Origin of the sequence: Streptomyces sp. NPDC087845 (assembly GCF_044742755.1) — a bacterium.
Taxonomy (GTDB): Bacteria; Actinomycetota; Actinomycetes; order Streptomycetales; family Streptomycetaceae; genus Streptomyces.
Genome location: NZ_JBIUVC010000023.1, coordinates 57162 through 99021 on the forward strand (window position 1 = coordinate 57162; position 41860 = coordinate 99021).

32 protein-coding genes and 1 pseudogene (1 of these 33 running past the window's edge) are annotated in these 41860 nt (G+C 71.2%); 20 read left to right on the top strand and 13 right to left on the bottom strand.

What is annotated here, in order from left to right; genetic code table 11:
• Nucleotides 1-994: the 5' portion of a UDP-glucose/GDP-mannose dehydrogenase family protein gene (locus ACIOMQ_RS36735; protein WP_362207251.1), read on the bottom strand. Its footprint begins 350 nt before the window's first position; the window shows 994 of its 1344 coding nt (coding positions 1-994); it begins with the start codon at nucleotides 992-994; its stop codon lies beyond the left edge, outside the window.
• Nucleotides 995-1193: 199 nt separating this feature from the next.
• On the opposite strand from ACIOMQ_RS36735, the gene ACIOMQ_RS36740 reads away from it, so the two are divergent.
• Nucleotides 1194-2351 (top strand): acyl-CoA dehydrogenase, encoded by a 1158-nt coding sequence (locus tag ACIOMQ_RS36740; RefSeq protein WP_362207254.1) that lies wholly within the window; start codon nucleotides 1194-1196, stop codon nucleotides 2349-2351.
• 566 nt (nucleotides 2352-2917) lie between these two features.
• Here the strand turns inward: ACIOMQ_RS36740 and ACIOMQ_RS36745 are convergent.
• Entirely contained in the window at nucleotides 2918-3655 is a 738-nt protein-coding gene (locus ACIOMQ_RS36745; protein ID WP_402192072.1) for an SMI1/KNR4 family protein, read from the bottom strand.
• Between the two features lie 148 nt (nucleotides 3656-3803).
• Between ACIOMQ_RS36745 and ACIOMQ_RS36750 the strand changes: the two genes are divergently transcribed.
• Together ACIOMQ_RS36750 and ACIOMQ_RS36755 are read left to right on the top strand one after the other, a co-directional pair.
• Nucleotides 3804-4814: a DUF5954 family protein gene (locus ACIOMQ_RS36750; RefSeq protein WP_362207260.1), complete on the top strand. Its 1011-nt coding sequence runs from the start codon at nucleotides 3804-3806 to the stop codon at nucleotides 4812-4814.
• Between the two features lie 157 nt (nucleotides 4815-4971).
• A pseudogene (locus ACIOMQ_RS36755) lies at nucleotides 4972-5388 on the top strand (class I SAM-dependent methyltransferase); the annotation flags it as partial.
• A 93-nt stretch (nucleotides 5389-5481) separates the two neighbouring features.
• Here ACIOMQ_RS36755 and ACIOMQ_RS36760 read toward each other — a convergent pair.
• Nucleotides 5482-6765, bottom strand: a complete 1284-nt coding sequence (locus ACIOMQ_RS36760; RefSeq protein ID WP_402192074.1) for an LCP family protein — start codon at nucleotides 6763-6765, stop codon at nucleotides 5482-5484.
• Between the two features lie 119 nt (nucleotides 6766-6884).
• Between ACIOMQ_RS36760 and ACIOMQ_RS36765 the strand changes: the two genes are divergently transcribed.
• Entirely contained in the window at nucleotides 6885-7436 is a 552-nt protein-coding gene (locus ACIOMQ_RS36765) for an acyl-CoA thioesterase (protein WP_389795548.1), read from the top strand.
• A gap of 60 nt (nucleotides 7437-7496) precedes the next feature.
• Here the strand turns inward: ACIOMQ_RS36765 and ACIOMQ_RS36770 are convergent, their stop codons facing one another.
• On the bottom strand, nucleotides 7497-8861 hold the full coding sequence (locus tag ACIOMQ_RS36770) for an LCP family protein (protein WP_362207270.1): 1365 nt from the start codon (nucleotides 8859-8861) through the stop codon (nucleotides 7497-7499).
• Between the two features lie 277 nt (nucleotides 8862-9138).
• Here ACIOMQ_RS36770 and ACIOMQ_RS36775 point away from each other — a divergent pair, with 277 nt between their 5' ends.
• The gene (locus ACIOMQ_RS36775) at nucleotides 9139-10152 is read left to right on the top strand and encodes a glycosyltransferase family 2 protein (protein WP_362207272.1); all 1014 of its coding nucleotides are present in this window, start codon (nucleotides 9139-9141) and stop codon (nucleotides 10150-10152) included.
• Between the two features lie 73 nt (nucleotides 10153-10225).
• On the opposite strand, the gene ACIOMQ_RS36780 is transcribed toward ACIOMQ_RS36775, so the two are convergent.
• From ACIOMQ_RS36780 to ACIOMQ_RS36795, 4 genes are all read right to left on the bottom strand, one after another.
• Complete coding sequence (locus ACIOMQ_RS36780) at nucleotides 10226-11929, bottom strand: LCP family protein (protein WP_401759614.1); 1704 nt, start codon at nucleotides 11927-11929, stop codon at nucleotides 10226-10228.
• 49 nt (nucleotides 11930-11978) lie between these two features.
• On the bottom strand, nucleotides 11979-13784 hold the full coding sequence (locus tag ACIOMQ_RS36785; RefSeq protein ID WP_402192077.1) for an LCP family protein: 1806 nt from the start codon (nucleotides 13782-13784) through the stop codon (nucleotides 11979-11981).
• Between the two features lie 223 nt (nucleotides 13785-14007).
• Nucleotides 14008-15267: an LCP family protein gene (locus tag ACIOMQ_RS36790; RefSeq protein ID WP_362207281.1), complete on the bottom strand. Its 1260-nt coding sequence runs from the start codon at nucleotides 15265-15267 to the stop codon at nucleotides 14008-14010.
• A gap of 181 nt (nucleotides 15268-15448) precedes the next feature.
• Nucleotides 15449-16201, bottom strand: a complete 753-nt coding sequence (locus ACIOMQ_RS36795) for a TIGR03089 family protein (protein WP_362207284.1) — start codon at nucleotides 16199-16201, stop codon at nucleotides 15449-15451.
• Between the two features lie 137 nt (nucleotides 16202-16338).
• On the opposite strand from ACIOMQ_RS36795, the gene ACIOMQ_RS36800 reads away from it, so the two are divergent.
• The 3 genes from ACIOMQ_RS36800 (at nucleotide 16339) to ACIOMQ_RS36810 (ending at nucleotide 20164) form a co-directional block, all read left to right on the top strand.
• Nucleotides 16339-17913: an N-acetylmuramoyl-L-alanine amidase gene (locus ACIOMQ_RS36800; protein ID WP_402192079.1), complete on the top strand. Its 1575-nt coding sequence runs from the start codon at nucleotides 16339-16341 to the stop codon at nucleotides 17911-17913.
• A gap of 79 nt (nucleotides 17914-17992) precedes the next feature.
• On the top strand, nucleotides 17993-19084 hold the full coding sequence (locus ACIOMQ_RS36805) for an NDP-sugar synthase (RefSeq protein WP_362207289.1): 1092 nt from the start codon (nucleotides 17993-17995) through the stop codon (nucleotides 19082-19084).
• Between the two features lie 81 nt (nucleotides 19085-19165).
• Nucleotides 19166-20164, top strand: coding sequence for a DNA-3-methyladenine glycosylase family protein (locus ACIOMQ_RS36810; protein ID WP_402192082.1), 999 nt, complete (start codon nucleotides 19166-19168; stop codon nucleotides 20162-20164).
• 64 nt (nucleotides 20165-20228) lie between these two features.
• Here the strand turns inward: ACIOMQ_RS36810 and ACIOMQ_RS36815 are convergent, their stop codons facing one another.
• From ACIOMQ_RS36815 to ACIOMQ_RS36825, 3 genes are read right to left on the bottom strand one after another with little or no spacing between them, the layout of a single operon-like run.
• On the bottom strand, nucleotides 20229-21554 hold the full coding sequence (locus ACIOMQ_RS36815; RefSeq protein WP_362207295.1) for a coenzyme F420-0:L-glutamate ligase: 1326 nt from the start codon (nucleotides 21552-21554) through the stop codon (nucleotides 20229-20231).
• Nucleotides 21551-22507 carry a 2-phospho-L-lactate transferase gene (gene cofD / locus ACIOMQ_RS36820; protein ID WP_401269725.1) on the bottom strand — a complete coding sequence of 319 codons (957 nt, stop codon included), beginning with the start codon at nucleotides 22505-22507 and terminating at the stop codon, nucleotides 21551-21553. Before cofD ends, ACIOMQ_RS36815 begins: the two co-directional genes overlap by 4 nt.
• A 13-nt stretch (nucleotides 22508-22520) precedes the next feature.
• A complete protein-coding gene (locus ACIOMQ_RS36825; RefSeq protein ID WP_401269727.1) occupies nucleotides 22521-23060 on the bottom strand; it encodes a cysteine dioxygenase in 540 nt (179 codons plus the stop codon).
• A gap of 704 nt (nucleotides 23061-23764) precedes the next feature.
• Here ACIOMQ_RS36825 and ACIOMQ_RS36830 point away from each other — a divergent pair.
• The 3 genes from ACIOMQ_RS36830 to ACIOMQ_RS36840 all read left to right on the top strand — a co-directional run bounded on the left by ACIOMQ_RS36830 (nucleotide 23765) and on the right by ACIOMQ_RS36840 (nucleotide 29729).
• The gene (locus ACIOMQ_RS36830; RefSeq protein ID WP_030927001.1) at nucleotides 23765-24028 is read left to right on the top strand and encodes a WhiB family transcriptional regulator; all 264 of its coding nucleotides are present in this window, start codon (nucleotides 23765-23767) and stop codon (nucleotides 24026-24028) included.
• Nucleotides 24029-24354: 326 nt separating this feature from the next.
• The gene (locus ACIOMQ_RS36835; RefSeq protein WP_402192084.1) at nucleotides 24355-28194 is read left to right on the top strand and encodes a glycosyltransferase; all 3840 of its coding nucleotides are present in this window, start codon (nucleotides 24355-24357) and stop codon (nucleotides 28192-28194) included.
• Nucleotides 28191-29729 (top strand): DUF5719 family protein, encoded by a 1539-nt coding sequence (locus tag ACIOMQ_RS36840; protein ID WP_402192086.1) that lies wholly within the window; start codon nucleotides 28191-28193, stop codon nucleotides 29727-29729. Before ACIOMQ_RS36835 ends, ACIOMQ_RS36840 begins: the two co-directional genes overlap by 4 nt.
• 51 nt (nucleotides 29730-29780) lie before the next feature.
• Here ACIOMQ_RS36840 and ACIOMQ_RS36845 read toward each other — a convergent pair whose 3' ends face one another.
• The gene (locus ACIOMQ_RS36845) at nucleotides 29781-30209 is read right to left on the bottom strand and encodes a metallopeptidase family protein (RefSeq protein ID WP_362207348.1); all 429 of its coding nucleotides are present in this window, start codon (nucleotides 30207-30209) and stop codon (nucleotides 29781-29783) included.
• A gap of 322 nt (nucleotides 30210-30531) precedes the next feature.
• Here ACIOMQ_RS36845 and ACIOMQ_RS36850 point away from each other — a divergent pair, with 322 nt between their 5' ends.
• The 8 genes from ACIOMQ_RS36850 (at nucleotide 30532) to ACIOMQ_RS36885 (ending at nucleotide 39179) form a co-directional block, all read left to right on the top strand.
• Nucleotides 30532-30912 (top strand): DUF3499 domain-containing protein, encoded by a 381-nt coding sequence (locus tag ACIOMQ_RS36850; protein ID WP_362207310.1) that lies wholly within the window; start codon nucleotides 30532-30534, stop codon nucleotides 30910-30912.
• A 268-nt stretch (nucleotides 30913-31180) separates the two neighbouring features.
• Entirely contained in the window at nucleotides 31181-32545 is a 1365-nt protein-coding gene (locus ACIOMQ_RS36855) for a phosphomannomutase/phosphoglucomutase (RefSeq protein WP_362207313.1), read from the top strand.
• Nucleotides 32546-32810: 265 nt separating this feature from the next.
• Nucleotides 32811-32993 (top strand): Trm112 family protein, encoded by a 183-nt coding sequence (locus tag ACIOMQ_RS36860; protein ID WP_402192088.1) that lies wholly within the window; start codon nucleotides 32811-32813, stop codon nucleotides 32991-32993.
• Between the two features lie 84 nt (nucleotides 32994-33077).
• Nucleotides 33078-34214 carry an SIS domain-containing protein gene (locus ACIOMQ_RS36865; protein WP_401269740.1) on the top strand — a complete coding sequence of 379 codons (1137 nt, stop codon included), beginning with the start codon at nucleotides 33078-33080 and terminating at the stop codon, nucleotides 34212-34214.
• A 74-nt stretch (nucleotides 34215-34288) separates the two neighbouring features.
• Nucleotides 34289-35470, top strand: coding sequence for a mannose-6-phosphate isomerase, class I (gene manA / locus ACIOMQ_RS36870; RefSeq protein ID WP_402192090.1), 1182 nt, complete (start codon nucleotides 34289-34291; stop codon nucleotides 35468-35470).
• Nucleotides 35471-35557: 87 nt separating this feature from the next.
• Complete coding sequence (locus tag ACIOMQ_RS36875; protein WP_362207320.1) at nucleotides 35558-36571, top strand: cation diffusion facilitator family transporter; 1014 nt, start codon at nucleotides 35558-35560, stop codon at nucleotides 36569-36571.
• 337 nt (nucleotides 36572-36908) lie between these two features.
• Nucleotides 36909-38366 (top strand): adenosylhomocysteinase, encoded by a 1458-nt coding sequence (ahcY, locus tag ACIOMQ_RS36880; protein ID WP_362207323.1) that lies wholly within the window; start codon nucleotides 36909-36911, stop codon nucleotides 38364-38366.
• 201 nt (nucleotides 38367-38567) lie between these two features.
• Nucleotides 38568-39179, top strand: a complete 612-nt coding sequence (locus ACIOMQ_RS36885) for a hypothetical protein (protein ID WP_362207326.1) — start codon at nucleotides 38568-38570, stop codon at nucleotides 39177-39179.
• 164 nt (nucleotides 39180-39343) lie between these two features.
• Here the strand turns inward: ACIOMQ_RS36885 and ACIOMQ_RS36890 are convergent, their stop codons facing one another.
• Nucleotides 39344-40312 (bottom strand): RDD family protein, encoded by a 969-nt coding sequence (locus tag ACIOMQ_RS36890; RefSeq protein ID WP_362207329.1) that lies wholly within the window; start codon nucleotides 40310-40312, stop codon nucleotides 39344-39346.
• Between the two features lie 120 nt (nucleotides 40313-40432).
• Between ACIOMQ_RS36890 and ACIOMQ_RS36895 the strand changes: the two genes are divergently transcribed.
• The gene (locus ACIOMQ_RS36895) at nucleotides 40433-41440 is read left to right on the top strand and encodes a stage II sporulation protein M (protein WP_362207332.1); all 1008 of its coding nucleotides are present in this window, start codon (nucleotides 40433-40435) and stop codon (nucleotides 41438-41440) included.
• The last annotated feature ends 420 nt before the right edge of the window (nucleotides 41441-41860 follow it).

The following is a 41860-nucleotide window of genomic DNA, read 5'->3' on the forward strand; positions in this document are numbered from 1 at the left end:
CGCCCAGCACCGCCACCCGCCTGCCGAGGAACGAATCGCCGCCCACGGCCTCCCGGGCCAGCTCCACCATGTGGCCGCGGCGCCGCATGTTGATGGAGTCGACCTCGCGGAGGAAGGTCAGCGCCTGGTCCGCGCCCAGCTCACCGGCGCGCGCCATGAAGGCCCGGATGTCCTTGGGGAGGCAGCCGCCGCCGAAGCCGATCCCGGCGCGCAGGAACTTGGACCCGATCCGCTCGTCGTGGCCGATCGCCTCGGCCAGCTTCTTCACATCGCCGTCGGCGGCCTCGCAGACCTCCGCCATGGCGTTGATGAACGAGATCTTCGTGGCCAGGAAGGAATTGGCCGCGGTCTTCACCAGTTCGGCGGTCGGGAAGTCCGTCACCACGAACGGCGAACCCTCGGCGACCGGCACCGCGTACACCTCGCGCAGCAGCTTCTCGGCCCGCTCGCTCGCCACACCGACGACGATCCGGTCCGGGTGCAGGGTGTCCTTCACGGCGAAGCCCTCGCGCAGGAACTCCGGGTTCCAGGCCAGCTCCGCGTCCGCACCCACCGGCGCCAGCTCCGCCAGCCGCGCCGCGAGCCGGGCCGCCGAACCCACCGGCACGGTCGACTTCCCGACGACCAGCGCGGGCCGGGTCAGATGCGGTGCCAGCGACTCGAAGGCGCGGTCGACGTAGCTCATGTCGCAGGCGTACTCGCCGTGCTTCTGCGGGGTGTTCACGCAGACGAAGTGCACATCGCCGAAGGCCGCCACCTCTTCCCACGAGGTGGTGAACCGCAGCCGTCCGGTGGCACCCTCGATGCCGTCCACGTGCTTGCGGAGCAGTTCCTCCAGGCCCGGCTCGTACATCGGGACCCGGCCCGCGCCCAGCATCTCGATCTTCTCGGGCACGACGTCGAGGCCGAGCACTTCGAAGCCCAGTTCCGCCATGGCCGCGGCGTGGGTGGCGCCGAGGTAGCCGGTGCCGATCACAGTGATCCTGAGGGCCATGAAGTGCTCCTGGGAGATGCGGACAGACGTGCGGTGAACGAGCATAGTCGTGCCCTCGGAAGCCCGGTTTCCGGCTGCCTGCGCAGCTTCTCCCACCCCTGTCGCCAAGCTCACGCACGCAGTGCATAGGCCATTGCGGGAGCCGGGCCCTAAAATTGGGTTACTTAACGGTAGTTAGCTTCTTTGGGGAGTGAGCGTCTTGGCGGGTTCGACCGATTTCGACCTGTACCGTCCGGCCGAGGAGCACGAGATGCTCCGCGAGACGGTGCGTGCGCTCGCCGAGGCGAAGATCGCCCCGCACGCGGCAGCGGTCGACGAGGAGGCGCGCTTCCCGCAGGAGGCACTGGACGCCCTGACCGCCGCCGACCTGCACGCGGTGCACGTACCGGAGGAGTACGGCGGCGCGGGCGCCGACGCCCTGGCCACGGTCGTCGTGATCGAGGAGGTGGCCCGCGTCTGCGCCTCCTCCTCCCTCATCCCGGCCGTGAACAAGCTCGGCTCGCTCCCGGTGATCCTCTCCGGCTCCGAGGACCTGAAGAAGAAGTACCTGGGCCCGCTCGCCAAGGGCGACGGCATGTTCTCGTACTGCCTCTCCGAGCCCGACGCGGGTTCCGACGCGGCGGGCATGAAGACCAGGGCCGTGCGCGACGGCGACTTCTGGGTGCTCAACGGCGTGAAGCGCTGGATCACCAACGCGGGCGTCTCCGAGTACTACACGGTCATGGCCGTCACCGACCCGACCAAGCGCTCCAAGGGCATCTCGGCCTTCGTCGTCGAGAAGTCGGACGAGGGCGTCTCCTTCGGCGCCCCGGAGAAGAAGCTCGGCATCAAGGGCTCTCCGACCCGCGAGGTCTACTTCGACAACGTCCGTATCCCCGCCGACCGCATCATCGGCGAGGAGGGCACCGGCTTCGCCACCGCGATGAAGACCCTGGACCACACCCGCATCACCATCGCGGCCCAGGCCCTCGGCATCGCTCAGGGCGCCCTCGACTACGCCAAGGGCTATGTCCAGGAGCGCAAGCAGTTCGGCAAGCCGATCGCCGACTTCCAGGGCATCCAGTTCATGCTCGCCGACATGGCCATGAAGCTGGAGGCGGCCCGCCAGCTCACCTACTCGGCCGCCGCGAAGTCCGAGCGCCTCGACAACGACCTCACCTTCTTCGGCGCCGCGGCCAAGTGCTTCGCCTCCGACGTTGCGATGGAGATCACCACTGACGCGGTCCAGCTGCTCGGCGGCTACGGCTACACGCGGGACTACCCGGTGGAGCGGATGATGCGCGACGCGAAGATCACGCAGATCTACGAGGGCACGAACCAGGTCCAGCGCATTGTGATGGCGCGGAACCTGCCGTAGCAGGGTTTTCGCAGGTCAGCGCCCGGGGCGGGTGCTGACCTGCACACAAGTTACGGACGTCCACACCCCTCCACGAGGGCGGCCCGCACGACGGCGATGCCCCGGTGGTCGGCGAGTGCCTCGACGATCAGCAGACCGCGTCCACTCTCCGTGTGCCGGTCGGGGGCGGACCCGGCCTCCTCCGCCCTCCCGCAGCAGCACCCCTCCAGCGCAACGTGACACTCAGGCTTCCACCTGTCACGTTCGCGCTGACACCCACCTCCTCCACGCCGGCGATCCCCGCGCCGTGCAACGCGACACTCACCCCACCACCTGTCACGTTCGCGCCGACACCTGCCTCTCCCACGCCGGCCATCCCCACGCCGTGCATGGCCGGGAACGCTCCTGCCGCGCTCGGCGCAGAGGCGCTCGTTTGTGGGGCAGCGTTGCAGGCCGCGGAACCGTTCCAGTGCCCGCAGCGCGGAGTCGGGTGCCGACCGGCAGCCCGGACAGGGCCGCGCAGCGGGCAGTGCCACCACTTCCCAGCTCGCCGAGCAGCCCGCCACGTCCGTGCACGACGACTCGTGTCAGCCCTCGTCGTCCTCGCCGTCGAAGCGGTCAAGGGCCGCCTCCGTGCGGGCACGGAACAACGCGGTCTGGCGATCGTCACGGAGGATGATCTCGTCGTGCGCGTACCAGCGTGAGCCCGGCTGCTGGCCGATCGGGTATTCCGGGAACGGCAGGCGCCGGAAGGTGCCGGTGATGTCCTCGGGCAGGCCGGTGTCGCCGAGGGGTACCCATCCCATCAGGTCTTCATCGGCGCACAGGGCCTCGGAAAGGACGATCTCGATGAACTCGACGCTGACCCGGCCCAGCCACGCGGTCCAGTCATCGGCGGTGGGCCGGACGAGGTCGGCGCGGGCCACGACAGGCGGGTCGTCCTGTTCGAGGTCCGTGACGCGTATTCCCCAGTAGGCACAGGACTGGTTCTCGACACGGAAGACCAGCACGCCGCGGTCCTCATCGAGGTAGAGGTCCTGCGGGGCGAGCAGCGCATCTTGATGGTCCGTCAGGTCCGGTCGTCGCCCGAGTAGTTGGTATGCCTCGCGCAGTGCTGCGGGCAGGGGCAGGCCGAGCCGGGCCTGGGCCGCGTCGAGTTCGGCGGGAGTGCAGCCGTCGGTCTCGGTGAGGGGCCGTTGGCTCCAGTCGCGGGCGAAGGCGCGGATGAAACGCCATGCCGCCGGTCTGTCGGGGTGCTCGCCGACGGCCGCGCTCAGCGCATCGAGGTCGAGCGCGAGGTCCGGGGACTGCGGCTCCTGTGTCATGCGTGTGACTATAGGCACCGCCGCCGACAAGGTTCCGCGCCCTCCTTCCCCCCGTGCTCGATGGGCCGGCCCTCGCTGCGTGCGTTCCAGGGAAGCGTGTTCCCGCATTCCCCGCACCTTCCCGCCGCGACCTCGGCACACTGGGTGCATGAGCGATCACTATCAGGCACCGCCGGATCACCTCGTCATCAACGTGCAGCACCGGGACGACCCGGTGTCCCTGGTCACCGAGGCGGACGCGTTCGCCTCGTCCCGGACGTACGGGAAGATCGTGGTCCGCGGGCCGCTCTTCGGTATCGCCGAGCAGCGCCGGGGCGAGCGGCCGCGGTGGCGGCTGCTGACCGGCATGGACACCGGATATCCGCAGGACGCGCGCGACGAGCTGAACTCCCATCTCTGGTTCAAGGCCAAGGACGACACGGACGACCCCCGCGAGCGGCGCATCCTGCTGGACGCGGTGGCCCGGCTGGAGACCGAGCCGCTGAATGAACTGACCGTCGGTGATACGCGCTACCGCGTCGTGCGCGCCGACGAGTTCGCCCGGACCGGCGGGGGGCGTCTGGAGCCGCCCAGGTCCACGGACGTCGACTCGGAGGGCTGGGACGTCCAGGACCGCACGCCCTCGACCACCAAGGGCTTCGTCGTCGACCACGCGGCCGCGGTGGGGCTGACGGAGGGCCTGGACCGGGTGGGCCTGCTGCCGCTCTCGTACACCTCGGAGCGCTTCCCGCCCGACGTACTGGCGGATTCGCAACGGGCGTTGCGGACCCATCCCGGCGTGGTGCTGCTACCGGTCGTCTACCGGGTGATGGAGCGCAAGGAGAAGTCCTGGTCGATGGCGTCGAGCCAGCACCCCACCCCGCAGGCCGCCCGGCGCTCACTGGCCCACTACCTCAAGGAGGTCATGCCGATGCTCGGCGAGGTGGACGAGGAGGAGGCCGCCGTGTACGCACGGGCGGCGGAGGCGTTCACGCGGCGGCTGCGGCCCAACGAGCTGAACGTACGGGGGCGTTGCTTCGAGATCGTCCGGATCGAGCGCATGATGCGCATCGGGCCCGCGGGCCCGGAGGGTCCACGGCGTTCGGACACCGACATCGAGGAGCCCATGCAGATCCACCCCGCGATGGACGAGTGGGGCAACGTCCGTTCCAGCGCCTAGCGGCGGGCCGGCATCCGGCCGGTCGTGCTTCCGCCCAGGGGTGCAACAGCCGCCCGGCCGGGCTGTCGTCGGACGGCGGGTCCACGGGACGTAGTCTTGGCGGGCTTGTGGAAGACCTGGACGAGGGCGAGCCGCAGGGGCCCGCGGGAGGCGTGCGATGACCGCGTTCGACGTGAGCGAGCGGCGCATCTGGGAAGGGCGGGCCGAGAGCTACGCCCGGACCTTCGCGCGGCTCTGCGCCCATGCCGTGCCCGCGCTGCTGGATGCCGCCGGGGTCGGGCCGGGAACGCGAGTGCTCGACGTGGGGTGCGGCAGCGGCACCGTGACGGTGGCGGCCGTTGCGCGCGGCGCGGTCGTACGGGCCGTGGACGCCGACCCCGGCATGGTGGAGCTGACCCGGCGCGCCGCACCCGGGGCCGACGTCCGGTGCGGGACGCTTCCGCAACTGGACGAGGACGGCGGGTTCGACGCCGTCGTGGCGAACTTCGTGCTCAATCACGTCGGCCGTCCGCTGGACGCCCTGGCCGAGCTGAGCCGGCTCACCCGTCCCGGCGGCCGGGTCGCCGTCACCATCTGGCGGGCGCCGGGCGCCGGGTTTTCCGGGGCCGCCGCACAGGAAAGCGGGGCCCGGACGGCGAACCGTCCGGGCCCCGCTCCGTATCCGCCGTCAGTTGCCGGAGACGGTGACCTTCTCGTCGTTGTTGAGCTCGTCCACCAACTGCTTGACCTTGGCCTTGTCCCAGACCAGATTGCCGCCGGTGGAGCCCGAGATCGGCATGTTCATCGATGTGCCGTCGCCGCCCGTGACGCCCTTCATGGCGAAGAACATCTGCCCCAGGGACCAGAGCGACATGTCCTTGTCCACGATCAGGGTGTCCAGACCGGCGCCCATCGTCGGGTAGAACTTGAACGGGTTGAGGATCGTGGACGGCGTCGCCGTCTGGCTCGCCAGCGCCGCGAGGAACTTCTGCTGGTTCTTCGTACGGGCCAGGTCCGACTCGGCGAACGCGTACCGGGTCCGGACGAAGGCCAGCGACTGCTCGCCGTTCAGCGTCTGCTTGCCCGCCTTGAAGTCGGCGCCGGACTTCTTGTCCTTGAACCCCTTGGGGATGTCCAGCTCCACCCCGCCGATCGCGTCCACGATCTTGGCGAAGCCGCCGAAGCCGATCTCGACGTAGTGGTCGATGTGCAGCCCGGTGTTGAACTCGACGGTACGGACCAGCAGTTCGGGCCCGTCCATGGCGTACGCGGCGTTCAGCTTGGTGAAGCGGCCGCGGGCCGGGTAGAGCTTGCCGGAGTCGGAGCCCTTGAACGAGGGGATCTCGACGTTCGAGTCACGGGGCAGGGAAACGAGTGTCGGCCCGTTCGACCCGTCGTGCAGGATCATCATCGAGTCGGTCCGCTTGCCCTCGGCGGAGCCCGTGTGGAGCTTCTTCTTGTCCTCGGCGGTCATGCCCTGGCGGCTGTCGGAGCCGACGATCAGGTAGTTGGTGCCGTCGCCGGCCTTCGGCCGCTCGATGACCTTGGAGAGGTCCACCTCGCGCTTGAGTTTGGAGTCGGCCCAGAAGTACGTGCCGATGGAGACCGCGAGCACCACGACGACCAGGGACAGCGCGCCTATCTTTATCCGGCGGCGCCAGTCGGGCGCCGGGCGCCCCTGGACGTAACCGCCGTCACCCCGGCCGCCGCCACCGTGGCCGCTGCCCCCGCCGCCGTAGACCTGGCCCGTGTTGTATCCGCTGCCGTACTCGCCGCCGTCGTGGCCGCCGGAGTACTGCGCAGACTCCGGCAGGCGCTGCCGGGGCGGTGCGGGGCGCTGCTGCGGCGGCGCCGGGCGCCGCTGGACGTGCCGCATCACGCGGGCGCTCTCGGGCCGGTCGCTGTCGCTGCCCTGCCCGTAGCGATTGCCGCTGCGGTGGTCGTCGGTCCAGCCCTCGGGCCAATCGTTCATGCGATCCAGTGTGCAGGCCGGGTGCCCTGCTATTACAGGGTGTACGGGAAATCGCGTCAGGGCTGTTGCGAAGCTGATGCATTGCCGTCGGCCGGAAGCCCCCGCATAAGGTGGACGGTATGACAGATCAGGCCCCGCGCCCGGAGGGCGACCTTCCGGGCAAACCGACCGCCGCTTCCCGGACCACCCTCAGCCACATCATGACCGGCAGCGACACCAATCTGCTGGGTACCGTGCACGGTGGCGTGATCATGAAACTGGTCGACGACGCGGCGGGCGCCGTGGCGGGCCGGCACTCCGGCGGACCCGCGGTGACGGCCTCGATGGACGAGATGGTCTTCCTGGAGCCGGTCCGCGTGGGTGACCTCGTTCACGTCCGCGCCCAGGTGAACTGGACCGGCCGCTCCTCGATGGAGGTCGGCGTCCGGGTCATGGCGGAGCGGTGGAACGAATCCACCCCCGCCCAGCAGGTCGGCAGCGCGTACCTCGTGTTCGCCGCGGTCGACGCGGACGGCAAGCCGCGCCCCGTACCGCAGGTGATCCCGGAGACGGAGCGCGACAAGCGGCGCTACCAGGAGGCGCAGATCCGCCGCACCCACCGCCTTGCCCGGCGCCGCGCGATCAAGGAACTGCGCGAGAAGCGCGTGGCGGACGGCATCGACGTCGGCTGAGCGCGGCCCCGGCCACGGTCACCGGCGATCGCGGCCACGGTCACGGGCGATGGCGGGCGGTCACGGGCACGCCACCTGGTCGCCCGTGACCGCGTCGAACTCGCCCCGGCTCGTCTCCTTGCCCCGTACCTGCCGCACCTGCTCGAAGTCCGTGCCCGCCGTCACCTTCATCGTGGCGCCCTGCCCCCGCACCGCCCGCAGTTCGGCCCCCGGCAACGCGCCCGCCAGGGACTTCGCGGACCGGTCCCAGCGGGGGTCGTAGCTGATCAGCGTGTGCCGGAGCTCGCGCGGCTCCCCGTTCAAGGGGGCCCGCGTGGTGTCGAAACCGGTGGTGCGCAGTGCGTCGTCGACCGTCTTGCCGAGCCCGTCCTTCGGGGTCCCGTTGTAGACCTGGACCCGGATCTGCTGCGGGGCGACATCGACCTGCACGGCCTCGGGCCGGCCGGCCCGCTCCGGGGCGAGCGGCTTGTCGTCGCGCAGCGCCTGGAAGAGCTTCTTCGACTTCTTCTCGTCCCACTTGACCGTGGAACCGATGCCCTTGACCGGGTAGGCGACGTTCCCCAGCGGCACGGAGGCGAACTCGGACGAGGCGGGGGAGAAGCCGCGCATCGCCTGGCCGAGCTCCAGCATCTGCTCCGTACCGAACCCCTTGTCGGCCCGGACCGAGCCCAGCATCGTCGAGGCGACGTCCTGGAACTTCACCGGGTTCAGCAGCACACCGCTCCGGGTCATCTGCTTGATCAGTGAGGCGAGGAACTTCTGCTGGCGCTGCATCCGGCCGAGGTCGGCGGCCCCGTCGATGTGCCGGGAGCGTACGTACTGGAGCGCCTGCCCGCCGTCCAGGTCATGGGGGCCCGCGGCGAGGTCGAGACCGGTGTACGAGTCCTTCAACGGCCGGGCCGTGCAGATTTGGACCCCGCCCAGGGTGTCCACCGTCTTCATGAAGCTGGTGAAGTCGACCTCCAGGTAGTGGTCGATCTTGACGCCCGTCATGTGCTCGACGGTCCGCACGGTGAGTCCGGGCCCGCCCTCGGCGTAGGCGGCGTTCAGCTTCACCGCGTGCGCGGAGTGCGTCTCGCCCGTGTTCCGGTCCTTGTGCTCGGGAACCTCGGCGTAGCTGTCACGCGGCAGCGAGACGACGCTCGCGCGCTCCTTGTCCGCCGACAGATGCACCAGCATGACCGTGTCGGTGCAGTTGCACGGCGCACCGCCCAGCCGGTACTTCTCCTTCTCCTCCTGGGTGATCCGGTCGCGGCCGTCGGTGCCGACGAGCAGCAGATTCATGCCGTGGCCGCCCCGGGGCCGGTTCTTCATGTCCTTGAACGGGTCGACCCGGTTGATCCCGGTCTCCAGGCTGGTCACCACCGCGTGACCGATCCCACCGGCCCCGAGCACCAGCACGGAGATGCCGGTCACCACCCGCATGCCCCAGTGCGGCCGCTCGTCCTGCCTTCTGGACCTTCGCTGCGGCGGAACTGCGCGCGAGCGCGGTGAACGGGGGGAGGGGTGCGGCGTGGGCACGGGGGGAACCTCCGCGGTGCAAGGGGGACCGTTCGCACAGTAGGCCCATACGATCTGCACTCCGGTGAACGACCCGGCGGCGCGCGCCGCTGTCCCCCATTCGCGGTAACGTGGCGGCTGAATAACGCCGCCTGGTGGGGTGCGAACCCCCGGCGCCCCCGAGGACCACCCGAGGACCACCATGTCTGCCGCGCAGCACCCCGCCGTCTCCGTGATCATGCCGGTGCTCGATGAGGAACGTCATCTCAGGAACTCCGTCCGGCACATCCTGGAGCAGGAGTACGCCGGTGAGATGGAGGTGGTGATCGCGCTGGGCCCCTCCACGGACCGTACGGACGAGATCGCCGCGGAGCTGGTGCGCGAGGACCCCCGGGTGCACACCGTCCCGAACCCGACCGGCCGCACCCCGGCCGCCCTCAACGCCGCGATCAAGGCCTCCCGCCACCCCATAGTCGTGCGGGTCGACGGCCACGGCATGCTCTCGCCGAACTACATCGCGACGGCCGTCCGCCTCCTGGAGGAGACGGGCGCGCAGAACGTCGGCGGCATCATGCACGCCGAGGGCGAGAATGCCTGGGAGGACGCCGTGGCCGCGGCCATGACGTCGAAGATCGGCGTCGGCAACGCGGCCTTCCACACCGGCGGCCAGGCGGGTCCGGCGGAGACGGTGTATCTCGGTGTCTTCCGCCGCGAGGCCCTGGAGAAGGCCGACGGCTACAACGTGGAGTTCATCCGGGCCCAGGACTGGGAGCTGAACTTCCGCATCCGTGAGGCGGGCGGTCTGATCTGGTTCTCGCCCGAGCTGAAGGTGCAGTACCGGCCCCGGCCCTCGGTCAGGGCGCTCGCCAAGCAGTACAAGGACTACGGCCGCTGGCGGCACGTCGTCGCTCGCTACCACTCCGGCTCGATCAACCTGCGCTACCTGGCGCCGCCGACCGCCGTCTGCGCGATCGCGGCGGGCATCGTGGTCGGTGCGGCCGTCACCCCGTGGGCGTTCGCCGTCCCCGCCGGGTACGTCGCGGCGATCGTCGCCGGGTCCCTCCCGGCGGGCAGGGGCCTCTCGCTGAAGGCGCGGGCGCAGATCCCGGTGGCCCTCGCGACGATGCACATGTCGTGGGGGTACGGCTTCCTGACCAGCCCGCGCTCGCTGGCGAAGAAGGTCATCGCCAGCCGCCGGCCGGCCGTCACCGCGTAGCGCGCCGACGACACCGCAGGGGGCCTTCCGATGTGCCGGAAGGCCCCCTGCGGTGTGCTGTGCCCGTGCGGCGCTACCAGCTGAAGCCCGGCTGGATGTCCATGCAGGCCGACTCGTCGTCGCCGTTGAGCGCCCGTGCGCTGCCCGGCGTCTTCTCCTCGGCGGAGGGCGCGTGGTACGGCCCGTCCTTGCGCCAGTCGGCCCCCACGGTCAGCGTGATGCCCGAGACGTCGGCCGACCTCTTCACCGCCGTCAGCGGGATGCCGAGCGCCTTGGCGACCGCCTGGGCGTTGCCCTCCATGTCCACGGTGGGGAAGAGGATCCCGGTCCGCTTCGCGGCCTCGGTGCTCTGCGCGTCGATCGTGGCCCGGGTGAAGCCCTTCCCGGCCAGCAGCGTCTGGACCGCCGAGGCGCGGCCCTTGACCGGGTACTCGGTTTCGGTACGCGTGCCATTGCGGACGGTCACCGGGATCTCGGCCGGGGACGCCGTGGGCTTCTTGGCGGCGGCCGGTTTCTTGCGCTTGGACGCCTTGCCGTCGAGCGGGACGTCGTCGCGGACCATCTGGAAGAGCTGGTCGGCGTCGCCGGGCTTGGGGAGCACCCGCTCCTTCAGGTCGCCCGTCCCGTAGACGTTCGGCATCGTCGTCATCGTGATGCGCTTGGTCGGCACCCTCTTGAGGTCTTCCGCGAGGTCGTAGAGCTCCTTGACCGTGTCGATGGACTTGTCGACGGTGAGTGCGTTGATCGCCGCCTCGGCCAGGTCCATCAGCTTGCCCGGGTCGGTGAGCTTGGTGCCCTTGCGCAGCTCACGGACCATCGAGTTCATGTACATGTGCTGGGCGTGGGTACGGCCGAGGTCGGTGCCGTCCTCGAAGCCGTAGCGGGTCCGCAGCCACTGGAGGGCCTGCTTGCCCTTGATCTTCGTGGTGCCCTTCTCCAGCTTCAGCCCGGAGCCCTTGCCCGCGCTCGTGTGGGAGTAGACATTGCCCTTGACGCAGACCGGGACGCCGCCGATCGCGTCGGCCATCGAGATCACACCGGAGAAGTCGATCATCATGAAGTGGTCGATGGTGATGCCGGTGAGTTCGTACCAGGTGGCCACCGTGCAACCGGGACCGCCGCGGCCGAGCGTCTCGTTGGTCATCGCCAGACCGGTGGTCGCGGGGTAGACGTGCTTCGTCTTCGGGTCGGTGCACTTCGGGATCTTCAGCAGGGTGTCGCGCGGCATGCTGATCACCGACATGTTGCTGCGGTCGGCGGAGACATGGAGCAGCATCTGTACGTCGGCCAGGGGCGGCGCCCCGAAGGTGTCCTTGGCCCCGCCGAGCTTCTGGTTCTCCGGGGTGTCCCGCGCGTCCGAGCCGATGAGCAGGATGTTCAGCGGGGTCTGCCCGGCGGCATTGGCCTTGTGGTCGGCCATCTTCTTGTCGCCGAGGGTCAGATCGGCCTTCTTGAGGTTCCCGTTGAGGTGCTCGTAGTAGAGGTATCCGGCGGCGGCGCCGCCGACTATGACGAGCGAGACGACCGAGGCGACCCAGCGCAGCACGCGGCGCTTGCGCGTCTTGCCGTGCCGCTTCGCCCCGCCCTGCCCGTGGTCGCCGTCCGGCGTCCCGCCCTGCCCGCGGTCGCCGTCCGCCGCCGCGGCCGGACCGCCGTCGGCACCGGAGTCCGGACCCTTCTCCGGCGCATCCTCGTAGAGGCCGTCGTCCCAGCCGAGTTGGCCGGCGTGCCGGACGCGTGGTCGCGTCCCCTCCCCGGGTGTACCACTTCGTGCCACCAGGTCCCCCCTGCTGCTCAGACTCGTGGGTAAGCGCAGTGACCCGGTGTCACTTGGCGCACTCTGCCTTGTCGGCGTTTGCTTGCTGGATGTCGGCCGGCACCTTGGCCGGCCCGGTGATGGGAGTGCCCGCGCCCTTGAAGTCGTCGCCCAGCGTCAGCACCATCGCCTGGAGCCCTTCGGCGTCCGCGGTGCCCTGCTTCATGGCCGAGCCGGGCAGGCCCATCATGGCGGCCAGCGCACGGGCCTGGTCCGCCTGGTTCGGCGCGTACTCCAGCGTCGTCTTCGCGGCCTTCGCCGGGGCGTTGGCCTTGTTGGTGGACTTGAGCACACCCTGCTCGTTCTGGAGCCAGGTGACCGTCGCCTGCGCGGCTCCCGGGACCTTGCCGCCGTTGTACACATCGACGCGTACGTCGCCCGCGGCCGCCTTGGAGCCCTTGAGGAGCGCGTCCTGCTTGCTCTTCGCGGCCTTCTTCTTCGACTTCACCTCGGTCAGCGAGGTGTCGTCGCGCATCATGGCGAACAGCTGGTCGGACTTGGCCGGGTTCAGTACGACGGTGACCGGTGTCTTCTCGGCCGGGTTGTCGAGCACCGGCACCGTGGCGAAGGTGATGTTCTTGGTGTTGACCTTGCTGAGCTCCTGGGCCAGCGAGGCCAGCTTCTTCCCCGTGCCGATGCCGGTGTCGACGGTGAGTGCCTTGGTCGCCGCGTCCGCCAGCTTGTAGAGCTTGGTCGGGCTGGTCAGGGTGGAGTCGGACTGCATCTGCCGGATCATCGAGGCGATGAACTGTTGCTGGACCTTGATCCGGTCCAGGTCGCCATGGTTGCCGAAGCTGTGCCGGGTCCGTACGAACGCCAGGGCGTCCTCGCCCTGGATCCGGTGCTCACCGGCCGGCAGGTTCAGGTGGGAGTCCGGGTCCTTGACCGGCTTGGCCAGGCAGATCTCGACCCCGCCGACCGCCGTGGACAGCTCCTTCACCGCGTTGAAGTCGACCATCATGAAGTGGTCGACCTTCAGCCCGGTGATCTCCTTGACCGTTTCCATGGTGCAGCCGGCGTTACGGCCCTCCTGGCCGAGGCTCTGGTTGAAGCGGACGTTCTGCGTGCCCGGGACGACCTTCTCCGAGCCGTCCGGCTGCTTGACCTTGCAGTCCGGGATGTCGGTGATCAGGTCGCGGGGGATGCTCAGCGCCGTCGCGTTGGTGCGGTCCTCGGAGACGTGGAAGAGGATGTTGGTGTCGGCGTGGCCGACGCTCCCCTTGTCGCCGTAGCCCTCGTTGCCCTTGCCGGTGCGTTTGTCGGTGCCGATGATCAGGATGTTGATCGGGGCGTCGTTGTCGAAGACGTTCTTGTTGCCGGCCCCGCCCACGTCGACCGTGTTCAGGTTGCCGTTGAAGTGCTGGTACAGCGCGTAGCCGCCCACCGAGAGGCCGACCAGGACGAAGGCCGTCGCACCGCCCGTCCACATCAGCGCCTTCTTGCGCCGGGCCTTGGGGGCCTTGCGGCTGCGGCGGCCCGCCGTCTCGCCACCGGAACTCTCCTGACCGCGCGGGCCATTGGCCGAACGGCGGCCGCGCTGCCCCGGCACCTCGCCGCGGCGACCGGGCCCGCGTCCGTCGTGGGACTGGTCCCGGCGCTCGCCACCGCCGTCACGATTCGTGTTTCCGTGTTCGCCGTCACCGTCGCGGACCGGCTCTCTGCGACGGGGGATACGCGGGCCCGATGCCTGGGAAGCACCGGCCGAATCCCCTCCGGAATTATTCAGTCGCAGTTCGTAATCGCCGGTGTGCGGGTTGAGGACCCACTGGTCTGCGGGGTCGAATTCATCCGCCCGCCCACGGCTTTGCGCATCCACGGTTGCTTGAGTCCTCCGTCGGTGCCACGCGAGGCGCCTCCCCCGGTCAGGCGCTCGATCTTTCGCTCCAGAAGTGCGCGGCCTGGCGGCCGGCAGCACCGGATCGCGTCACACTATCGGCCCGGTTCCGAGTCGGGCGACGAGCGTGACAAATTCCACGGTCCTTACAACTGGTCATTCTGCTCAATACACGCCGATCACCGGCTTCTGCTTGGGAATTGCTTTACTGCTTGCACAGGTCCGCCGCCGCGTTGTTGCCCGAATAGGTCGGTGTGGGACTCGGCCCGGGGGCCCCCGGCGTATCGGCCGAGGCATTGTTTTCCCCGTTGTTCTTCCCGTTGTCGTCCCCGTCGCCCCGGTCGCCCTTGAGCCGGTCCGCGGGGACCACGGCGACGGGGGCGTCCTCGCGCAACCGCTTGAAGAGCCGGTTCGCATCGGGCTGGACCAGTTCGTCCCGGTTCGGGTTCGCGGCGTACGGCTGCCGGGGCACGGTCAGGAACTGCACCCTGTCGGTCGGTACGTCGCGCAGGCCGCGCACCAGTTCGTACAGGTCCTTGAGGCTGTCCAGACCCGGGTCCGTGGTCAGCGCCTTGGTCGCCGCGTCCAGCACCGGGTAGAGACGGGTCGGATTGAGCAGGACGCCGTTGCTCTGCACCTTGTTGACCAGCGCGCCCAGGAACTGCTGCTGGCGGTCCATCCGTTCGGTGTCGCTGCCGTTGCCGATGGACTTGCGGGCACGTACGTACCCCAGTGCCTGTTCGCCGTTGAGCTTGTGGCGCCCGGCGGGGAGCTTGAGGTGGGCGTCGGGGTCGTCCACCGGCTTCTTGAGGCAGACCTCGACCCCGTGCACGGCGTCGACCATGTCCTTGAAGCCGTTGAAGTCGACGACCATCTGGTGGTCGATCCGGATGCCGGTCAGCTTCTCGACCGTACGGATCGTGCAGGCGGTGCCGCCGAACTCGAAGGCCCAGTTGAACTGGGCGAATTGTTTCTTCGAGGCCGTACCGTCCGCCTTGTGGCAGGCCGGGATCCACACCATCAGGTCGCGCGGCAGGGACACCGCGGTGGCGCTCTTCCGGTCCGCGGCGAGGTGCAGCAGGATCGTGGTGTCCGAACGCTGGCTGCCGCCGTCGTCATGCCCGTACTCGCGGTTGTCGCCGGCCCGGCTGTCGGAGCCGATGAGCAGGATGTTCTCCGCGTCGTGCACCACGGAGGCGGGCCGCTCCCGCTCGTACACCTTGAGTTCGGCGGCCGCCGAGGTGTCGGTCCGGATGTTGCCTTCGAGCTTCCGGTACAGCCACCAGCCGCCGCCCGCCGCGATCAGGACGACGAGCGAGACGCCGAGCGCGGCCCAGCGCAGCCAGTGGTGCCTGTGCCCGGCGAGGGGCTCCGGACCGGCGCCGGAACCGTCCCCGGTCCGCGCCCTGTCCTCGCCCGCGGCCGAGTCGTCGGAGTCGTCCGGCGGGCCGGCGCTTTCGCTCACGTCTGCGTCCATCCTTCACGTTCGGCGGCGCGCTGGGCCGCCGGTCGCAGGAGTAGACGGCTGAACCTCACGCTTGGTTGTGTCCCGAGTGGTCTGTACCGCCGATGATGTACCGGAGTTGACGCACAGCCCCGAGGACTCGACCCGGTGTGGGCCGGACGAGTGAGCCTCAGGGCTCTTGTCATACCGCGGTGTTGGTGACCCGTTCACTCTCGACGCGCTGCGCGAGACCTTCCTCGCCCAGCTGTCCCAGGTGCCGGCACAGGACCACGGAACCCCCGGCGGCCAGCGGTGCGAACAGCCCCGCGCTCAGGCCCTCCCAGGTGTCGTACGCACGTCCCGTCAGCAGTCGCGATCCGGCGGTCAGGCCGAGACCGGCCGCGTCCTCGCGGGCCCGCGCCACCAGGTGCGCCGCCGTCAGCTCGACCCCGCCCACCGCCAGCGCGGGAGCGTCCGGATCCACCGGCGCGAACGGGGCGAACCGGTCGCCCTGGCCCGGCACCTCGACCGCGTAGTCCGCGAAACCCTCGGGCGGCTGCGGGAACCTGCCGCCCAGCGGGCGCAGGGCCAGGGCGACCCGCTCGCCGCGGCAGGCGCGCGCCGCCTCCAGCGAGTCCGGGCCGCTGACGACGAGGTCCGCACCGGCCGGGTCGCCCTGCACATCGGCGATCACGCCGACCGAGGAACAGGCGAGCAGCCACACCGCGGACTGCCAGTGCGCGGGCAGCAGAAGGGCGAGCCGGTCACCGGGCTCCGCGGCGAGGTCGCCCTGGAGGAGGTTGGCGGTCTTGGCCACCCAATTGGCGAAGGTGGCCACCGACAATTCGACGCGTTCTCCGGTGGCGTCGTCGTAGAAAGTGACCAAGGGGCGGGCCGGATCCGCGGCGAGTGCGGAACGCAGCAGGTCGGCGGGGGTGCGGTCGGTGGCGTTCATCCGCGCAAGGGTACGCGGCGGTGCCGGGCCGGGCGGGGCGGACGGGCGCCGGGTACACCGGTTCGGCAGACGGCCCGTCAATGGTGCCGGGATGCCCCGGTAGCCGGAGTTGTCGGATTGAGCCCAGGATCATGCGTATGCGTGCCTTCATTGCATCCTCGATCGGTGCCACCTGCGCGGCGGTTCTCGTGCTGCCGGCGGCCGTGCCCGCGGGCGCCGCCCCCACCGCCCCTGCCGCCCCCACCGCCCCTGCCGAGCCCTCCGGGGCGGCTGAGCCCTCCGACATGCCGGGTTCGACACAGTCCCTGCCGATGTCGCCCCTGCCGGCGGCGTCCGGCCGGGGCGCCGACGAACCCACCCGGACCACCGAGCCCGCCGAACAGGGGCTGCCCGAACGCGAGGTCCGCCCGTTCTCCCTGGTCGGTGTCGTCTGGGACGACGCCGGCTCCGAACTTCACGGCACCGTCCAGGTCCGTACCCGCGCCGCCGGCACCACCCGCTGGTCGGACTGGCAGGACCTGGAGACGCACAACGCCGAGCACGCCGCCGACCCCGGGACCGACGAGCGCGAATCCGGCACCGTACGCGGCTCCACCGCCCCGCTCTGGGTCGGCGAATCGGACGGCGTCGCGGTCCGCGTACGCCCGGAGGCTTCCGATCCGCAGGACCGGAACTCCCCCGCCGTACCGTTGCCCACCGGCCTGCGCCTCGAACTCGTCGACCCCGGCAAGGACCCGCAACAGGTCCCCGCGGCGGGCGCCGAGGCCGCCGGAGACCCCGGGGACCCGGGAGACACCGAGACCGGGGATCCGTCAGGCGTGGGAAAGACCGAGACCGGGGATCCGTCAGGCGCGGGAAAGACCGAGACCGGGGATCCGTCAGGCGTGGGAAAGACCGAGACCGGGGACCCGTCAGGCGCGGGAAAGACCGAGACCGGGGATTCCGGAGACGCAGGGAACACCGAGAACGGCGGAGAAACCTCGGACACCGCCGACGCCGACGGCCGCACCACACCGGTCGGAGCGAGCGTGCTCCCCGCCCTGAGCAAGGAGGAGTCCGAGACACTCGGTGAGGCGGAGGCCGGACTCGCGCCCGGCGCCCAGCCGTACATCGGACCCCGCCCGCGCATCATCACCCGCAAGGGCTGGGGCGCCGACGAGAAGCTCCGGGAGCGGGCCTTCGTGTACACCAAGAGCGTCAAGGCCGCGTTCATCCACCACAGCGCCACGGGCAACAACTACACGTGCTCCCAGGCGCCCTCGGTCCTGCGCGGCATCTACCGCTACCACGTCAAGAGCAGCGGCTGGCGCGACATCGGCTACAACTTCGCCGTCGACAAGTGCGGAAACATCTACGAAGGACGTGCCGGGGGTGTGACGAAGGCCGTCCTCGGAGCGCACACGCTCGGCTTCAACACCAACAGCATGGGCATCGCCGTGCTCGGCACCTTCTCCGCGTCGGACCCGCCCGCCGCCGCGGTGAACGCCGTCGCGAAGCTCACCGCCTGGAAGCTCGGCCTGTTCGGGGCCGACCCGAGCGGCAAGGTCACGCTCGTCTCGGGCGGCGGCAACAAGTTCAAGAAGGGGACGAAGGCCCGACTCAACGTCATCTCCGGCCACCGGGACGGCTTCGCAACCGAATGCCCCGGAGCGCGTCTCTACAAGGAGCTCGGCTCGGCGCGGACCAGCTCGGCCCGCCTGCAGGGCCGCTGACCGGGGACGACCGAGCCGGTCTGCATACACTGGCCAGCCGAAACCAGGCCAGGCCCCACCAGGAAGCAGAGTCAGTGCTGTGACAGAGGCAAGAGAAGCGATCCTCCTGGTCGGCGGCAAGGGAACCCGGCTGCGCCCGCTCACGGTGCACACTCCCAAGCCCATGGTTCCGGCCGCGGGGGTCCCGTTCCTCACCCATCAGCTGGCGCGTGCCCGGGCCGCCGGGGTCGAGCACATCGTGCTCGCGACCTCGTACCTGGCGGAGGTCTTCGAACCGTACTTCGGGGACGGCTCGTCGCTCGGCCTCCACATCGAGTACGTCACCGAACGCGAACCGCTCGGCACCGGCGGAGCGATACGCAACGTCGCGCCCCGTCTCACCGCGGGGCCCGACGAACCGGTGCTCATCTTCAACGGCGACATCCTCACCGGCCTCGACATCCGGGCACTGGTCGCCTCGCACACCACCAGCGGAGCGGACGTCTCCCTCCATCTCACCCGGGTCGAGGACCCGCGCGCCTTCGGTCTCGTCCCGACGGACGGCAACGGCAGGGTCACCGCGTTCCTGGAGAAGCCCGAGACCCCCGAGGAGATCGTCACCGACCAGATCAACGCGGGGGCGTACCTCTTCCGCCGGTCGGTCATCGACACCATCCCGGCCGGCCGGCCGGTCTCCGTCGAGCGGGAGACCTTCCCCGGACTGCTCGCCTCCGGCGCACACCTCCACGGCATGGTCGACTCCACGTACTGGCTGGACCTCGGCACCCCGCAGGCCTTCGTACGCGGCTCCGCCGATCTGGTCCTGGGCCGCGCCCCGTCCCCGGCCGTCCCCGGCCGGTGCGGCGACCGGCTCGTCCTGCCGACGGCCTCCGTGGCCGCCGACGCCAAACTCACCGGCGGTACGGTGATCGGAGAGGGCGCCCTGATCGGCGAGGGAGCCCGGATCGACGGTTCCGCCGTGCTGGCCGGGGCGGTCGTCGAACCGGGAGCGGTGATCACGGACTCGCTGGTCGGAGCCGGTGCCAGGATCGGCAGCCGTACGGTGGTCGAGGGCGCGGTCGTCGGGGACGGGGCGCAGGTCGGCGCCGACAACGAACTGCGCGACGGCATCCGCGTCTGGTGCGGGGCGGTCCTGCCGGACGCGTCGGTGCGCTTCTCGTCCGACGAGTAGGACGAACGGCCCGACGCGCAGCCGGGCAGCCGCCACTGCGCTTACCCTCGACAGGCACCCCCGACGACCGAGGACCTCACCGTGGCAGGACGATTCGCACCCCGCAGCGCCCCGCGCGGGGCCGTCCCGCAGCAGGTGGCGGCTCCGGCGACGGGCGCGCTGACCCGCGACTGGACCCCGCCCGGCCCGCTCGACCTGCGCCTGGTTCTCGGCCCGCTGCGCCGCGGCCCCGCCGACCCCACCTTCCGGACGACCCGGGACGGCACGGTCTGGCGGGCCGGCCGCACGCCCGCGGGTCCCGGCACCCTCCGCGTCACGGCCCGGGGCGGCCGGATCGAGGCGGCGGCCTGGGGACCGGGCGCGTCCTGGCTGCTGGAGCAGTTGCCGACGCTGCTCGGCGCGGCGGACGACCCCGACGCCTTCCGCCCGCGCCACCGGCTGCTCGCCCTGACCCGGCACAGCCGCCCCGGCCTGCGCCTGCTGCGCACCGGCCTGGTCATGGAGTCCCTGATCCCGTCGATCCTCGAACAGAAGGTCACCACCGACGAGGCCTACCGTGCCTGGCGCTACCTGGTCCGCAAGCACGGAACCCCGGCCCCCGGCCCCGCGCACGAAGCCGGTTTCACCGCCCTCGGCCTGCACGTCATGCCGGACGCCCGCACCTGGTCGCTGATTCCGTCCTGGGAGTGGCACCGCGCGGGCGTCGACGCCAAGCGCTCGGCCACGATCCTGCGCGCGGTACGGGTGGCCCGCCGTCTGGAGGAGGCGGCCGCCATGGAGCTCCCGGAGGCCATGGCCCGCCTGGAACTGATCCCCGGCATCGGCCCCTGGACCTCGGCCGAGACCCTTCAGCGGTCGAACGGCGCGGCGGACGCGGTCACGGTCGGCGATCTTCACCTCCCCGGCATCGTCGGCCACGCCCTGGCGGGCAACAGAGACGCCGACGACGAGGAAATGCTGGCCCTCCTCGCCCCCTACGAGGGCCAGCGCCACCGGGCGACCCGCCTCATCCTGCTCTCGGGCCGCATTCCGCCCCGCCGGGCCCCGCGCATGACCAGCGGCGACATCGCCCGCCTGTGACGGCGGCGGCACCTCCACCCCGCCTCACCGCACCGCGACGAACCCCTCCGCACCCCGTCCCGCCTCACCGCACCGCGACGAACCCCTCCGCACCCCGCTCCGCCCGCGCCGCAGGGGCAACCGCGGGACGCCCCACCGCGACCGCGCCCAGCGGATCCCACGACTCGGGCAGCTCCAGCACCTCCCGCACCACATCGCGGCAGAACATCGTCGACGACACCCACGCCGAGCCGAGCCGCTCGCCCGCCAGCGCCACCAGGAAGTTCTGGATGCCGGCCCCCGCGGCGACCACGAACATCTCGCGCTCCGCCGTGTCCCGCCGCTCGTCGCCGTACGTGTGGGAGCCGTCCATCACCAGGCACGGCACCACCAGATACGGTGCCCGGCGCAGCACATCGCCCCGCCGCACCCGCTTCGCGACCGACTCCTCGCTCCGCCCGTCCCGGCGCAGATCCGCGATCCAGGCATCCCGCATCGCGTCGAGCAGCCGGGTCCGCGACTCCTCGGACTCCAGCAGGACGAACCGCCACGGCGTCGTGTGATGCGGCGCAGGCGCCGTCACCGCGGCGGCCACGGCCCGCCGCACCGCCCCCGGGTCCACCGGATCGTCGGTGAACTCGCGCACCGTACGCCGCAGGGTCACCGCCTCCCGCACCGCCTCGGACGTACCGAGCCGGAACATGTCGTCGGCCGCGACCCGCACCATCGCCCGTGCCCCGCCCGCGGCGTCCGCCGGGTCCACGACGTGGCCGAGGCCCCGCACCACCGCGACCGGCAGCCCCGCGGCCTTGCCCTTGACCAGATCTCCGGCGGAGGCCAGCTCGTCGGCGGTGGCGACCACGGTCGCGCTCAGCGGATTGCCGTACGCGTCCGTACCGCCGCGCAGATCGTCCAGCACCAGGACCCCGGCCGCCCCGATCGCGACATCGGTCAGCCCGCTGCGCCACGGCCGCCCGAAGGTGTCGGTGACGACGACCCCGACCTCGACGCCGAGGGTGTCCCGCAGCCCGTCCCGGATCGCGCGCGCCGAGGCGTCCGGGTCCTCCGGAAGCAACAGCACCGTCCCGGCGGGGGTGTTCGAGGCATCGACCCCGGCCGCCGCCATGACGAGCCCCTGCCGGTTCTCGACGATCCGCAGGGTGCCGCGCCGCGCCACCACCCGTACCGTCTCGGCGTCGATCGCCGCCTCCCGGTCGGTGGCCTCGACGATCCGGCCCTCCGCCTTGGAGACGATCTTCGACGTGACCAGCAGGACGTCGCCGTCGACCAGCCCCGGTCCGGCCGCGGCGATCAGCTTCGCCAGGTCGTCCCCGGCCTGCACCTCGGGCATCCCGGGCAGCGCCCAGACCCGGTAGGACGGCGCTCCGCCCAAGGCCGCGTCGGCGCTCACGCCTGGACCTCCTCGGCCAGCACCAGCGCCTGCCGGGCCATCTCCGCCGTCGCGTCGGCATCGGTCATCATCAGCGGCACGGCACGGCAGCGGATGCCCGCGGCCTCCACCTCGTCGACCGCCCCGGCGTCCACCGTGTCGACGAGCCACCCGTCGAGCAGCCCGGAGCCGTAGTGCCGGGCCACGGCCGACGCCGTCGACTCGACGCCCACCGCGGCGAGCACCTTGTCCGCCATGCCGCGCACGGGCGCGCCCCCGACGATGGGGGAGAGGCCGACGACCGGCACCCCGGCCTCGGCGATGGCCTCCCGGATCCCGGGCACGGCAAGAATCGTCCCCACCGACACGACGGGGTTGGACGGCGGGAAGAGGATGACATCGGCCTCGGCGACGGCCTCCAGCACGCCCGGCGCCGGCTTGGCCTGCTCGGCGCCGACCGGCACGATCGCCCGGGCCTCGACCGAGGCACGCAGCTTCACCCAGTACTCCTGGAAATGGATCGCCCTGCGCTCGCCGTCCAGGTCGACCGCGACATGCGTCTCGACCCGGTCGTCGGACATCGGCAGCAGCCGGACCCCCGGCTTCCAGCGTGCGCAGAGCGCCTCGGTGACGGCGCTCAGCGGGTAGCCCGCGGCCAGCATCTGCGTACGCACGATGTGCGTCGCGAAGTCGCGGTCGCCGAGCCCGAACCACTCCGGCCCCACGCCGTACGCCGCGAGCTCTGCCTTGACGTGGAAGCTCTCGTCCGTACGCCCCCAGCCCTGCTCCTCGTTGATGCCACCGCCGAGGGTGTACATCACGGTGTCGAGGTCGGGGCAGACCTTCAGCCCGAACAGATGGATGTCGTCACCGGTGTTGCCGATCACCGTGATGTCCGCGTCGGGCGCGGCCTGCTTGAGGCCACGCAGAAAACGAGCACCACCGATACCGCCGGCCAGAACCACAATGCGCATGCACAGCAGTTTGTCAGGCGGGTACGACATTCACGGCCGCCGGGGCGCATTGCGCCGCGTGCATCGGCATCTCGGTCAGACCCGGGTAATAGATGTGCAGACTGACGGCCGGTTCGATGGAGTCGTTGACCACTTCGTGGACATAGCCGGGTGCGAAGACGCGCTGCGCACCGGGGTCCAGCATCCGCGTGCCGCGTGCGGTGTGCTCGGTCAACCGGCCGTCCAGGACGGTCAGTACACCGGAGGAGGGGCCGTGGTCGTGGCGCCCGCTGCCCTGACCGGGCACCCAGCTGAGCAGCCACACCTCGTACCCGAGCGGGGCCTGCCCCGCCCGAGCGGAGCCGGGAGCCTGGGGAACGGAGCGCAGCCGGTGGTACCAGCGGCCGGCGGTGTCGTACCGGACGAGCGGCGCCCACTGCGCGCGGTCGGCGGCGATGGAGCGGGCGAGTCCGGCGAACTCGGCCACGGTGGAGGGGTGCTGGCGGGCCGGCTGCAGGAGGTGCTGGACCTCGAGGATGTCGCCGGCGATCTGAAGGTCGCTGTCGCTGTTCATGGAAGCGGTGGTTCCTCGGCATGGGGGTGCATGTGCGGGGTGTCGCGGAGGGGGACCGGAGAGCCGGGGACGCGCGGAGAAGGAGCCCTGCGGAGACACTCTGCGGTGAAACTCTGCGAAGAGGAGCTGGGTCAGAGCCGGTGCCCTACGGCATCAACAGCTGTGACAGCTGGAACAGCAACAGCGGGCCTGGACAGCGGTGCGGAACCCACGGATGTGGGTGGCGTACATCGCTGCGGTCGCTGGCATGCAGTCAAGGAGACCGGCTCGATCCGCCGCTGTCAACCCAATGCCCGATTTGGGGGTAATGTTTCACCTCATCCGGTTACTGGTGGCGAGGAAAGGTTTGTGCGGTCACCGTGGCGGAGATGTGGCGCATCAACCGTGTCCGCAAACGCCGTTGGAACCTTGTGACCCGACTGTGATCTTGATCGCTTCGGTGATCGAATCGAAACATGAGGGTGGCCCCGGTCGTCTCACTCGGTGAGAGGAAGGGGTGCGGTGAGACCGATGGCATATGTCAGATTTTTGGTGATTTGCACACTTTCCGCATACCCTTGGTTCCGCAGAGTGAATACCGGGGCCAATAGCAGATCTTCGCTTGACTGGCCTGGAGCTACACACTTGTAATTTCACTCGTGTCGTTCGGCCGCAATCAGTAACGGCTGCATCACGGGGACGCAAGAGACAGACGAGGGGCGCACATGACCGAGCTGTTCCAGCAACTGCTGGTCGAGGACGCGGACGAGGAACTCGGCTGGCAGGAGCGCGCGCTGTGCGCGCAGACCGATCCCGAGTCCTTCTTCCCCGAGAAGGGCGGATCCACCCGAGAGGCCAAGAAGGTCTGTCTCGCCTGTGAAGTCCGGTCCGAGTGCCTTGAGTACGCCCTTTCCAACGACGAACGGTTCGGAATCTGGGGCGGCCTTTCGGAACGTGAACGGCGCCGCCTGAAGAAGGCCGCCGTCTGACCGCGGGGCGCCGCGACCACCGAACCCCGTGCGCCGGAGCGCCACGACCGCGCACCGGATCGCCACGACCCGCGCACCGTACCGGACCGACCATGGCCCGCCGCCTGCATCCTGCCCGCAGGCGGCGGGCCATCGCCGTGTCCGACGTCCCTCCGCCGCAGCCCCGTCGCCGCCCTCGTCCAACCGCTCGGCGCCGCCGCGGTTGTCCGTACCGTTAGTGTGGGGCCCCGTCCGAGACGCGCCAACGCCCCGACGGAGCGCGCGTGTACACCGATGCAGCCCCCGGGGGGACGCCCCCCGGACCCGGCCGGAGGGCCCGTACCTCGATGTCCGTGCACAGCCAACCGACGGCGCCGTACGCGGCCGCCGCCGCCCCAGAGTTCCCCCGGCATGTCGTCACCGCCGTGCTCGTCTCCCACGACGGCGCACGCTGGCTGCCCGACGCGCTCGCCGGGCTGCTCGGGCAGGAACGCCCCGTACAGAACATCGTCGCCGCCGACACCGGCAGTGCCGACGACTCCGCGCGGCTGGTCACCGAGGCGCTCGGCGCGGAACGCGTCCTCCACCTCGCGCGCCGTACGAGCTTCGGCACGGCCGTCGACGAGGCGACCCGCACGGCCGGCGTCCTCACGCCCGAGGACCTGCCGTACCTGAAGCGCCCCAGCAGCTGGGACCCCGTCAGCAGGACCTGGCGCGACGACGCGTACGACCTTCCCGACCTGCCGCACGGCGAGCCGGTGCAGTGGCTCTGGCTGCTCCACGACGACTGCGCGCCCGAACCCGACGCGCTCGCCGAGCTGCTGAGCGTCGTCGACACCGACCCGCACGCCGCGATCGTCGGCCCCAAACTCCGCGGCTGGTACGACCGCAAGCAGCTGCTCGAAGTCGGCGTCTCCATCGCCAACAGCGGCCGCCGCTGGACCGGGCTCGACCGGCGCGAGCAGGACCAGGGCCAGCACGACCAGGTCCGCACGGTGCTCTCCGTCTCCACCGCGGGCATGCTGATCCGCCGTGACATCTGGGAGGAGCTCGGCGGGTTCGACCGCAGGCTCCCGCTGATGCGTGACGACGTCGACCTGTGCTGGCGCGCGCACGCCGCCGGGCACCGGGTGCTCGTCGCCCCCGACGCCGTCCTCCGGCACGCCGAGGCATCCGCCCGCGAGCGCCGCCCCATCGACTGCGCGGGACGCTCGGTCGCCTCGTCGCACCGCGTCGACAAGGCCGGCGCCGTCTACACGATGCTGGCCAACGCACCGGCCAAGGCCCTGCCCTGGGTGATGCTCAGGCTCCTCGTCGGCACGCTGCTGCGTACCCTCGCCTATCTCGTCGGCAAGGTGCCCGGCCAGGCCCTCGACGAGGTCGCCGGCTTCTTCGGCACCCTGCTGCGCCCCGGCCGGATCCTCGCGGCCCGGCGCAGCCGCGGCAAGGGCGTCGTCGACCAGACCGAACTGCGCGGCCTCTTCCCGCCGCCCGGCGCCACCGTCCGCGCCACCGTCGAGCAGGTCGCCGGAAACTTCGGCGGCGGCTCCGACGCCGACTCGGGCGGCTCACGGCACGGCGCCGTGGAGTCCGGACCCGGCGGTGACGACGCCGACTTCCTGGAGATCGAGCAGTTCGCGCGGCTGAAGCGGATCGGGCGCAAGCCGGGCCCGGTCCTCTTCGCCGTCCTGCTGTTCGTCTCGCTCGTCGCCTGCCGCGGTCTGCTCGGCGGCGGGGCCCTCGCGGGCGGCGCGCTGCTGCCCGCGCCCGCCGACGTCTCCGACCTGTGGGGCAGGTACGCGGACGGCTGGCACACGGTCGGTACCGGCGGTACGCAGACCGCACCGCCCTACCTCGCCGTGCTCTCGGCCCTGTCCGCGCTGTTCCTCGGCTCGACCGGCTTCGCGCTCACGCTGCTGCTGGTCTGCTCGGTCCCGCTCGCCGGACTCACCGCGTACTTCGTCTCCCGGCCGCTGCTCGAATCGAGGCTGCTGCGGGCCTGGGCGAGCTTCGCGTACGCCTTCCTGCCCGCGGCGACCGGCGCGCTGGCGACCGGCCGTCTCGGCACCGCCGTCCTGCTCGTCCTGCTTCCGCTGATCGCCCGCGCCGCCGTCTCCGCCCACGGCATGCGGGCCGGCGGGGACGCGCGCGGCAGCTGGCGCGCCACCTGGACGTATGCCCTGCTCCTCACCTTCACGATGGCCTTCACACCCGTCGTGTGGCCGCTCGCCGCGGTCCTCGGCATCGGTGTGCTCGTACTGCGCCGCGACGACATCGCCGCGTACGGGCTCCGTTTCCTCGCCGCGATCGGCACGCCGCTGCTGGTGCTCGCGCCCTGGTCGCTCTCGCTCCTCACCAGCCCGTCCGGCTTCTTCGAAGAGGCGGGCCTGGACCTCGGTACGGGCACGGCCTCCGCACTCGACCTGCTCGGCATCAGCCCCGGCGGCCCCAAGGCCGCGGGCGGTGTGCTGCTGCTCGGCATCGTGTTCGCCGCGCTGGCGGCGCTGCTGCGCGGGGAGCGGCAGTTCGCGGTCCGCACCGCGTGGGCCGTCGCGCTCGTGGCGCTGGTCTTCGCCGCCCTCGCCAACGGTTCGGGCTGGGCGGGTCCCGCCACCCTCGTCTACGGCATCGCGCTGATCGCCGCCGCGCTGGTCGGCGCGGACGGCGCCCGGGTGCGCGTCGCCGAACTCAGCTTCGGCTGGCGCCAGCCCGTCGCCGCACTGATCGCCCTCGCCGCGGGCCTCGCTCCGGTGCTGGCCGCCGCCGGCTGGATGATCGGCGGCGCCGCGGGCCCGCTGGAGCGTCGCGACCCGGTGCAGGTCCCCGCGTTCGTCGCGGAGGAGAGCACCACCCGCGACCAGCCGCGCACCCTGGTCCTGGGCGGCACCTCGCCCGCCGCCGTCTCGTACACCCTGGTGCGCGGCTCCGGCGCGCGGCTCGGCGACGCCGAACTGATCGAGGCGGGCGGCAGCAACAGCCACCTCGACAAGGTCGTCGCCAACCTGGTCGCGGGCTCCGGCGCCGACCAGGGCAGCCAGCTCAGCGGCTTCGCGATCCGCTACGTACTGGTACGGGACGGCGCTCCGAAGGAGATGAGCCGGGTCCTCGACACGACCCCCGGTCTCAGCCGGCTGAGCCAGCTGGACGGCAGCGCGCTGTGGCGGGTCGACCGGCAGGTCGCCCGCGTCATGATCATCCCGTCCGGTGCCGACGGCGAACCGCTGCCCGTGGGTTCCCTCCCCGTCGAGGCGCACACCGAGATCCCGGCGGGCGGCTCCGGCCGGGTGCTGCGGATCGCCGACGCGGCCGACCCCGGCTGGGAGGCCACGCTCAACGGGCACGCCCTGACCCGGAAGACCGTCGACGGCTGGGCCCAGGGCTTCGAGCTCCCGGCCGAGGGCGGCAAGCTGGACCTCACGTACAGCGCCCCGCTCACCCATACCGCCTGGATCTGGGCCCAGACCGCGCTGGCCGTGGTCCTGGTGGTCCTCGCCCTGCCGGGGCGCCGCCGGGAGATCGACGACGACCTGCCCGAGGAGGTCGCGACGGTCCCCGCGGAGCCGGTCGCGGGCGAGGGGCGCCGGGCGCGCAGGCTCCGCGCGGCCGCCCAGGCGGAAGCGGAGCAGGAGCAGTCCGGGAGCGGGAGCGACGAGGAAGCACCGGACGCGGCGGGGGAGTACGTCCCCGCACAGCAGGCCGCTGAACCGCAGTCGCAGCAACAGCCGCAGCAGGGCGACGACCAGGACGTCTTCGCCCCGCAGGAAGACAGCGGTCAGTACGCGGCGGTGCCGCAGCAGCAGTACGGCGAATGGGACGCGCAGCAGTACCAGGGCGCCGGCTACCAGCAGTACCAGGGGGAGCAGCAGTACCAGGGCGAGCAGTACCAGGACGGCCAGTACGGCACGCAGCACGGGCACCAGGCCGCCGATCCGTACCAGCAGAACGCCTACGACCCGTACGGCTACGCCCAGCAGCAGCAGCAGCAACAACAACAACAGCAGCAGTACGACCCGCAGGCCCAGGCCCAGTACGCCCCGCAGGTCCCGCCGTACGACCCGCAGGCCCCGTACGACCCCCAGGCCGGCTACGGCGGGCAGGGCCAGTACGACCAGAACCCCGACGAGAACCCCGCCCCGGGCCAGAACCCGTGGCCGACCGGTAACGCATCGCGAGGCGAGTCCGAGTGAAGTCCACCAGCCTGTCCCTCATCGCGGGCACCGTCGCCCTCGCCGCCGTCACCGGATTCGCCGCGCTCACCGCGCCCGGCGACGGGGGCACGACGGAGCCGAAGGCCGCCACCCGCCTGCCGGTGGAACAGACCAGCCGGCTCTGCCCGGCGCCCGGTCTCTCGGAACTCGCGGAGACGACGTACACGTCCTTCACCCCGGCGGGCGGCAGCGGCGGCGGCGAGGCCGGGACGGCCGAACTGAAGCGGTCCGCGTCCGCCACCGCCGACGACACCGCGGCCAAGGACGAGAAGGACAAGAAGGGCAAGAAGAAGGACGACAAGAAGGCGGATCCCGGAAAGTCGGTCGTCTCCCTCAAGGAGCCCGGCGCACCGGCCACCGCCGATGCGTCCGGCTCCGACGCCCCCGCCCTGGTCGGCACCGCCACCGGCCGCCTGGCCCCCGGCTGGACCACCCAGCAGACCACCACGATCGAGGCGGGCGCCGCCCGCGGCCTGCTGGGCGTCAGCTGCACCGGCCCCGACACGGACTTCTGGTTCCCGGCCGCGAGCACCGCGAAGTTCCGCCAGGACTACGTCCACCTCACCAACCCCGACGACACCGCGGCCGTCGCGGACATCGAGCTGTACGGTCCGGACGGCGCCCTCAAGTCCGAGGCCGGCGAGGGCGTCACGGTGCCCGCCCGGTCGAGCGTCCCGGTCCTGATCTCCACGCTGACCAGCGAGGTGGCCGAGGACGTGACCGTCCACGTCACCACCCGGACCGGACGCGTCGGAGCCGTCGTCAGGACCGCGGACGAGGAGACCGGCAGCGACTGGCTGACCGCCTCGGCCGGCCCGGCGGGCACCCTGGTGCTCCCCGGCATTCCCGCGGACGCCACCTCGGTCCGGCTGGTGGTCTTCTCACCCGGCGACGGCGACGCCGATCTGACGGTGAAACTCCTCGGCAAGACCGGCGCGTTCTCCCCGGCCGGGCACGAGGCCCTGCACGTCAAGTCGAGGATGACCGCGGGGGTCGACATGAAGGACCTCACCAAGGGCGAAGCCGGCTCCCTGCTGCTGAGCCCGGCCAAGGGCGGAAAGGGCACCCCGGTGGTGGCCGCGCTGCGCGTGATCCGCGGCAAGGGCGACGGGCAGGAGGTCGGCTACATCCCGGCGACCGGCCCGGTGGGCGCCCAGGCGACCGCGGCCGACAACCGGGCCAAGGGGTCGACCCTCTCGCTCACCGCACCGACTGCCACCGCCACCGTGAAGGTCACCGCGTCCGCGGGCAGCGACGGCGGCGAACAGGCCGTCAAGACGTACACCGTCAAGGGCGGTACGACGCTCGCGGTGACCCCGCCCGTGCCGTCCGGGCTCAAGGGCGGCTACGCGTTGACCGTCCGGACGGAGTCGGGCGGCCCGGTGTACGCCGCACGCACGCTCAGCCTTCCGCAGGGCGGCGTCCAGATGTTCACCGTGCAGACCCTGTCGGACGACGGCGGAACGGTCGAGGTGCCCGCGGCCGAGCAGGACCTGACGGTCCTGGACGACTGAGCGGACGGTACGGGCGGGTGGCGGCCGGTCGCCTCGCCGGGGCGGCCGGTCCTACTCCTGCCCGTACCGCGGATCCACCGACTCCGGAGAGAGCCCGAGCAGGTCCGCGACCTGCTCCACCACGACCTCGTGCACCAGCAGGGCCCGCTCGTCACGGTTCTTGGTACGGATCTCGACGGGCCGCCGGTAGATGACGATCTGCGCGGGCCGGTCCTTCTCCGCGGAGACCGCGCGCCCCAGCGGAACGGTCTCCTCCTGTGTCACCGGCACGTCGAGGACCATGAAGTCGACATCGGCCAGCTGCGGCCAGCGCCGTTCCAGCCGTTCCACCGAGTCCTGCACGAGATCACGGAAGTTCTCCGCCCGGCTGGCCGAGAGCGGCACCTGGGGCGGGGCGACGGGCCCGCGCATGCCGCGGCCATGGCGGTCGCGACGGCGTGGGTGCGGCTCGGACGGGTGGGGCGGTACGGGACTGTCCATCACTGACGCAGGGTAACTCTCTGCGGCGCAGGCGGATCGACGCTCCCTGACAGGGCGTCGACATGTCCCATCCTGAACAATCCGGCCGGACGAAAGCTCGTTTCAGGCCCGGCTCCTGACCGCCGATCTCTTCGTGAATGACAGCTTTTGTGCCGAGCGGTGACCGGAATCGTTGCCGGTGCGACCCGTGCCGCCACCTTCCTCCGCAGGTCAGGAGGACTGTCCGGCAGGCGGTTGCGCCGGAGGTCACAGGGCGACACGGTGGGGTGACCTGAGGGAGAGTCGTCGCAGCCCGCTCAAGAGTGCGGTACCGTCCAACATCGTGAGCCCTGTACGTCGCTGTTCGCGCACCGCGTGCGGCCGCCCTGCCGTCGCGACACTGACGTACGTCTATGCCGACTCGACTGCGGTCCTCGGCCCGCTCGCCACCTACGCCGAGCCCCACTGCTACGACCTCTGCGCCGAGCACAGCGAGCGGCTGACCGCACCACGTGGCTGGGAGGTCGTCAGGCTCTCCGACCCCTCCGCTCCCACCCGCCCCAGCGGCGACGATCTCGAAGCGCTCGCCAATGCCGTACGGGAAGCGGCGCGGCCGCACGACCGCGGCGGCGACGGCAGGAGCGGCGGTGGCCCGCAGACCGCGGATCCGAGAGAGGTCGCGCGCCGCGGCCATCTGCGCGTGCTGCGCTCACCGGACTCCTGAGCCCAGCGGTGTGCGGCGTTCCGCCCCGCCCCTCGCTGTGATGCCGGACGCGCGGAGCGGTCCCGGTGCCGTCACCGGGTTCTCGGCAGGACGGTCTCCCGTCGGCGCCTGACGATCGCGGACGCGGCAGCAGCCCGCCCCGCCCACCGCACGCACAGCCCCGGGCAGCGCCCGGCCGGGCAACCGCACGGCCGCAAGGCCCCGCGGCCCGCGCGAGCCGCCGCCGGGTAGTTTGGGCGGTCCGCAGAAATCTCAGGAGGACCGGCCCGTGGCTGCTGATCTGTCGCAGATCGTGAAGGCGTACGACGTGCGCGGGGTGGTGCCCGACCAGTGGGACGCATCGCTGGCCGAACAGTTCGGGGCGGCGTTCGTCGAGGTCACGGGCGCGGACGCGATCGTGATCGGCCACGACATGCGGCCCTCGTCGCCCGGCCTCTCGGGTGCCTTCGCACGCGGTGCGGCGGCGCGCGGCGCGGACGTCACATTGATCGGCCTCTGCTCGACCGACCAGCTGTACTTCGCCTCCGGCAGCCTGGGCCTCCCCGGCGCGATGTTCACCGCCTCGCACAATCCGGCGCGCTACAACGGGATCAAGCTCTGCCGGGCGGGCGCGGCGCCCGTGGGCCAGGACACCGGGCTCTCCGAGATCCGCGCCCTGGTCGAGAAGTGGTCCGAGACCGGAGTGCCGCGGCCGGCGGCCACCCCCGGAACCGTCACCGAGCGCGAAACGCTGCCCGACTACGCCGCGCACCTGCTGTCCCTGGTGGACCTCGCGTCGATCCGCCCGCTGAAGGTCGTCGTCGACGCGGGCAACGGCATGGGCGGCCACACCGTCCCCACCGTCTTCGCGGACCTTCCCGTCGACCTCGTACCCCTGTACTTCGAGCTCGACGGCACGTTCCCCAACCACGAGGCGAACCCCCTCGACCCGAAGAACCTCGTCGACCTCCAGGCCCGGGTCGTGGCCGAGGGCGCGGACCTGGGCCTGGCCTTCGACGGCGACGCCGACCGCTGCTTCGTCGTCGACGAACGCGGCGCCGGCGTCTCCCCGTCCGCGATCACCGCCCTGGTCGCGGCCCGGGAACTCGCCCGCAACGGAGGCGAGGGCACCGTCATCCACAACCTGATCACCTCGCTCACGGTTCCCGAGGTCGTCCGCGAGAACGGCGGCACCCCGGTCCGCACCCGCGTGGGTCACTCCTTCATCAAGGCGGAGATGGCCGAGCACGGCGCGATCTTCGGCGGCGAGCACTCGGCGCACTACTACTTCCGCGACTTCTGGAACGCCGATACGGGCATGCTCGCCGCGCTCCATGTCCTGGCCGCGCTGGGGGGACAGCCGGGCACCCTGTCGGAACTGGTCGCCCAGTACGACCGCTACACCGGATCCGGCGAGATCAACTCCACGGTCACCGACCAGCCGGCCCGCACGGCGGCGGTACGCGCATCCTTCGAGAACCGCGACGGAGTCACGACCGACGACCTGGACGGCCTGACGGTCATGGCCCCGGACTGGTGGTTCAACCTGCGGGCCTCCAACACGGAACCGCTGCTGCGGCTGAACGTCGAGGCCCGTGACGAGCGGACGATGGCGGCGGTGCGCGACGAGGTACTGACACTGATCCGGTCGTAGGAACGGACTTCGTGCAGGAGCGGCCTTCGTGTGGGAGCGCCGGGAGCTGGGGTGGGGGCCGGGGAGGCGCGGGCCGGGTCCGGACGGGGTGGACGATTCGTTTCTGCCGGGAGCCACCATGCCGACCCGTCCGGCGTTCGAGGACCGGGGTCCGGGACGGAGTCCCGGCCCGCGCCCCACCCCCCGCACCCCGGCGGTAGGCTGACGTCGCCCGATCCGCGTGAACCCGAACCCGCTGGTTCGAATGCCTGAAGGGACTCACCCCATGCCGCTCGAAGTCGGCCTTCTGGAGATCCTCGCCTGCCCGGCCTGCCACTCTCCGCTCGACGACCGGTCGGCAGCCGACAGCCCCGAGCTCGTCTGCACCGGCAAGGACTGCGGCCTGGCCTACCCGGTACGGGACGGCATCCCCGTCCTCCTCGTCGACGAGGCCCGCCGCCCCGCGTAACGGGCACGGCGCCCCGCCCCGCGCAACGGCGTCCGCACCCCGCACCCCGCACGGTGATCAGCACGTGATCGGAGGACCGTCCCCATGCTCGACGAGTCGCTGCTCGACGCCCCGGACTCCCTGGCCCGAGCCGACCGCCGCGGCCTGCTCCGCGGCGCCGCCGAGGCCGGGGCCCGGGTCCGTACCGCCGCCCGGCACGCGGTGGAGGCCGGGATCGCCGCACTGAACCCGGAAGGCCGCCCCCGCGCCGTACTCGTGGCGGGTTCCGGCACCGCCGCCTCCGGCGTCGCCGACCTGATCACCGCCCTGGCAGGCGCCTCCGCCCCCGTCACCCGCATCCACCCCACCGGGGTCGCCGCCGCCGCGGGCGCGATGCGCTGGACGCTGCCCGGCTGGGCCGGCTCCGTGGACCTGCTGCTGATCGTCACGGCCGACGGTTCCGAGCCGGGCCTCTCCCTCCTCGCCGAACAGGCGTACCGCCGCGGCTGCAGCGTCGTCGCCGTCACCCCCCACCGGTCACCGCTGCGCGAGGCGATCGACGGGGCCCACGGACTCGTCGTGCCGATGGCCACCGCCCCGCACGGGGAGTACGACGCCGAGACGTCGGCGGCGGGCCCCGGCACGCTCTGGGCCCTGTTCACCCCGCTGCTCGCGCTGCTCGACCGGGTCGGCCTGGTCACCGCACCCCCCGAGTCGCTGCAGAGTGTCGCCGACCGCCTGGACCGCACCGCGGAACGCTGCGGTCCGGCCATCGCCACGTACAGCAACCCGGCCAAGACCCTCGCCGCCGAACTCGCCGACAGCCTGCCCCTCATCTGGACGGAGGGCGAGGCGGCGGCCCCGGTCGGCCGCAGATTCGCCGCGGTCCTGGCCGAGCTGTCCGGCCGCCCGGCCCTCGCCGCCGAGCTCCCCGAGGCGCTTCCCGCCCACGGCGCGCTGCTGGCGGGCACATTCGCCGCCGGAGCCGACCCCGACGACTTCTTCCGCGACCGGGTCGACGAGACGGAGCCCCTGCACGCCCGTGTCGTGCTGCTCCGCGACCGTCCCACCGGCGGGCTGAGCGCCGGTCCCGCCGCCCGCGAACTGGCCCTGGGCCACGACACGGCGATCAGCGAACTCGAACCGGAGGGGGGCACCGAACTCGAAGCCCTCGCCGAACTCCTCGCGGTCACCGACTTCGCCGCCGTCTACCTGGCACTCGCGTCGGCGGCCCGTGCCTGACGCGTGCGCCGCCCCACCGGACCGCACTCCGTCGGCATCCCGCCCCGATCCACGCACCTGACAAGGACCAACCCATGGACCGGCTCTCCAATACCGTGCGTCCCTATGCCTGGGGCTCCACCACCGCCATCCCCGAGTTGCTCGGCATCGCCCCCACCGGCGAACCCCAGGCGGAGATGTGGATGGGTGCCCACCCCGGAGCGCCCTCGCGCCTCACGCGTGCGAACGGCGCCGGAGAGACCCGCCCCGAGCAGCCCCTCACCGAGGTCATCGCCGCCGACCCCGAGCGGGAACTGGGCCAGGCCACGGTCGAGAAGTTCGGCCCCCGCCTGCCCTTCCTCCTCAAACTGCTCGCCGCCGGCGCCCCGCTCTCCCTCCAGGTACACCCCGACCTCGCACAGGCCGGGCGCGGCTACGAGGACGAGGAGCGCCGGTCCGTCCCGATCGACGCCTCCCACCGCACGTACAAGGACGCCAACCACAAGCCCGAGCTGATCTGCGCGCTCACCCCCTTCGCCGGCCTGTGCGGGTTCCGCAGGCCCACCGAGGCGGCGGAGGCGATGGCGGCACTCGGCGTCGACGCACTCAAGCCGTACGTCGACCTCCTCGGCGCCCACCCCGAAGAGGCGGCCCTGCGCGAGGTCCTCACCGCGATCCTCGGCGCCGACCGGGCGGAGATGGCCGAAACGGTGAACCTGGCGGCCGCGGCCGCCGAACGTCTCGGCGGCGCGCACGCCCCGTACGCCCGGATCGCCCATCACTTCCCCGGCGACCCCGGCGTCATCGCGGCGATGCTGCTGAACTCCGTGGAACTCCAGCCCGGCGAAGCCCTCTTCCTCGGCGCGGGCGTTCCGCACGCCTACCTCGACGGCCTCGGCGTCGAGATCATGGCGAACTCCGACAATGTGCTGCGCTGCGGACTCACGCCCAAGCACATCGACGTACCCGAACTCCTGCGCATCGTCCGCTTCGAGGCGACCGACCCCGGCGTCCTGCGCCCCGAGGCGTCCCCGTCCGGCGAGGAACTCTACGAGACGCCCGTGGACGAATTCCGGCTCTCGCGCTTCGACCTGTCGCCCGGCGCCGCCCCCGTCGACCTGACCAGGGACACCCCGCAGATCCTGCTCTGCACCGCGGGCACCCCGAAGGCGGGCTCCCTCGGTCTCACGCCCGGCGACTCGGTCTTCGTACCCGCCGGCGAGAGGGTCGAAGCGTCCGGTACGGGAACCTTGTTCCGCGCCACAGTGGTGGCCTGACGCACCGCCCGCATCAGCGGCTGCAACAATGTCCGGCCGTACCGCGGCGCCATTGCCGCAGCACCGAAGAAGGGACACCAGGCACCCATGAGTGCGTCAGGCGGAAACAAGGCGATCGTGGCGGCACTCGGCGCCAACCTCGCGATCGCAGTGGCCAAATTCGTGGCGTTCCTGTTCAGTGGCTCGTCGTCGATGCTCGCGGAGAGCGTCCACTCGGTCGCCGACTCGGGCAACCAGGGACTGCTGCTGCTCGGCGGCAAGAAGGCCCAGCGCGAGGCGACCCCCCAGCACCCCTTCGGCTACGGCCGCGAGCGCTACATCTACGCCTTCCTCGTCTCCATCGTGCTGTTCTCCGTCGGTGGCATGTTCGCGGTGTACGAGGGCTACGAGAAGATCAAGCACCCGCACGAGATCGAGGCCTGGTACTGGCCGGTCGGCGTGCTCGTCTTCGCGCTCGTCGCCGAGGGCTTCTCCTTCCGTACCGCCATCAAGGAGTCCAACGAGACCCGCGGATCTCTCTCCTGGAGGGAGTTCATCCGCCGGGCGAAGGCCCCCGAACTCCCCGTCGTGCTCCTGGAGGACTTCGGCGCGCTGATCGGTCTGGTGCTCGCCCTTGCCGGTGTCGGCATGGCCCTCGCGACCGGCAACGGTGTCTGGGACGGTATCGGCACCCTCTGCATCGGCGTCCTGCTGATCGCCATCGCGATCGTCCTCGCCGCCGAGACCAAGTCCCTGCTGCTCGGCGAGGCCGCCGGCGCCGACCAGGTCGAGAAGATCAGGGCGGCGGCCGTCGACGGCGACACGGTCACCGGCGTCATCCACATGCGTACGCTCCACCTCGGCCCGGAAGAACTGCTGGTCGCCGCCAAGATCGCGGTGCAGCACGACGACACGGCCGCCGAAGTGGCCAACGCCATCAACGCCGCCGAGACCCGGATCCGCGCAGCCGTCCCGATCGCCCGGGTCATCTATCTGGAACCGGACATCTACAGCGAGGCGGCCGCCGCAGCCGGCACCAACCCCGGCAAGACCCCGGGCGGAACCCCGAACACCCCGGACGCATCGGACACCCCGAACAACCCGACCGACCCCGACCACTGACCCGCCCCCGTACCCCACGGCCTCACCCACCACCGCACTCACGCACACCCCCCGCCCCGAGTGGCCCGCTCCGGCGGCCCGCCACACCCGCTCCCGGGACCGCCCTTCCGGCCACCTCCCTCCCGGGCGGGCTGGGAGTGACTGGGCCGGTCGGTGTAGATTCGACGGCAGTGTCAGACGTCGCTGCTGATGGCGGTCGATCGGTCCGTATGCGCGGACCGGCCGAGGGAGAGAGGGCCTCCGACGGACTGCGCTGCGAGCGCCCGGGCATTCGTGTGCCCGCCGCCGCAGAGCCAGCCGTGCCCACCTCGACACCCATTACGAGGAGCAGCCCGTTATGACGACGGTCGCCAATCGACAGGACTTCAAGGTCGCCGACCTCTCCCTCGCGGCGTTCGGCCGCAAGGAGATCACCCTCGCCGAGCACGAGATGCCCGGCCTGATGTCGATCCGCAAGGAGTACGCCGCCGCGCAGCCGCTGGCCGGCGCCCGCATCACCGGTTCGCTGCACATGACCGTGCAGACCGCCGTGCTGATCGAGACCCTGGTCGCGCTCGGCGCCGAGGTCCGCTGGGCCTCCTGCAACATCTTCTCCACCCAGGACCACGCCGCCGCGGCCATCGCCGTGGGTCCGAACGGCACCCCGGACGCCCCCGCGGGCGTCCCGGTCTTCGCCTGGAAGGGCGAGACGCTCGAAGAGTACTGGTGGTGCACGGAGCAGGCCCTGACCTGGCCGAACACCCCCACCGGCGGCCCGAACATGATCCTCGACGACGGTGGTGACGCCACCCTCCTCGTCCACAAGGGCGTCGAGTTCGAGAAGGCCGGCGCGGCCCCGGACCCGTCGACGGCGGACAGCGAGGAGTACGGCCACATCCTCACCCTGCTGAACCGCACCCTCGGCGAGTCCCCGCAGAAGTGGACCCAGCTGGCGTCCGAGATCCGCGGTGTCACCGAGGAGACCACGACCGGTGTGCACCGGCTGTACGAGATGCACCGCGACGGCACCCTCCTCTTCCCGGCGATCAACGTCAACGACGCTGTCACCAAGTCCAAGTTCGACAACAAGTACGGCTGCCGCCACTCCCTGATCGACGGCATCAACCGCGCCACCGACACCCTCATCGGCGGCAAGACCGCGGTCGTCTGCGGCTACGGCGACGTCGGCAAGGGATGCGCGGAGTCGCTGCGCGGCCAGGGCGCCCGCGTGATCATCACCGAGATCGACCCGATCTGCGCGCTGCAGGCGGCGATGGACGGCTACCAGGTGACCACCCTCGACGAGGTCATCGACAAGGCCGACATCTTCGTCACCACGACGGGCAACAAGGACATCATCATGGCCGCCGACATGGCCAAGATGAAGCACCAGGCCATCGTCGGGAACATCGGCCACTTCGACAACGAGCTCGACATGGCCGGCCTGGCGAAGATCGACGGCATCGTCAAGGACGAGGTCAAGCCGCAGGTCCACACCTGGACGTTCCCCGACGGCAAGGTCCTCATCGTGCTGTCCGAGGGCCGCCTGCTGAACCTGGGCAACGCCACCGGCCACCCGTCGTTCGTGATGTCCAACTCGTTCGCGGACCAGACCCTGGCCCAGATCGAGCTGTTCACCAAGCCCGAGGAGTACCCGACCGACGTCTACGTGCTGCCCAAGCACCTGGACGAGAAGGTCGCCCGTCTCCACCTCGACGCGCTCGGCGTGAAGCTGACGACGCTCCGCCCCGAGCAGGCTTCCTACATCGGTGTCGAGGTCGAAGGCCCGTACAAGCCCGACCACTACCGCTACTGATCCGCTCCTGATCCGGCCCGTCGGTGACCGCGCATCCCACCATCGGAGAGCGGCGTCCGGGCCGGTGACGGCTTCGGTCACCACACCCGCCGACAGACGGAACAGCCTCAGCAGCAGCTACGAACGCAGGCCCCCGCACCCCCGTGCCGGGGGCCTGCCCCGTACCGCACCCGCTCAGCCCGAGGAACCTCGAAGGACCCCATGCCCCGCGGTCGATATTCGCTCCACGATCTCCACGATCACACCCTCCTCGGCGAAGAACACTTCCAGTGCGCCCCCGGTCCCTCCGGCTGGCGCTACGTCTCCCGGACCACCGCCCCTTCCGGCGACCACCTCGGCTCCGTCGACCTGACCCTCGACGAACTGGGCCGCCCCATCCGCCTCGAACTCCACGCCGCGAGCTGGCAGGTCCGCGGCGCCGCCCTGGAAGGCGTCACCTGGGTCCGTACCGACCCGACCGGAACCCGTGCCACCGAAGGCAATGTGCGCGCCCACGCCTTCACCGGCACGTCCCCCGCGTTTCTCGTCGCGACCTCGCGACTTCTGCGCCTCACCCCCGATTCCCCCGCGACCCGCGTCCGCCTGGTCGCCTTCACGGACCCGGTCCTCGCCCCCCGTACCGTCGACCAGTCCTGGGCCCTGGTGAACAGTGAAGCGCACGCCACTGACAACGGTCCCCTGACCGTGGACGAGTACCAGGTCAGCGCCCTGGACACCGGCGAACAGCACACCGTTCACATCGCCGGCGACGTGGTCCTCTCGGCCCCCGGCATCGAGCTCGAAGACCTGGAATCCCCGCCTTCACCGCGCTAAGGGCTGTCCCGTAGTCCCTGGCGGGCGTGCGACGACAGCTACGGCACCTCGCCGCGTTGTCGGAACGCCCGAATACATCCAGTGGTTCGGGCGTCAGACCGCCTTGCGACGCACCGCATCCGACGCTGCGCGCCGATCCACCAGGGACTACGGGACAGCCCTTATTAGGCGGGCGGCGCGAACCCCGTCGCCGCGGGCGCCGCCCCGCCCTCCTTCACTGCCGGGACCACGGGAGCGCCCGCCCCCGTACCTCCCGCGAACGGCACGGACCCCGCCGGCGGGGCAGCAGCGGCCCCACCCTTCACGGCCCCGCTTCCCATCTGCGCGCCACGGATCCGAGCAGCGCGATCCTGAGGGGCACCGTCCTGAGGGGCACCGTCCTGTGCGGCGACGAGCACCCGCCGCGCATCCCGCGCCTGCCGCTCGTTCACCACAGCCGCCAGATACGCCCCGGCCGGCACCCCCTCGGGCACCGGAGCGCCCGTCCGCGCCGCCAGCTCCCCGGCCAGCCGCGCCGCCATGGACAGGCCCACCTGCGCGTCGAGCTGGTGCATCCGCGTCAGGTACTGCCGTATCGCCAGCCACAGACCGTCCGGTACCGCCGACAGATCCAGCCCCGCGAACCGCCCGACCAGCCACGGCGGCGGAGGCGGCACGGCCACCGCCCGCCCCGACGGCACCCGCTCCCGTACGACGAGCGTCCCTGCGAACACATCCCCGAGCCGCCGTCCCCGCGCCGACACCAGCGAAGCGATACAGGCGACGACCCCGAGCGTCATGAGGATCTCGACGACTCCCATGGCCCCGCGCACCAGCGCATGCCGGAACCGGATCGGCCCCCCGTCGTCCCGGACCACGCGCAGCCCGCACGCCAGCTTCCCCAGCGAACGTCCATGGCTGAGGGTCTCCACCGCGATCGGCCCGCCCACCAGCACGAGCAGAAAGGCCGCCACGGACACCGCCGCGAGTGCCGCGTCATCCAGCGTCGCCGTCGCCATGGCCAGGCCGATCGACACCAGGACGAACGCCGCCCCCACCACGGCGAGGTCGATGGCCAGCGCCAGTGCCCGGCTCGGCAACTTCGCGGGCCGCAGCCCCAGTACCACCGCGTCCCCGGTCACGAGCTCCGTCATCGCCGCCCCATCCTTCGCCGGTCTTCCCTGCCCCTCGGGACCTCAGTCTGCCAAGCTGACCCGCAACGCGCCGCCGTAGTACGAACCCGTCCGCCCCCGTGCCTGGAGCAGCAGCCGACCATGGACCTCGACGTCTTCGTCACCGCCCACCGCACCGAGTGGGACCGTCTGGACCACCTCCTGCACCGCGGGCGCCGTCTCACCGGCGACGAGGCCGACGAGCTCGTCGAGCTCTACCAACGCACGGCCACCCACCTCTCGCTCCTCCAGTCCGGCGCTTCCGACCCGATGCTCACCGCGCGCCTCACCCAGCTCGTCGCCCGTGCCCGATCCACGGTGACGGGCACCCGCCGAGCCTCCTGGCGCGACGCCACACGCTTCCTGACAGCCGGCTTCCCGGCCGCGGTCTACCGATCCAGGCACTGGTGGATACCCACGGCCGTCCTCTCCACGCTGCTGGCCGCCGTCATCGGCTGGTGGATCGGCACACATCCGGGAGTCCAGTCGGCCATCGCGGCTCCGGACGACCTCCGCCGCCTGACCAGCCCGGGCGGGGAGTACGAGACCTATTACTCCAGCCATCCCGCCGCGTCCTTCGCTGCCCAGGTGTGGACGAACAACGCCCGGGCCGCAGCCATGTGCCTGGTCCTGGGAGCTTTCCTGGGCATCCCGGTGGTCTGGATCCTCTTCCTCAACGTGCTCAACCTCGGAGTCGGTATCGGCCTGATGTCCTCAGCCGGCCGCCTCGACACCTTCCTGGGGCTGGTCCTCCCGCACGGTCTGCTGGAGCTCACCGCCGTCTTCGTCGCAGCCGGTACGGGCCTGCGGCTCGGCTGGACGGTCATCGACCCGGGCCCGCACACCCGCCGCTCGGCCCTGGCGCAACAGGGCCGCGCCGCGATCGGCATGGCCATCGGCCTCGCCCTGGTCCTGTTCGTCTCGGGCCTCATCGAAGGCTTCGTCACCCCTTCCGGTCTCCCGACCTGGGGACGCATCACCATCGGCATCACGGCCGAGCTGGCCTTCCTCGCGTACGTCTACGTACTGGGCGGCCGCGCAGCCCGAGCGGGCGACCGGGGCGACATCGATCCCACTGAACGCAGCGCCGAACTCCCGGCCGCAGCCTGATGTGCGTACACCCCCGCTGACCTGCTAGTCTCCTCTTCGCCCCGAGAGACCGTTGACACGGTTGATCTGGGGAGGTAGATTTTAACGGTTGCGTCGGACTGGACAGGTCCGATCCCAACGGTTAGTGTCTTCTTCGCTCTCAACGGAAATGGAATTTCCGCAGAGCCATTGATTCTCTCATTCCGGAGCATGCAGCCGATCAGTTCGGCCAAATGATTCTGGTAAAGTCGAGTCAGCCGAGAGGCAAGGCCACTCCAAAGGCCGCCGGAATTCACATTCGGACCGGAAACGGAACGGAAAAGAGTCTGGTAAGGTTGGAACCGCTGGAAAGGGAAACGCGAAAGCGAAGAACTGGAAAGCAACCCCGCTTCGACCGGGAATCGGACACGAAAGAGTCTGATAGAGTCGGAAACGCAAGAC

Excerpts from the sequence above, each read along its gene's own strand:
- ACIOMQ_RS36835 (WP_402192084.1), top strand. The coding sequence starts at position 24,355 with ATGTCCGTGCACAGCCAACCGACGGCGCCGTACGCGGCCGCCGCCGCC.
- ACIOMQ_RS36845 (WP_362207348.1), bottom strand. The coding sequence starts at position 30,209 with ATGGACAGTCCCGTACCGCCCCACCCGTCCGAGCCGCACCCACGCCGT.
- ACIOMQ_RS36825 (WP_401269727.1), bottom strand. The coding sequence starts at position 23,060 with ATGAACAGCGACAGCGACCTTCAGATCGCCGGCGACATCCTCGAGGTC.
- ACIOMQ_RS36865 (WP_401269740.1), top strand. The coding sequence starts at position 33,078 with ATGCTCGACGAGTCGCTGCTCGACGCCCCGGACTCCCTGGCCCGAGCC.
- ACIOMQ_RS36800 (WP_402192079.1), top strand. The coding sequence starts at position 16,339 with ATGCGTGCCTTCATTGCATCCTCGATCGGTGCCACCTGCGCGGCGGTT.
- ACIOMQ_RS36895 (WP_362207332.1), top strand. The coding sequence starts at position 40,433 with ATGGACCTCGACGTCTTCGTCACCGCCCACCGCACCGAGTGGGACCGT.
- ACIOMQ_RS36750 (WP_362207260.1), top strand. The coding sequence starts at position 3,804 with ATGAGCGATCACTATCAGGCACCGCCGGATCACCTCGTCATCAACGTG.
- ACIOMQ_RS36745 (WP_402192072.1), bottom strand. The coding sequence starts at position 3,655 with ATGACACAGGAGCCGCAGTCCCCGGACCTCGCGCTCGACCTCGATGCG.
- ACIOMQ_RS36760 (WP_402192074.1), bottom strand. The coding sequence starts at position 6,765 with ATGAACGATTGGCCCGAGGGCTGGACCGACGACCACCGCAGCGGCAAT.
- ACIOMQ_RS36770 (WP_362207270.1), bottom strand. The coding sequence starts at position 8,861 with ATGCGGGTGGTGACCGGCATCTCCGTGCTGGTGCTCGGGGCCGGTGGG.
- ACIOMQ_RS36875 (WP_362207320.1), top strand. The coding sequence starts at position 35,558 with ATGAGTGCGTCAGGCGGAAACAAGGCGATCGTGGCGGCACTCGGCGCC.
- ACIOMQ_RS36860 (WP_402192088.1), top strand. The coding sequence starts at position 32,811 with ATGCCGCTCGAAGTCGGCCTTCTGGAGATCCTCGCCTGCCCGGCCTGC.
- ACIOMQ_RS36795 (WP_362207284.1), bottom strand. The coding sequence starts at position 16,201 with ATGAACGCCACCGACCGCACCCCCGCCGACCTGCTGCGTTCCGCACTC.
- ACIOMQ_RS36775 (WP_362207272.1), top strand. The coding sequence starts at position 9,139 with ATGTCTGCCGCGCAGCACCCCGCCGTCTCCGTGATCATGCCGGTGCTC.
- ahcY (WP_362207323.1), top strand. The coding sequence starts at position 36,909 with ATGACGACGGTCGCCAATCGACAGGACTTCAAGGTCGCCGACCTCTCC.
- ACIOMQ_RS36830 (WP_030927001.1), top strand. The coding sequence starts at position 23,765 with ATGACCGAGCTGTTCCAGCAACTGCTGGTCGAGGACGCGGACGAGGAA.
- cofD (WP_401269725.1), bottom strand. The coding sequence starts at position 22,507 with ATGCGCATTGTGGTTCTGGCCGGCGGTATCGGTGGTGCTCGTTTTCTG.
- manA (WP_402192090.1), top strand. The coding sequence starts at position 34,289 with ATGGACCGGCTCTCCAATACCGTGCGTCCCTATGCCTGGGGCTCCACC.
- ACIOMQ_RS36885 (WP_362207326.1), top strand. The coding sequence starts at position 38,568 with ATGCCCCGCGGTCGATATTCGCTCCACGATCTCCACGATCACACCCTC.
- ACIOMQ_RS36765 (WP_389795548.1), top strand. The coding sequence starts at position 6,885 with ATGACAGATCAGGCCCCGCGCCCGGAGGGCGACCTTCCGGGCAAACCG.
- ACIOMQ_RS36890 (WP_362207329.1), bottom strand. The coding sequence starts at position 40,312 with ATGACGGAGCTCGTGACCGGGGACGCGGTGGTACTGGGGCTGCGGCCC.